General features: G+C 67.1%; 57 protein-coding genes and 1 pseudogene (1 of these 58 running past the window's edge). 27 read left to right on the top strand and 31 right to left on the bottom strand.

The window, feature by feature from the left end:
- Both A5733_RS17835 and A5733_RS17830 read right to left on the bottom strand, forming a co-directional pair.
- Nucleotides 1-408, bottom strand: partial view of a MoxR family ATPase gene (locus A5733_RS17835; protein WP_076241074.1) — the start only. Its footprint begins 594 nt before the window's first position; 408 of the gene's 1,002 nt are visible here — the first part of the coding sequence; the start codon lies at nt 406-408; its stop codon lies off the left edge, out of view.
- Between the two features lie 87 nt (nt 409-495).
- Nucleotides 496-1,677, bottom strand: coding sequence for a zinc-dependent alcohol dehydrogenase (locus A5733_RS17830; protein ID WP_076241073.1), 1,182 nt, complete (start codon nt 1,675-1,677; stop codon nt 496-498).
- Between the two features lie 153 nt (nt 1,678-1,830).
- Between A5733_RS17830 and A5733_RS17825 the strand changes: the two genes are divergently transcribed.
- Nucleotides 1,831-2,271: a flavin reductase family protein gene (locus A5733_RS17825; RefSeq protein WP_076241101.1), complete on the top strand. Its 441-nt coding sequence runs from the start codon at nt 1,831-1,833 to the stop codon at nt 2,269-2,271.
- Between the two features lie 2 nt (nt 2,272-2,273).
- On the opposite strand, the gene A5733_RS17820 is transcribed toward A5733_RS17825, so the two are convergent.
- Nucleotides 2,274-2,993, bottom strand: a complete 720-nt coding sequence (locus A5733_RS17820) for a CoA pyrophosphatase (protein WP_076241072.1) — start codon at nt 2,991-2,993, stop codon at nt 2,274-2,276.
- 13 nt (nt 2,994-3,006) lie between these two features.
- Nucleotides 3,007-3,393: a nuclear transport factor 2 family protein gene (locus A5733_RS17815; RefSeq protein WP_076241071.1), complete on the bottom strand. Its 387-nt coding sequence runs from the start codon at nt 3,391-3,393 to the stop codon at nt 3,007-3,009.
- 72 nt (nt 3,394-3,465) lie between these two features.
- Here A5733_RS17815 and A5733_RS17810 point away from each other — a divergent pair, with 72 nt between their 5' ends.
- Nucleotides 3,466-4,158, top strand: coding sequence for a cutinase family protein (locus tag A5733_RS17810; RefSeq protein ID WP_142254057.1), 693 nt, complete (start codon nt 3,466-3,468; stop codon nt 4,156-4,158).
- On the opposite strand, the gene A5733_RS17805 is transcribed toward A5733_RS17810, so the two are convergent.
- Nucleotides 4,112-4,966, bottom strand: a complete 855-nt coding sequence (locus A5733_RS17805) for an adenylate/guanylate cyclase domain-containing protein (RefSeq protein WP_198938850.1) — start codon at nt 4,964-4,966, stop codon at nt 4,112-4,114. The two genes, A5733_RS17810 and A5733_RS17805, sit on opposite strands and share 47 nt — an antisense overlap.
- Before the next feature lie 154 nt (nt 4,967-5,120).
- Between A5733_RS17805 and A5733_RS17800 the strand changes: the two genes are divergently transcribed.
- From A5733_RS17800 to A5733_RS17785, 4 genes are read left to right on the top strand one after another with little or no spacing between them, the layout of a single operon-like run.
- The gene (locus A5733_RS17800) at nt 5,121-7,655 is read left to right on the top strand and encodes an RNA helicase (RefSeq protein WP_076241070.1); all 2,535 of its coding nucleotides are present in this window, start codon (nt 5,121-5,123) and stop codon (nt 7,653-7,655) included.
- A 20-nt stretch (nt 7,656-7,675) separates the two neighbouring features.
- Nucleotides 7,676-9,841 (top strand): RNA polymerase recycling motor ATPase HelR, encoded by a 2,166-nt coding sequence (gene helR / locus A5733_RS17795; protein ID WP_142254056.1) that lies wholly within the window; start codon nt 7,676-7,678, stop codon nt 9,839-9,841.
- Nucleotides 9,834-11,042 carry an FAD-dependent oxidoreductase gene (locus A5733_RS17790; protein WP_076241068.1) on the top strand — a complete coding sequence of 403 codons (1,209 nt, stop codon included), beginning with the start codon at nt 9,834-9,836 and terminating at the stop codon, nt 11,040-11,042. Before helR ends, A5733_RS17790 begins: the two co-directional genes overlap by 8 nt.
- An 8-nt stretch (nt 11,043-11,050) precedes the next feature.
- Nucleotides 11,051-11,680: a TetR/AcrR family transcriptional regulator gene (locus tag A5733_RS17785; protein WP_076241067.1), complete on the top strand. Its 630-nt coding sequence runs from the start codon at nt 11,051-11,053 to the stop codon at nt 11,678-11,680.
- Here A5733_RS17785 and A5733_RS17780 read toward each other — a convergent pair.
- Nucleotides 11,645-12,424 carry an SDR family NAD(P)-dependent oxidoreductase gene (locus A5733_RS17780; protein ID WP_076241066.1) on the bottom strand — a complete coding sequence of 260 codons (780 nt, stop codon included), beginning with the start codon at nt 12,422-12,424 and terminating at the stop codon, nt 11,645-11,647. The two genes, A5733_RS17785 and A5733_RS17780, sit on opposite strands and share 36 nt — an antisense overlap.
- A gap of 111 nt (nt 12,425-12,535) precedes the next feature.
- Between A5733_RS17780 and A5733_RS17775 the strand changes: the two genes are divergently transcribed.
- Both A5733_RS17775 and A5733_RS17770 read left to right on the top strand, forming a co-directional pair.
- Nucleotides 12,536-13,456, top strand: coding sequence for a TIGR03619 family F420-dependent LLM class oxidoreductase (locus tag A5733_RS17775; RefSeq protein WP_076241065.1), 921 nt, complete (start codon nt 12,536-12,538; stop codon nt 13,454-13,456).
- A gap of 43 nt (nt 13,457-13,499) precedes the next feature.
- On the top strand, nt 13,500-13,853 hold the full coding sequence (locus A5733_RS17770; protein ID WP_029109183.1) for a VOC family protein: 354 nt from the start codon (nt 13,500-13,502) through the stop codon (nt 13,851-13,853).
- Here the strand turns inward: A5733_RS17770 and A5733_RS17765 are convergent.
- Nucleotides 13,850-14,740 carry a LysR family transcriptional regulator gene (locus A5733_RS17765; protein ID WP_076241064.1) on the bottom strand — a complete coding sequence of 297 codons (891 nt, stop codon included), beginning with the start codon at nt 14,738-14,740 and terminating at the stop codon, nt 13,850-13,852. The genes A5733_RS17770 and A5733_RS17765 overlap by 4 nt on opposite strands.
- A gap of 84 nt (nt 14,741-14,824) precedes the next feature.
- Between A5733_RS17765 and A5733_RS17760 the strand changes: the two genes are divergently transcribed.
- A complete protein-coding gene (locus tag A5733_RS17760) occupies nt 14,825-15,856 on the top strand; it encodes an alpha/beta fold hydrolase (RefSeq protein ID WP_076241063.1) in 1,032 nt (343 codons plus the stop codon).
- A 99-nt stretch (nt 15,857-15,955) separates the two neighbouring features.
- On the opposite strand, the gene A5733_RS17755 is transcribed toward A5733_RS17760, so the two are convergent.
- Both A5733_RS17755 and A5733_RS17750 read right to left on the bottom strand, forming a co-directional pair.
- A complete protein-coding gene (locus A5733_RS17755; RefSeq protein ID WP_076241062.1) occupies nt 15,956-16,417 on the bottom strand; it encodes a hypothetical protein in 462 nt (153 codons plus the stop codon).
- A gap of 52 nt (nt 16,418-16,469) precedes the next feature.
- On the bottom strand, nt 16,470-17,603 hold the full coding sequence (locus A5733_RS17750) for a 1,4-beta-xylanase (RefSeq protein WP_076241061.1): 1,134 nt from the start codon (nt 17,601-17,603) through the stop codon (nt 16,470-16,472).
- A 200-nt stretch (nt 17,604-17,803) separates the two neighbouring features.
- On the opposite strand from A5733_RS17750, the gene A5733_RS17745 reads away from it, so the two are divergent.
- Complete coding sequence (locus A5733_RS17745) at nt 17,804-20,242, top strand: molybdopterin oxidoreductase family protein (RefSeq protein WP_076241060.1); 2,439 nt, start codon at nt 17,804-17,806, stop codon at nt 20,240-20,242.
- Nucleotides 20,239-20,721, top strand: coding sequence for a hypothetical protein (locus A5733_RS17740; RefSeq protein ID WP_067771942.1), 483 nt, complete (start codon nt 20,239-20,241; stop codon nt 20,719-20,721). The genes A5733_RS17745 and A5733_RS17740 overlap by 4 nt, the downstream gene beginning before the upstream one ends.
- Here A5733_RS17740 and A5733_RS17735 read toward each other — a convergent pair.
- Genes A5733_RS17735 through A5733_RS17725 form a run of 3 tightly spaced genes read right to left on the bottom strand, consistent with a single transcriptional unit; the run spans nt 20,687 to nt 23,540 of the window.
- Nucleotides 20,687-22,000: a lipase family protein gene (locus A5733_RS17735; RefSeq protein WP_076241059.1), complete on the bottom strand. Its 1,314-nt coding sequence runs from the start codon at nt 21,998-22,000 to the stop codon at nt 20,687-20,689. The two genes, A5733_RS17740 and A5733_RS17735, sit on opposite strands and share 35 nt — an antisense overlap.
- Before the next feature lie 2 nt (nt 22,001-22,002).
- Nucleotides 22,003-22,809, bottom strand: a complete 807-nt coding sequence (locus A5733_RS17730) for an SDR family oxidoreductase (RefSeq protein WP_233152720.1) — start codon at nt 22,807-22,809, stop codon at nt 22,003-22,005.
- Between the two features lie 8 nt (nt 22,810-22,817).
- Nucleotides 22,818-23,540: a hypothetical protein gene (locus A5733_RS17725; protein WP_076241057.1), complete on the bottom strand. Its 723-nt coding sequence runs from the start codon at nt 23,538-23,540 to the stop codon at nt 22,818-22,820.
- A gap of 116 nt (nt 23,541-23,656) precedes the next feature.
- Between A5733_RS17725 and A5733_RS17720 the strand changes: the two genes are divergently transcribed.
- Complete coding sequence (locus A5733_RS17720) at nt 23,657-24,676, top strand: AraC family transcriptional regulator (RefSeq protein ID WP_076241056.1); 1,020 nt, start codon at nt 23,657-23,659, stop codon at nt 24,674-24,676.
- On the opposite strand, the gene A5733_RS17715 is transcribed toward A5733_RS17720, so the two are convergent.
- From A5733_RS17715 to A5733_RS17705, 3 genes are all read right to left on the bottom strand, one after another.
- A complete protein-coding gene (locus tag A5733_RS17715) occupies nt 24,673-25,512 on the bottom strand; it encodes an SDR family oxidoreductase (RefSeq protein ID WP_076241055.1) in 840 nt (279 codons plus the stop codon). The two genes, A5733_RS17720 and A5733_RS17715, sit on opposite strands and share 4 nt — an antisense overlap.
- Nucleotides 25,513-25,577: 65 nt before the next feature.
- Complete coding sequence (locus A5733_RS17710) at nt 25,578-26,735, bottom strand: PrsW family glutamic-type intramembrane protease (RefSeq protein ID WP_067771930.1); 1,158 nt, start codon at nt 26,733-26,735, stop codon at nt 25,578-25,580.
- The gene (locus A5733_RS17705) at nt 26,728-27,372 is read right to left on the bottom strand and encodes a hypothetical protein (protein WP_076241054.1); all 645 of its coding nucleotides are present in this window, start codon (nt 27,370-27,372) and stop codon (nt 26,728-26,730) included. Before A5733_RS17705 ends, A5733_RS17710 begins: the two co-directional genes overlap by 8 nt.
- 242 nt (nt 27,373-27,614) lie before the next feature.
- On the opposite strand from A5733_RS17705, the gene A5733_RS17700 reads away from it, so the two are divergent.
- The gene (locus tag A5733_RS17700) at nt 27,615-28,406 is read left to right on the top strand and encodes a DUF732 domain-containing protein (RefSeq protein WP_231965757.1); all 792 of its coding nucleotides are present in this window, start codon (nt 27,615-27,617) and stop codon (nt 28,404-28,406) included.
- Between the two features lie 232 nt (nt 28,407-28,638).
- On the top strand, nt 28,639-29,139 hold the full coding sequence (locus tag A5733_RS17695; RefSeq protein WP_076241053.1) for a hypothetical protein: 501 nt from the start codon (nt 28,639-28,641) through the stop codon (nt 29,137-29,139).
- A gap of 128 nt (nt 29,140-29,267) precedes the next feature.
- On the opposite strand, the gene A5733_RS17690 is transcribed toward A5733_RS17695, so the two are convergent.
- The 4 genes from A5733_RS17690 to A5733_RS17675 form a co-directional block, all read right to left on the bottom strand.
- Nucleotides 29,268-30,077 carry an Ig-like domain-containing protein gene (locus A5733_RS17690; protein WP_067771915.1) on the bottom strand — a complete coding sequence of 270 codons (810 nt, stop codon included), beginning with the start codon at nt 30,075-30,077 and terminating at the stop codon, nt 29,268-29,270.
- A gap of 107 nt (nt 30,078-30,184) precedes the next feature.
- Nucleotides 30,185-30,451 carry a hypothetical protein gene (locus A5733_RS17685; protein ID WP_067771912.1) on the bottom strand — a complete coding sequence of 89 codons (267 nt, stop codon included), beginning with the start codon at nt 30,449-30,451 and terminating at the stop codon, nt 30,185-30,187.
- A 221-nt stretch (nt 30,452-30,672) separates the two neighbouring features.
- The gene (locus tag A5733_RS17680) at nt 30,673-31,158 is read right to left on the bottom strand and encodes an SRPBCC domain-containing protein (RefSeq protein WP_076241051.1); all 486 of its coding nucleotides are present in this window, start codon (nt 31,156-31,158) and stop codon (nt 30,673-30,675) included.
- A complete protein-coding gene (locus A5733_RS17675; protein WP_142254054.1) occupies nt 31,149-31,502 on the bottom strand; it encodes a helix-turn-helix transcriptional regulator in 354 nt (117 codons plus the stop codon). Before A5733_RS17675 ends, A5733_RS17680 begins: the two co-directional genes overlap by 10 nt.
- Nucleotides 31,503-31,638: 136 nt before the next feature.
- Between A5733_RS17675 and A5733_RS17670 the strand changes: the two genes are divergently transcribed.
- Nucleotides 31,639-32,211, top strand: a complete 573-nt coding sequence (locus A5733_RS17670) for a Uma2 family endonuclease (RefSeq protein ID WP_076241049.1) — start codon at nt 31,639-31,641, stop codon at nt 32,209-32,211.
- A 23-nt stretch (nt 32,212-32,234) separates the two neighbouring features.
- Here the strand turns inward: A5733_RS17670 and A5733_RS17665 are convergent, their stop codons facing one another.
- On the bottom strand, nt 32,235-32,642 hold the full coding sequence (locus A5733_RS17665; protein ID WP_076241048.1) for a nuclear transport factor 2 family protein: 408 nt from the start codon (nt 32,640-32,642) through the stop codon (nt 32,235-32,237).
- A gap of 72 nt (nt 32,643-32,714) precedes the next feature.
- On the opposite strand from A5733_RS17665, the gene A5733_RS17660 reads away from it, so the two are divergent.
- Nucleotides 32,715-33,287, top strand: coding sequence for a PadR family transcriptional regulator (locus A5733_RS17660; protein ID WP_067771898.1), 573 nt, complete (start codon nt 32,715-32,717; stop codon nt 33,285-33,287).
- 126 nt (nt 33,288-33,413) lie between these two features.
- On the top strand, nt 33,414-34,442 hold the full coding sequence (locus A5733_RS17655; protein ID WP_067771895.1) for a fused (3R)-hydroxyacyl-ACP dehydratase subunits HadA/HadB: 1,029 nt from the start codon (nt 33,414-33,416) through the stop codon (nt 34,440-34,442).
- Here the strand turns inward: A5733_RS17655 and A5733_RS17650 are convergent.
- From A5733_RS17650 to A5733_RS17625, 6 genes are all read right to left on the bottom strand, one after another.
- Nucleotides 34,435-35,787 carry an APC family permease gene (locus A5733_RS17650; RefSeq protein WP_076241099.1) on the bottom strand — a complete coding sequence of 451 codons (1,353 nt, stop codon included), beginning with the start codon at nt 35,785-35,787 and terminating at the stop codon, nt 34,435-34,437. The genes A5733_RS17655 and A5733_RS17650 overlap by 8 nt on opposite strands.
- 37 nt (nt 35,788-35,824) lie before the next feature.
- Nucleotides 35,825-36,415 (bottom strand): cysteine hydrolase family protein, encoded by a 591-nt coding sequence (locus tag A5733_RS17645; protein ID WP_076241047.1) that lies wholly within the window; start codon nt 36,413-36,415, stop codon nt 35,825-35,827.
- Nucleotides 36,416-36,577: 162 nt separating this feature from the next.
- Nucleotides 36,578-37,510 (bottom strand): M56 family metallopeptidase, encoded by a 933-nt coding sequence (locus A5733_RS17640; RefSeq protein ID WP_076241046.1) that lies wholly within the window; start codon nt 37,508-37,510, stop codon nt 36,578-36,580.
- Entirely contained in the window at nt 37,507-37,887 is a 381-nt protein-coding gene (locus A5733_RS17635) for a BlaI/MecI/CopY family transcriptional regulator (RefSeq protein WP_076241045.1), read from the bottom strand. Before A5733_RS17635 ends, A5733_RS17640 begins: the two co-directional genes overlap by 4 nt.
- Nucleotides 37,888-37,933: 46 nt before the next feature.
- Nucleotides 37,934-38,794, bottom strand: a complete 861-nt coding sequence (locus A5733_RS17630) for a cytochrome c biogenesis CcdA family protein (RefSeq protein ID WP_076241044.1) — start codon at nt 38,792-38,794, stop codon at nt 37,934-37,936.
- Nucleotides 38,791-39,525, bottom strand: coding sequence for a thioredoxin domain-containing protein (locus A5733_RS17625; RefSeq protein ID WP_076241043.1), 735 nt, complete (start codon nt 39,523-39,525; stop codon nt 38,791-38,793). Before A5733_RS17625 ends, A5733_RS17630 begins: the two co-directional genes overlap by 4 nt.
- A gap of 253 nt (nt 39,526-39,778) precedes the next feature.
- Here A5733_RS17625 and A5733_RS17620 point away from each other — a divergent pair, with 253 nt between their 5' ends.
- The 7 genes from A5733_RS17620 to A5733_RS17595 all read left to right on the top strand — a co-directional run bounded on the left by A5733_RS17620 (nt 39,779) and on the right by A5733_RS17595 (nt 47,963).
- Complete coding sequence (locus tag A5733_RS17620) at nt 39,779-40,690, top strand: L,D-transpeptidase (protein WP_369830952.1); 912 nt, start codon at nt 39,779-39,781, stop codon at nt 40,688-40,690.
- A gap of 32 nt (nt 40,691-40,722) precedes the next feature.
- Nucleotides 40,723-41,706, top strand: coding sequence for a 1-phosphofructokinase family hexose kinase (locus tag A5733_RS17615; protein WP_076241042.1), 984 nt, complete (start codon nt 40,723-40,725; stop codon nt 41,704-41,706).
- Nucleotides 41,703-42,479, top strand: a complete 777-nt coding sequence (surE, locus tag A5733_RS17610; protein WP_076241041.1) for a 5'/3'-nucleotidase SurE — start codon at nt 41,703-41,705, stop codon at nt 42,477-42,479. The genes A5733_RS17615 and surE overlap by 4 nt, the downstream gene beginning before the upstream one ends.
- Nucleotides 42,480-42,747: 268 nt before the next feature.
- Entirely contained in the window at nt 42,748-44,781 is a 2,034-nt protein-coding gene (locus A5733_RS17605) for a toprim domain-containing protein (RefSeq protein WP_076241040.1), read from the top strand.
- 9 nt (nt 44,782-44,790) lie between these two features.
- Nucleotides 44,791-46,935, top strand: a complete 2,145-nt coding sequence (locus A5733_RS17600; RefSeq protein WP_076241039.1) for a DNA gyrase subunit A — start codon at nt 44,791-44,793, stop codon at nt 46,933-46,935.
- A 28-nt stretch (nt 46,936-46,963) separates the two neighbouring features.
- On the top strand, nt 46,964-47,107 hold the full coding sequence (locus A5733_RS27555) for a hypothetical protein (RefSeq protein ID WP_157561327.1): 144 nt from the start codon (nt 46,964-46,966) through the stop codon (nt 47,105-47,107).
- Between the two features lie 85 nt (nt 47,108-47,192).
- Nucleotides 47,193-47,963: a DUF1906 domain-containing protein gene (locus A5733_RS17595; protein ID WP_067771864.1), complete on the top strand. Its 771-nt coding sequence runs from the start codon at nt 47,193-47,195 to the stop codon at nt 47,961-47,963.
- A 9-nt stretch (nt 47,964-47,972) separates the two neighbouring features.
- On the opposite strand, the gene A5733_RS17590 is transcribed toward A5733_RS17595, so the two are convergent.
- From A5733_RS17590 to A5733_RS17580, 3 genes are read right to left on the bottom strand one after another with little or no spacing between them, the layout of a single operon-like run.
- Nucleotides 47,973-48,419 (bottom strand): SRPBCC family protein, encoded by a 447-nt coding sequence (locus A5733_RS17590; protein ID WP_067771861.1) that lies wholly within the window; start codon nt 48,417-48,419, stop codon nt 47,973-47,975.
- A 21-nt stretch (nt 48,420-48,440) separates the two neighbouring features.
- Nucleotides 48,441-49,127: a CPBP family intramembrane glutamic endopeptidase gene (locus A5733_RS17585; protein ID WP_067771858.1), complete on the bottom strand. Its 687-nt coding sequence runs from the start codon at nt 49,125-49,127 to the stop codon at nt 48,441-48,443.
- On the bottom strand, nt 49,124-50,272 hold the full coding sequence (locus tag A5733_RS17580) for an NAD(P)H-binding protein (protein ID WP_067771855.1): 1,149 nt from the start codon (nt 50,270-50,272) through the stop codon (nt 49,124-49,126). Before A5733_RS17580 ends, A5733_RS17585 begins: the two co-directional genes overlap by 4 nt.
- Nucleotides 50,273-50,423: 151 nt before the next feature.
- Between A5733_RS17580 and A5733_RS17575 the strand changes: the two genes are divergently transcribed.
- Nucleotides 50,424-51,314: a serine hydrolase gene (locus A5733_RS17575; protein ID WP_076241038.1), complete on the top strand. Its 891-nt coding sequence runs from the start codon at nt 50,424-50,426 to the stop codon at nt 51,312-51,314.
- A gap of 4 nt (nt 51,315-51,318) precedes the next feature.
- On the opposite strand, the gene A5733_RS17570 is transcribed toward A5733_RS17575, so the two are convergent.
- Complete coding sequence (locus A5733_RS17570) at nt 51,319-52,371, bottom strand: glycoside hydrolase (protein WP_076241037.1); 1,053 nt, start codon at nt 52,369-52,371, stop codon at nt 51,319-51,321.
- A 196-nt stretch (nt 52,372-52,567) separates the two neighbouring features.
- Here A5733_RS17570 and A5733_RS17565 point away from each other — a divergent pair, with 196 nt between their 5' ends.
- A complete protein-coding gene (locus A5733_RS17565) occupies nt 52,568-53,473 on the top strand; it encodes an SAM-dependent methyltransferase (protein ID WP_076241036.1) in 906 nt (301 codons plus the stop codon).
- A gap of 47 nt (nt 53,474-53,520) precedes the next feature.
- Here the strand turns inward: A5733_RS17565 and A5733_RS17560 are convergent, their stop codons facing one another.
- On the bottom strand, nt 53,521-56,193 hold the full coding sequence (locus tag A5733_RS17560) for a replicative DNA helicase (RefSeq protein WP_369830951.1): 2,673 nt from the start codon (nt 56,191-56,193) through the stop codon (nt 53,521-53,523).
- Here A5733_RS17560 and A5733_RS28240 point away from each other — a divergent pair.
- Nucleotides 56,174-56,252, top strand: a pseudogene (locus tag A5733_RS28240) (hypothetical protein); the annotation flags it as partial. The gene A5733_RS17560 and the pseudogene A5733_RS28240 sit on opposite strands and share 20 nt — an antisense overlap.

The raw sequence follows: 56,252 nt of genomic DNA, 5'->3' as shown, positions 1-56,252 counted from the left end.
CTCCATGGCCTCCAGCATCGCGCTCTGGGTCTTGGCGCTGGAGCGGTTGATCTCGTCGAGCAGCACGATGTTGGCGTGGACCGGACCCAACTGCGTGACAAACGAATTGTGTTCGGCCTCGTAGATCTGGGTGCCGATGATGTCGCTGGGCAACAGGTCGGGCGTGCACTGGATCCGGCGGAAGGTGCCATCGATCGACTCGGCCACCACTCGGGCCGCGGTGGTCTTCGCCAGCCCGGGGACGCTCTCGATCAGCAGGTGCCCGCCGGCCAGCAGCGCCACCAACATCGATTCGCGCAGATGGTCCTGGCCCACCACGCGGGTGGAGAATGCCGAGGTCACCGCTTCCACGATGCGTTGAGCTTCGGCGGCATCACGCTGGTCGGCCTGCAATCGCGGTGCGGTCATGAATCCTCTCCGGTCGGTCGTCCCCCTTCCCAGACCAAGACGATGTACCCAGACTTTGCCGATCTCACTCGGCGCGTGCCCGCCCGCTCACGGCGTGAGGATGATCTTGACGGCGCCGTCCCGCTTCTTCTGGAAGATCTCGTAGCCGTGCGGCGCCTCGTCGAGCGGCAGGATGTGGGTAGCGAAATCGTCGACGCCCAAAGGATCGTCATCGCCGAGCAGCGGGAGGATGTCGTCGACCCACTTCTTCACGTTGGCCTGCCCCATGCGCAGCTGAATCTGCTTGTCGAACAAGGTGAGCATGGGCAGTGGGTCGGCCATGCCGCCGTAGACGCCGATCAGCGAGATGGTGCCGCCGCGGCGCACGATGTCGATCGCCGAGTAGAACGCCTCGAGCCGATCCACACCGGCGGTCTGCATCATGGGCTTGGCGATCACGTCGGGCATCATGGCGGTCATCTTCTGCAGGGTCGAGGCCACCGGCGAACCGTGGGCCTCCATGCCGACCGCGTCGATCACCGAATCCGTACCGCGGCCGTCGGTCATGGATCGCACCGCGTCACCCACCGGCTCGTCCAACGAGCTGAGGTCGATCGTGGTGATGCCGCGAGCTTCGGCGCGGCCCAGCCGTTCCCGGATCCGGTCCACGGCAATGACACGGTAGCCAAGGTGCTGGGCGACGCGGGCCGCCATGTCACCGATGGGCCCGAGCCCGAGCACGGTCACCGAGCCGCCGTCGGGAATCGCGGCATAGGCGACGGCCTGCCACGCGGTGGGCAGCACATCCGACAGATAGACGTACCGGGAGTCGGGCGGCCCCTCCGGCACCTTGATATGGGTGAACTGGGCCTGCGGCACCCGCAGGTATTGCGCCTGGCCGCCGGGGATCTGACCGTAGAGCTCGGAGTAACCGAACAGGGCCGCTCCCATCCCTTGATCTCGCACCTGGGTCGTCTCGCACTGGGTGTAGAGCTGCTGATCGCACATGAAGCAGTGCCCGCACGAGATCTGGAACGGGATCACCACCCGATCCCCCACCGACAGATTTCCGACGCTGGAGCCGACCTCACGCACGATGCCCATCGGTTCGTGGCCCAGGATGTCACCCTGATGCATGAAGGCGCCGAGCACCTCGTACAGATGCAGATCCGAGCCACAGATGTTGGTCGAGGTCACCTCGATGATCGCGTCGGTGGGCTCTTCGATCTTCGGGTCGGGCACGGTGTCAACCCGCACGTCCCGCCGACCGTGCCAGGTAACGGCTTTCACAGCTGTGCTCCCCTCAGTTTGAAGTGACTCGGTGGTGGCTACCCCGGCAGATCGGCACCAAACCGGTGCCAGGTCGTCGAGGGTGAGGAGAATGGTCCGGTGATCTCGATCTGGGACGGTTTCGACAGGTTCGCCGGACTCCTGGACTACCCGATGTTCATCGTGACCGTGCAGACCGAGGATCGGCGCGCCGGTTGCCTGGTCGGGTTCACCACGCAGTCGAGCATCGACCCGCCCCGATTCTTGGTGGGCTTGTCGAAGCAGAACCACACGCTGGCCGTCGCGGCCTCAGCCGACCATCTCGGTGTGCACCTGCTGGCCCGTGACGACCTGGACCTGGCGCGGTTGTTCGGCGAAGAGACCGGTGACGAGGTCGACAAATTCGCCCGGTGCCGTTGGCATTCCGGCCCGGCCGACACGCCGATCCTCGATGCCGCACCGGCCTGGTTCGTCGGGCAGGTCCTGGACCGGTTCGACCTCGGCGACCACATCGGGTATCTGTTGAAACCCGTTGCGGGACAGGCCCCTGACGACCCGCAGCCGTGGATCCAACTGTCCGATGTGACCGACTTCGAGCCCGGGCACGAGGCCTGAAATCAGCGCCAGGCGAAGACCGGCTGCTCGAGTTCGTCGACCGGATCGGGCCGACCCTCCAGAGCCAGCCATCGCAACTGCAGCAACACCGCGCCGGTGGGCGCATGGATCAGATCGTTGCCCAACGGAATCTGCACGACGGGGCGGGGGCTTTCGGGGATGGTGATGAACCGGGGCGAGTCCTCACGTTGCAGCTGGTGCAGGCCCACCCGGTAAGCCGCCACCACCTCATCGGGTGAAGGCCGCAGCTCCAGGCGACCGCCACCCCAGATCACCACCGGCGTGATGACATATCCCGAGCGGGTCGGGTAGTCGTCGAGCAGGCCCAACACCGCCGAGTCGGGCAGGCTGACGCCGACCTCCTCGTCGAGTTCCCGCAGCGCGGCCTCGACGGCGTTTTCGCCCGGATCCAGCCGGCCACCGGGCAACGCCCACTGCGCAGCATGCGACGAAAGTCGAGAGGTCCTGCGGCACAACAGGAAAGCGGCTCCACCGGATACGTCGACCATGCGGCCGTCCAGGCCGGGCTCCGGCATCGGCCGACCGTCGATCCACTCGTCGACCGGTGCCGGGTCCACCCGGTCCTCTCCGACCTCGGAGTCCACGAGGACCACCGCCACGGCGGCGTGACGTTTCGTCGGATCGGTGACCGAGCGGCGCCGGTGCCCTGCCAGATGCGTCCCGATCCGGTCCCGCAGCGCGTCGTCGTAGGCGATCGTCACTGCTCGACCATATTCAGCCGGCCCGTTGATCCGGTTTGCGGGTCTGCTGATACAGCGCGAGCCTCCAGGACCCGTCGACGCGGTGGTAGACGCTGGACATCGCGCCGACGAATGCGGGCTCATCCTCGTCGCGGTATGCCGTGCCGACATAGACCAGCACGGCGTTGTCGTCGTCGAGGGCGATCACATGCACACCGCTGATCTCGTAGGCACGCCACGGCGGCGATTCGGCCAAGGCGCTGACCACGGTGTTGCGGTCCATCACCATGCCGTTGGCCAGGACCATGACGGCGTCGGGGAGCATCAGCGCGCCGTAGAAGTCGGCGCCGCTGGACTCGCACAGCGCATCCCACCCGGCCCGTTCGATGTGCAGGAGTTCATCGACTAGTGGACTGGCCATTGCAGTGCAATACCCGCTGTACGGGGCCGGTACGCCTGGGCATTGCTGTGAAAAGAGTGGTAGAAGTGGTTCGTGGGTGTCCGTACGGTACCGGCCCTGGCCGGCCTCGCAGCGGTGACTGCGGCTGCCGCGCTGGGCACCCTCTCGGCACCGTTCACGACGCCCCAAGCCTCGGCCGCGCCGGACTGCCCTGACATCGAGGTCGTCTTCGCCCGCGGCACCGACGAACCGGCAGGCATCGGCAACGTCGGCAAGGCATTCGTCGACACGCTGCGCCCCATGGTCAAAGGGTCGACGGTGGGCACGTATGCGGTGCAGTACCCCGCATCCTGGGATTTCATGAAGGCCGCCGCCGGAGCCACCGACATGAGCAAGCGGGTCCAGGCCACCGCGGCGCGTTGTCCCAAGACCAAGATCGTGATGGGTGGCTACTCGCAGGGCGCGGCGGTCGTCGACGTGGTGGCCACCTCACCGATCGCCGGCCTGGGCTACACCGCCCCGCTACCTGCCGCCGTCGTCCCGCGCGTCGCCTCCGTCGTCGTCTTCGGGAACCCGTCGGCGCGGCTCGGTCAGCCGCTGACCCGCATGAGCCCGGACTTCGGCGCCAAGACCGCGGATTTGTGCAACACCAACGACCCGATCTGCTCGCTCGGCCGGGATTGGAACGCGCACATCACCTATCCGAAATCGGGCCTGATCAAGCTGGCTGCGCAATGGGTCACGCGTCATGTCCAGCCGGCTCCAGCGCCCGCTGCGCGGCGCTGACGACGGGATAGAGCCGATGGCTTCCCGGCAGACCCTTCAGTTCCACTTCGCGCGGAGCACCTAGTTGAAGGTCGTCGAGATGCTTGACCGTCTCCGCGACCGGCTCGCTGACCAGGATCTCGCCGCCGCCGGCCTGACCGGCGACGCGGGCCGCCATCGCGACGTCGAGCCCGAACAGGTCGTCGCCGCGGCGCACGGACGTGCCCATGTGCACCCCGATCCGCACCCGGATCGCCTGCCACCGCTGCGGATTCTCGGCGAGCGCACACTGCACGTCGGTGGCGAACCGCACCGCGTTCTCCGGATCGGCGAACGCGATCATGAATCCGTCGCCCTGGGTCTTGACGACGTGGCCACCGTGCTTGTCGACGCGGGACTGCACGAGCTTGTTGTGCTTCTCCAACAGCTTCACCCAGGCCCGGTCACCCATCGCGGCATTGCTCTGCGTCGACCCCTCGATGTCGGAGAACACGATGACGACGCGTCCGTCGGCGGTCAGCCGGGCCAGATCCGGACGCTCCACCTGGGCCCAGCCGGCCAGATCCTCGATCGAGTTGCGCACCGTCGCGCCCAGCCCCTTGTTGATCAGCATGTCCGCGGTCTGGAAGACGGTCTTGATCGCCATCGGGGCCACGCCCCGTCGTCGCCTGCGCTTGCGGTCCTCGTCCTCGGCCTGCATCCGCTCGATCTCCCGGCGGGCGTTCGTCAGTTGCCGCCGGCTCACGAGGAACAGCACCAGGAACGTGACGAACGCCGCGAACAGCGCGACGACAACCACCAGCAGGACGGACTCAAGCGTCGTCGGCATCCGCCGATTATCTCCGGCTGTCACATTTCGTCGAGCCGCGGTGTCTTGAGGGGGTAGCCACGGCGCTACGGCGACTACGAGCCGGGGCAGTTCGGGTAACGGCGGCGACCGGGACGATCGTCGGCAGGGGTGAGCTGGCACGCTGGTCATCAATATGACCACTCCCCTGCTCGACGATCCGAACGACCTGTCGGCACTGCAAGCCAAGGGCGACGACGCCGACGCGCTGTTCACCGACTTCGCCGCCTGGGCCGAGGCCAACGGCACCACGCTGTACCCGGCGCAGGAGGAAGCGCTGATCGAACTGGTCAGCGGAGCGAACGTGATCCTCGCGACGCCGACGGGGTCGGGCAAGTCGCTGGTGGCCACCGGGGCGATCTACGCGGCGCTCGCCACGGACCGCGTCAGCTTCTACACCGCCCCGATCAAGGCGCTGGTGAGCGAGAAGTTCTTCGCGCTGTGCGACGTGTTCGGCGCGGCCAACGTCGGCATGCTCACCGGCGACGCGTCGGTCAACGCCGATGCGCCGATCATCGCGTGTACCGCCGAAATCCTGGCGAACCTGGCGCTGCGTGAAGGTGCCGATGCCGACATCGGCCTGGTGGTGATGGACGAGTTCCACTTCTACGGTGACCAGGACCGCGGCTGGGCATGGCAGGTGCCGCTGCTGGAACTGCCCAAGGCGCAGTTCCTACTGATGTCGGCGACGCTGGGCGACGTGACGTTCCTGCGCAAGGATCTGACCCGGCGCACCGGGCGCGAGACGGCCCTGGTCGCGGGCGCCGAAAGGCCGGTCCCACTGTTCTTCTCGTATGCCACCACGCCGATGCACGAGACCATCGCCGACCTGCTGGAGACCAAGCAGGCGCCGATCTACGTCGTGCACTTCACCCAGGCCTCGGCGCTGGAACGGGCGCAGGCGCTGATGAGCGTCAACGTCTGCACAAAGGAGGAGAAGGCGGCGATCGCCGAGATGATCGGCGGCTTCCGGTTTTCGACCAGCTTCGGGACCACGCTGTCGCGCCTGGTGCGGCACGGCATCGGGGTCCACCACGCCGGCATGCTGCCCAAGTACCGGCGGCTGGTTGAACAACTGGCGCAGGCCGGGCTGCTCAAGGTGATCTGCGGCACCGACACCCTCGGGGTGGGCATCAACGTGCCGATCCGCACCGTGGTGTTCTCGGCGCTGTCCAAATACGACGGCACCCGGATGCGGTTGCTCAATGCCCGCGAGTTCCATCAGATCGCCGGCCGGGCCGGGCGGGCCGGCTACGACACCGCGGGCACCGTCGTGGTGCAGGCGCCCGACCACGAGGTGGAGAACCTCAAGCAGTTCGCCAAGGTTGCCGACGATCCGAAGAAACGTCGAAAGCTGGTGCGCCGCAAGGCACCCGAAGGCATGGTGCCGTGGGGCGAGAACACCATGAACCGGTTGATGGACGCCGCGCCGGAGGCCTTGACCAGCAACATGCGGGTGTCGACCGCGATGATCCTCGACGTCGTGGACCGTCCCGGTGACCCGTTCGAGGCGATGCGCCGCCTGCTGACCGACAACCACGAGCCACGCAAGCGCCAGTTGAAACACATCCGCGAGGCCGTCGGCATCGCCCGCTCGCTGCTGCAGGCCGGAGTGATCGAGCACCTCGACACCCCCGAACCCGATGGGCGCCGGTACCGGCTGACCGTCGACCTGCCGGACGATTTCGCGCTCAACCAACCGCTGTCCACCTTCGCGCTGGCCGCGGTCGACGTGCTGGATCCCAAGTCCGAAAGCTATGCGCTGGACGTGGTTTCGGTGATCGAGGCGACCCTGGAGGACCCGCGCCAGATCCTGGCCGCGCAGCTGAACAAGGCGCGCGGCGAGGCCGTGGCTCAGATGAAGGCCGACGGCATCGAGTACGACGAACGCATCGAGCTGCTCGACGAGGTCACCTACCCCAAACCGCTGCAAGAACTGCTCGAGCACACCTACGAGGTGTATCAGCGCAGCAACCCGTGGGCCGCCGACGGGCACCTGTCCCCCAAGTCGGTGGTGCGTGAGATGTGGGAACGGGCAATGACGTTCCGCGAATACATCAGCGTCTACGGGCTGACCCGCTCCGAGGGCGCCGTGCTGCGCTACCTGTCGGATGCGTTCAAGGCGCTGCGCTCCGGTGTGCCCGCCACAGCCCGCACCGAGGAGCTGGCCGACATCGTCGAATGGCTCGGCGAATTGGTACGCCAGGTGGACTCCAGCCTGCTCGACGAATGGGAACAGCTCACCAGCCCCGATCAACCGCACGATGTTCCGGTGGCCATGCCGGCCCGGCCGCGCCCGCTGACAGGCAACGAGCGGGCATTCACCGCGATGGTGCGCAACGCGTTGTTCCGCCGGGTGGAGCTGTTCGCCCGGGCCCGCTGGGACGAGCTCGGCGCGCTGGATGCCGCGTCAGGTTGGACCGCCGATCGGTGGGCCGAAATCGGTGAGGAGTATTTCGACGAACACGCCGAGGTGGGCACGGGAGCGGACGCGCGTGGGCCGGCGTTGCTGATCTTCGACCGGCAGCCGCAGGTGTGGCGAGTTCGACAAATCCTCGATGATCCTGCCGGAGATCACGATTGGGGCTTCGACGTGGAAGTGGACCTCGCCGCCAGCGACGAGGAAGGTGCTGCGGTGCTGCGTATCGTCGACGCCGGGCGGATGGGATGAACAAAGGAACCGTGGAGCACGTGCCAGCTGACGATCACGACGTCGAAGTGCAGTCCGAACAGAGCTATGTCGACGGGCTCTACACCCGCCTGGACGCCGAACGCATCCGGGTGCGCGACCGCTACCGCACCGCGCTGCGCGAGCACGGCGGGTCCGCGGTGGAACGCGACGCCGAGGTGCGGGCGTTGGCCAAGGAGGCCAACCGGCTCGACGTGGCCGACAACGGTCTGTGTTTCGGTCGGCTGGAAACCGTTGACGGGGAACGCCTTTACGTCGGTCGACTAGGGATCTTCGACCGCGACAACGACTTCGAGCCACTGCTGCTGGATTGGCGCGCACCATTGGCCCGGCCGTTCTACACCGCGACCGGCGCCCACCCCGAAAACATGCGCAAGCGCCGCCAGTTCCGCACCCTCGGGCGACGCGTACTCGACTTCACCGACGAGGTGCTGGGCCGCCCCCACGAGGGCGATCACGGCGATGCCGCACTGCTGGCCGCGGTCAACGCCCCACGCGGTGCGGGCATGCGCGACATCGTCGCCACGATCCAGGCCGAGCAGGACGAGATCATCCGCAATGAGCACACCGGGGTGCTGGTGGTCGAGGGCGGCCCGGGTACCGGCAAGACCGTGGTGGCGCTGCACCGGGTGGCCTATCTGCTCTATACGCACCGGGAGCGGATCGAACGCCACGGCGTACTCGTGGTCGGTCCCAACGAGGCATTCCTGACCCACATCGGCCGGGTGCTGCCCTCGCTGGGGGAATCCGATGCCGTGTTCATGACGCCCGGCGACCTGGTGGCCGGCCTGCACGTGACCGCCGAGGACGCACCCGAGGTGGCCGAGATCAAGGGCTCACTGAAAATCCTCGACGTGCTGGCCGCCGCGGTGGCCGACCGCCAGGAGGTCCCCGACGAGCCGATCTACATCGACCTGCCCGATGTCACCGTGCGCATCGACGCCGAAACCGCGCAGTGGGCCATCGAGGAGGCCCGCGAAACCGGGCTGCCGCACAACGAAGCCCGTCCCACCTTCCGCGACATCGTCACCTACGTCCTCACCGAACGCGCGGTGGCACGCATCGGCAAAGGCTGGTTGACCCGCGCGGACAAGGCGGCCTGGGAAGAACTGCGGGCCAGCGTGGTCAGCGAGCTCGACGAGAATGCGGCGTTCGCCGCGGCCCTGGACCGGTTGTGGCCCGTGCTGACCCCACAGACCCTGCTCGCCCCGCTGTACTCGTCGCCCGAACGGTTGTCCGCGGCCGGCGCCGACCCCCGGCTGTTCCGTGCCGACGGCGACGCCTGGACCATCTCGGACGTGCCCCTGCTCGACGAGCTGGTGGACCTGCTGGGCCGGGACAAGGCCGGTGAGGAAGCCGCCGAACGTGAGCGGCGTGAAGAGGCCGCCTACGCCGCCGGGGTGCTCGACCTGATGATCGCCCGTGAAGATCTCATGGACGACGAGGACCACCTGTTGGCCAGCGACCTGATCGATGCCGAGGACCTGGCCGACCGGTTCGCCGAACGCGATACCCGCGAACTCGCCGAACGTGCTGCGGCCGACCGAGACTGGACCTACGGTCATGTGGTGGTCGACGAAGCCCAGGAACTGTCCGAGATGGACTGGCGGGTGCTGATGCGTCGTTGCCCGCGCCGGTCCTTCACGATCGTCGGTGACCTGGCCCAGCGTCGCTCGGCGGCCGGTGCCCGCTCGTGGGGCGACATGCTGGAGCCGTACGTGCCGGGCCGGTGGATCTACCGGACGCTGTCGGTGAACTACCGCACGCCGGCCGAGATCATGTCGGTGGCCGGTGCGCTGCTGGCCGAGTTCGCCCCCGGGGTTACCCCGCCGGAATCGGTGCGGGCCGCCGGCGTGCAGCCGTGGTCGCGAAAGCTGACAACAGCCGAGATACCGGCGGCTGTCGAGGAATTCGTGCGCGACGAGGCCACCCGTGAAGGTACCTGCGTGGTGATCGGGCCGCCCGAGGTGCCCGGAGCGGTGGCCCCGTCGGACACCAAGGGTCTGGAGTTCGACGCGGTGCTCGTGGTGGAACCCGCCCGCATCCTGGCCGACGGAGACCGGGGGGCGGCCGAACTCTACGTCGCGCTGACCCGCGCCACCCAGCGCCTCGGCGTGCTGCACACCGAACCGTTGCCCGCTGCGCTGAACGGACTCGTCGATGCCTGACACCACCTGCGCGATCATCGGCGGCGGGCCCGCGGGGATGATGCTGGGGCTCATCCTGGCCCGGTGCGGGGTCACGGTCACGGTGCTGGAGAAACACGCCGACTTCCTGCGCGACTTCCGCGGCGACACAGTGCATCCGAGCACCATGCGGATGCTCGACGAGCTGGGGCTGTTCGACGAGTTCAGCAAGATCGGCTACAGCAAGGTGGAGAAGGCCGAATTTGCGGTCGGCGGCCGGGCGCCGGTGACCCTCATCGACTTCCGACGGTTACGCCAACCCCACCCCTACGTGGCGATGGTGCCGCAGTGGGACTTTCTGGATCTGTTGGCCGACGCCGGTCGGGAGGAACCCAACTTCACCCTGCGCATGCAGACCGAGATGACCGGCCTGCTGCGGGACGGCGAGCGGATCACCGGTGTGCGCTACACCGGCCCCGACGGCGACGGTGAGTTGACCGCCGACCTCACCGTGGCCTGCGACGGACGTTGGTCGCTGGCCAGGCGCGAGGCCGGATTGACGCCCCGGGACTATCCGGTGCCCTTCGACGTGTGGTGGTTCCGGGTGCCACGCACCGAGGACGGTCAGTACTCGCTGATCCCGCGCACCGCTCCCGGGCGGGCGCTGATCATGATTCCTCGCACCGGGTATTTCCAAGTGGCATACCTGATCCCGAAAGGCAGCGACGCCGAACTGCGGTCCCGGGGCCTCGACGCGTTCCGGGCCGAGTTGGCCCAACTGATCCCCGAAGCCGACCCGCACGCCGTCTCGTCCTTCGACGACGTCAAGCACCTCGACGTCCGACTCAACCGCCTGTCGCGGTGGCATCGCGACGGCCTACTGTGCATCGGCGATGCCGCCCATGCCATGTCGCCGGTCGGCGGCGTCGGCATCAACGTCGCCATCCAGGATGCCGCCGCGGCCGCGCGCCTGCTGTACGAGCCGCTGCGCGAACACCGGGTCACCGAGTCGGACCTGGCGGCCGTGCAGCGGCAACGTCTGCTTCCGACCGTCATCACCCAAGGGTTCCAACGCATCCTGCATCGTCAGGTGTTGCAGCCGGTGATGGCCGGTGGCGAGATCGTCCCGCCCGGGCTGTTCCTGACGATCGTGCGCCGGTTCCCCCAACTCACGACGATCCCGGCCTACCTGGTGGGCACCGGGGTGCGTCCAGAGCACGTCGCCGGACCGGCCCGACGGTAGGTACCGGCGTGGGTGGCAAACAGAATCCGGAGCAACGCCGACGCGAATTATGCGACGCGGCAATCACTCTGCTCGCCCGTGAGGGGATCAAAGGCGTCACACATCTGAAGGTGGACCGCAAGACCGGGATGCCAGACGGAACCACGTCGTTCTACTTCCGGACCAGTGCGGCGCTGGTGCGTGCGGTGGCCAACCGAATCGCCGACCTCGATCTGGCCGACCTCACCGCGGCAACCCGAACACGGCGCCACGGCGAGTCGCCGGCGGCCGGCCTGGCCCGGTTGGTCGTCCAATCCGGCGTCGGGCAGCGTCTGGTCCGCAGCAAGGCCCGTTACGAACTGGTCATGCCGGCCAGCCGTGACGCCGCCTTGGCCGAGGCCTTCAGCCACAACCAACGGCGGTTCTTCGAGCTGCACCGTGACGTGGTGGCCGCTCTCTGCCCGGCCGACACCGATCCACACCTCGTCGACGAAAAAGCTTATGCGCTGCTGACTTTCATCAGCGGGCTGATGCTGGCCCTGGCCCGAGGAGACCGGACCATCAACTCCGCCGAACAACTGCAGGCCATCATCACCTCGATCGTCGCGTCAGTGCCTGCCGCGTCACATCGCGAAGGAGTAGCCGCCGTTGACCGGTAGCGTCTGCCCGGTGATCCACGAGCCATGGTCGCTGGCCAGCAGCACCGCCAGATAGGCGACATCTTCGGGCAGACCGGGCCTGCGGATCGGGTAGCGCGACAGGATGGCCTTCGCCTGAGGAGAATCGGCCATCTCGGCCCACAGCGGTTCGGTCAGCGGGGTACGCATGGTGCCCAGGGCAATGTTGTTGGCGGTGATGCCGTAGCGCCCGTTCTCCAGGGCGATCGAGCGGGTCAGACCGGCGGCGCCGGCCTTAGCCGCCGCATATACCGCGCCGCTGGCATCCCCGGTCCGTCCGGCGTCGGAGACGATCGTCACCACCCGGCCCCACTGGCGCTCGACCATCCCCGGCAGCACCGCACGCGTGCAGTGCAGCACGCCATAGAGATTCACCCGCAGGAACGGATCCCAGTCGCTCGGAGCGCTTTCGGCGAACGGCATCCGCGCGGCGAAGCCCTCGGCCCCGGCGTTACCCGCGTTGTTGACCAGGATGTCGACCGGCCCGGCCCCGGTAATTGCCTGCGTAGCGGCCTCATAGTCGGTGACGTCGAACGGCACGGCGACCGCTTCACCGCCGGCGGCCCGCAACTCGGCGGCAACCTCCTCGGCGCGGTCCCCGCGCAGGTCGTTGATCAGCACCGTGGCGCCGGCGGCACCGAATGCCTCGGCCAACCCGCGGCCGACTCCCTGGCCGGCCCCGGTGATCAGCACCCGGCGAGGTGAGAGATCGAATTGCAGCGTCATCGTCGGCCAGGTCTCCTGTATTTCGGTGGGTTTGAGACAACGTACCGCACCATTTCTCTATATATGTAGAGTCTGGCACGGCTGACCCGCACAGCATCGAACGGAGCCCGAGTGAAATTCATCTTCAACTTGCCCCACATGCTGCGACTCAAGGCGATGATGCAGCCGTGGGAGGCCGACGTCACCGGCGCCGACCAGACCCGCATGGCCAAACGGGCCGACGAACTGGGCTACGACATGATCGCCGTGCCCGAACATTTCGTGATCCCGCGCGACCACGTCGAACTGTCCGGACCCCACTATCTGCAATCCACCGTCGCTCAGGCGTACCTCGCCGGAGCTACCACCTCCATCCGGCTCAACTCGTGCATCACGGTCCTGCCCTTGCAGCACCCGATCGTCCTGGCCAAGGCGTTGGCGACGGCCGACTGGATGAGCAGTGGCCGAATGATGGTCACCTTCGGAGTCGGTTGGCTGCAACGGGAATTCGAGTTACTGGGCGTGCCCTTCCAGGAGCGCGGCCGCATGGCCGACGAGTACCTGGCCGCGATCGTCGAGCTGTGGACCAGTGACAATCCCCGGTTTGAGGGCCGCTACGTGTCGTTCGACGACATCGCCTTCGAACCCAAACCGATTCAGAAGCCGCACCTTCCGGTGTGGATCGGCGGTGACGCCGACGCTGCCCTGAAACGGGCGGCCAAGTACGCCAGTGGATGGTGGTCTTTCCTCACCCCGCCCGAGCAGCTGGCCGAGCGCGTCGAATTCATCAAGTCGGCACCGGGTTACGACGGCCGGCCCTTCGACGTCGTGCACGGTATGGCGACCCGGCGCGTCGGTGAAGGCCATACCGTCCGTGAGGATCCCGATGCCCGGTCCGGGATGAGTGCCCAGGAGCTCGTCGACCGGTTGTGCTGGCTCGCCGAGCAGGGCGTCACCGTCAGCGCGGTGCCGCTGCCGGCAGTCCGCGGTGTCGACGAGTACCTCGACTATGCCCAATGGGTGATCGAGGAGATCAAACCCAAAGTGCCCTAGCCGCCCCCTACCCTGAGAAGGTTCACCACGAGGAGGAAATCCGATGAGCGATCACGACGTCCGCATGATCATCCTGTCGACCGACGACCTCGACGAATCCATCCGGTTCTACAGCGAAACCCTGGGCATGCCACTGAAGTTCCGCGACGGTGCCCACTTCGCCGCGCTCGACGGCGGATCTCTGACCCTGGCGCTGGCCACCTCCGTCGACCATCCGATCCCGGGCCAGGTCGTCGTCGGGATCAAGACCGCCGACGTGGACGGTGCGGCCAAGGCCATCGAGGCCAGCGGCGGCGGAATCATCAAGCATCCCTACGACGATGCCCATGAACGTCGCGCGGTGGTCTACGACAACAAGGGCAACGGCCTGGTGTTCTACAGCCCGCTGGCTCGCTAACCGGCGGGCGCCGCCTCGAGCAGAGTTTCGGCCAACCGGGCCGCAGCCGGGGTCATCCGCTCGGCCGGCGGTGCGGCCAGGTAGACCTGCCACGTCGCCGGGTCACGCAGGGCGACTGTCCGTAGATCGCCGAACCGCCGTGCCTCCGAGGCCGGCATGAACGCCGTGCCCAGGCCATTGCCGACGAGTTCGGCGATCACGGCGAACCCGGCCGGCACCTCGTACTGCGTTTTGGGGGCCACCCCGGCCCGGTGAAAAGCGTCGTCCATCAGACCCCGCAGACCGAACTCGGGTGGGAACCCGACGAGATCCTCGTCGGCCAGATCCGCCAGATCGAGACGACGTCGCCGAGAGAGCGGATGATCGTCGCGGCAGACGAACACCATCTTCTCCTCGAACAACAACGTCATGTCGAGCCCGGCGGGAAAACGGTTCGGCAGTGACACCAGCGCCAGATCCAGCGAGCCTTCCAGCAGCGCCGACAGGTAGGCCGACGCGCCGGACTGGCTCAGCCGCAAGCGCAACCGCACGAACGGGTGGGCACGGTGAAAGTCACCGAGCGCGCGGGCGACATCGACCGGCCCGTAGGAGATCAGCGACCCGAATTCGACGGTGCCCATGAGAGCTCCGCGAAAATTGCCGGTGGATTCGGTCGCGGCGCGGGCCGCGTGCAACACCTCGTGGGCGTGCGGCCGGAAGGCCTCACCTGCCGCGGTGAGGCTGATCCGTTGCCGCGACCTGTCGAACAACGCCACCCCGAGCTCACGCTCCAGCTTCGCGATCGACGACGACAATGCCGACTGCACCACGTGTGCCCGCTCGGCGCCACGGGTGAAACTCATCTCACCGGCCACCGCGATGAAGTGTTCAAGCTGACGTAACTCCATGGCTAGAACCTATCGATTTGGTGGATGAGACTCATCGGATCCAATCGTTGGACTTGATGTGTACCCGCAGCGTGAAATGGACCGATGGTGACAGCGTTGAGTAGAAGGCATTTCGGCTTCCTGACGGCAGCCGCCGCTGGGGCGGCGACACTGGCGGCCTGTGGCGGCGCCCCGACACCGACGTCGCCGTCCGGACCACCCGCCAAGCCGTCGCACACCATGAACCCCGTCAAGCAGATCGATGCCGGCGAACTCGATGTCGGCTACACCGACGCCGGCCCTGCCGACGGACAACCGGTGATCCTGTTGCACGGCTGGCCCTACGACATCCACAGTTATGCCGACGTCTCGGCACTGCTGGCCGCCCGGGGCTTCCGGGTGATCGTCCCCTATCTGCGCGGGTTCGGCTCGACCCGGTTCCGTTCGGCCGACACCGTGCGAAACGGTCAGCAGGCGGCACAGGCGCACGACGTGATTGCGCTGATGGATGCCCTCGACATCGGCCAGGCCGTGCTCGGCGGATACGACTGGGGCGGGCGCACCGCCAACAACGTCGCCGCACTGTGGCCACAGCGGTGCGCCGGTCTGGTCGCGGTCAGCGGCTACATCACCGTCAACCTCGCCGCCAACCTCCAGCCGCTGCTGCCGCAGGCCGAGTTGGGTTGGTGGTACCAGTACTACTTCGCCACCCCGCGCGGCGAACTCGGCTACCGGCAGAACACGGCAGAGTTCAACCGGCTGATCTGGCAGAAGGCCTCGCCGCTATGGCATTTCGACGACGCTACCTACAACCTGTCGGCAGCGGCCTTCGACAACCCCGATCACGTCGACATCGTGGTGCACAACTACCGGTGGCGGCTGAGCCTGGCTCCCGGTGAGGCCCGCTTCGACGCTGACGAGACGCGGCTGGCCGCCAAACCACCCGTCACCGTGCCCACGATCACGATCGGGTCGGACTTCGACGGCGCCGCCAAGGATGGTGCCGGCTATCGCGCGCTGTACACCGGCCCCTACGAACACCGCATCTTCGACGGCATCGGGCACAACGTGCCACAGGAGGCGCCAGAGCAGTTCGCCGCCGCCATCGCCGACGTCAGCCGGATGGGCGGGCGCTGATCTCCGGGCACGTGCTTCTGCGGCACTGTGACGACTGTGTAGGTTCTCGGGCCCCCCCGCTATCCTCACGCCGAAAACCTACACAGCCGTCATAACAGCTCAGGTGGTGTACATCGACAGGTGGACGTACACCTTATCGGTCGCCCGCTCGTCGACGATGACCTCGCGGGTCACCGACTGACCCTCTTTGTTGGTGACTCGGTCCTGGGCATATAGCGGATTCGGCGCCTCGGAGAGCTCCGGCCCTCCGATCACCCGCATCCTTCGTGGGATCTTCGAGGCCTGCGGCCGGTGGCCGAATTGGGATAGAAATCTCGGTAATTCCGCAGTGCTGGTGCGGAATGCCAAGCGGTAGCGTGTGTCACGACTCGCATCGGTGTCAACGGCCAACACCTCGGCCGTCGGTGGGAGATTCACGTCGCCGAATTCTGTGGCGGTCTCAGCGGAGGCCTGCATACCTAGTCCTCTGTCCTTGGTAGCGTCGTGCGACGTTGAACACGCCGCCAACAACACGGCACCCAGCAGCCACACAACCAGCGCAATGCGTTTCTTGCCGATCATCTGGGGACCCCGTCATAGGCCGATACCGAGGAAGCCCCGGCAATTGAATGAATCACGGGTACGGACGCCCGGTCAATTCCCGGATCGTGCGGATCTCCCCTTCCCGGTACGGCCGGCCGTCGCCGTGGAACAGGTCGTGAAACCAGACGCGCGGCGGCGTCCGGTACGGGCGGTCCCACGAATCCCACGGCAGGTACGTCTGGGTCTTACCGGCCACCAGACCCCAGGTGTAGGCGCCGACGTTGTGCCGTTTGGCGATCGGCAGCACACCCTCGATCGTGCTGCCCTCACCTCGAGCCAGGTACTCGGTGCACATGATCGGACGCCCCAGCGGCGCGAGCTCGCCGATCCGGGCCTCGAATCCGGCCGGATGGTCGTAGCTGTGGAACGTCAGCACATCCGACAGGTCGAGCTGCAGCGTCGCCATCCGGCTGCGCTTGGCCGGGTCGGCCCACGGTCCGTCCCACACCCCGCTGGTCAACGGCTGGATCGGATCGACCAGGCGGGCCCAGCCGAACACCTGGGGCAGTAACCCCTCGACCAGCGCGATCTTGTCCTGCCGCTCCACCTCGTGATAGTTGGCCGCCGGGTTGTCCGGCTCGTTCCACAGGTCCCAGCCCAGCACCCGGTCATCGCGCCGGAACTGGCTGATCACGCCGATGACGTAGTCGCGCAGGACACGCCGATAGCGGCGATTGTCCAGGTTCTGCGCACCGGGGCTCTGCACCCACACCGAGTTGTGGATGCCCGGGCGGGGCCGACGCTGGCGCCCCAGCCGGGGAAACGGGTCCCAACAGGAGTCGAACAGCACGAACAGCGGCTTGATGCCATGGCTGGATGCCAGCGCGACGAACTGGGACAACCGGTTCTGAAAACCGACGTGGTCCTGCGCCCACAGCTGGTCGTGCAGGAAGACCCGCACGGTGTTGAGTCCGGCCAGTCTTGCAATACGCAACTCGTTGTCGATGCGCTGGGGGTCATAGGTCGCCCGCTGGAACATCTCCAGTTGATTCACAGCATTGGACGGGATGAAATTGGCACCGACCAGCCAGCCCTGCTCCCGGTACCACCGGTGCGCCCGCTCCGGCGACCACCGCCCGGCCCGCGCGTCGGCCTGCGGCACCCGGCTCAACGCCGCTGCTGCGGTCATGAGCAGCGAGACTTTGAAGGCGCTCCGCCGGGCCATCCGGCCCCCGAGAGGTTGTCTGGCGTGCTGGCTGTAATGCCCAATCAAGCTGTGTTCCTTGTATTTTCGTTGCGTCAACGGTCAGGTTCGCGTTTCTGCGGCGTCAGTCTGCCCACCACTCGAGGTGTACCCGAGCCCGGCTCGGACTGCACCCCGGGGCGGGCTGGTTTGGGGTAGGCCACTTCGGGTACCTGTTCGCGGTGGGTGATCGTATTGCAGATCCGTGGGGCGTCAGAACGCCCTACGGCAAAGGGGAGCCGTGGCCACACCGGGTGGACACCTTCCTCGGCGGCGGATTGTCCCCGGATCAGGTGGACCGGTGGGTGCAATCCGCGGCGGTACTGCATTCCAACGGCGACGGCGTCGACATCGCGGTCAAAGACGGTCGCATCGTCGGGGTTCGCGGCCGCGGGGTGGACCGGGTCAACCACGGCCGAGTGGATCCCAAGGACTTGTTCGGCTGGCAGGCCAACAGCTCACCCGACCGGTTGACCACCCCGCTGATCCGCCGTGACGGCAAGCTGGTCGAGACCGATTGGGACACCGCGATGAGCCGGATCGTCGACCAGAGCAAGACGCTGCTGGCCGAGCGCGGTCCGAGCTCGATCGGCTTCTACACCTCCGGCCAGCTGTTCATCGAGGAATACTACACGCAGGGCGTCATCGCGCACGGGGCGATCGGCACCAACCACGTCGACGGGAACACCCGGTTGTGCACCGCCACCGCCGGTGAGGCACTCAAGGAATCCTTCGGCTGCGATGGGCAGCCCGGGTCCTACACCGACGTCGACCACTGCGACGCGATCGCCCTGTACGGCCACAACGTGGCCGAGACCCAGACCGTGCTGTGGATGCGGATACTCGACCGGCTGGCCGGCTCCGACCCGCCGGCGATCGTGTGCGTCGACCCCCGGCCCACGCTGGTGGCTCAGCACGCCACCGTGCACCTGGCTCCGCTGCCGGGCACCAACGTCGCGTTGATGAACGGACTGCTGCACGAGATCCTCGCCCACGACTGGGTGGACCACGATTACATCGATGCCCACACGGTGGGCTTCCATGAGCTCGCCAAGCGGGTCGCGGAGTTCCCACCGAAACGGGTGGCCGAAATCTGCCGGATCGAACCGGCCCGGTTGCAGGCCGCCGCGGAGATCCTCGGCACCGCGCCCCGGCTGTTGTCCACTGTGCTGCAGGGCTTCTACCAATCCCACCAGGCCACCGCGGCGGCCGTGCAGGTCAACAACGTGCACCTGGTGCGCGGTCTGCTCGGCAAACCCGGATGCGGGATCCTTCAGATGAACGGCCAGCCCACCGCCGAGAACACCCGGGAATGCGGCGCCGACGGCGACCTCGCGGGATTTCGCAACTGGTCCAACGACTCCCACATCGAAGAACTGGCGAAACTGTGGAACCTGGACCAAATGCAGATCCCTCACTACGCCCCGCCGACCCACTGCATGCAGATGCTGCGCTTCGCCGAAGAGGGCACGCTGCGCATGCTGTGGGTCACCGCGACCAACCCGGCGGTATCGCTACCGGAGCTGGCCCGGATCCGCAACATTCTTTCCCAGGAACGGCTCTTCCTGGTGGTCGAGGACATCTTCCTGACCGAGACCGCCGCGCTGGCCGACGTGGTCCTGCCCGCAGCGGCGTGGGCCGAGAAGACCGGGACATTCACGAATGCCGATCGGACCGTGCATCTTTCGGAGAAGGCGATCGATCCACCCGGGCAGGCCCGCGCCGACCTCGACATCTTTCTCGACTACGCCCGCCGCATGGACTTCCGCGACAAAGACGGCCACCCGCTGCCGCCGTGGACCAATCCCGAAGAAGCCTTCGAAGCCTGGAAGCGGTGCAGTGCGGGCCGGCCGTGTGACTACACCGGCTTGACGTACGACAAGCTGCGCGGCGGCAGCGGCATCCAATGGCCGTGCAACGCAGAGAATCCCGACGGCAGCGAACGCCTCTACGCCGACGGGCAGTTCTGGGCTCACCCCGACTATTGCGAGGCCTACGGCAAGGACCTGATCACCGGCGCACCTCTGGAGCCGACCGAGTACCGCGCGATGAACCCGTACGGGCGGGCCATCATCAAAGCCGCCGAGTATGTACCGCCGCACGAACCGCCGTCGCAGGACTACCCTTTCGTGCTGATCACCGGCCGCACTGTCTTTCAGTTCCACACTCGCACCAAAACCGGTCGCACACCGCAACTGGACGCCGCCGCACCTCAGGTATGGGTCGAGATCTCGGAAGCCGATGCCCGCCAGGCCGGGATCGACGAAGGAGATTTCGTCGAGGTCCGCACCCCGCGGGGTTGCGTCGTCGCCGCGGCGCGTATCACCGGTCTCCGGCCCGGGGTGGTCTTCCTGCCGTTCCACTACGGGTATTGGGACACTTCAGATCTCACCTCCGGCGTGCGGCACCGGGCCGCCAACGAGCTCACCCTCACCGATTGGGACCCGGTGTCCAAACAGCCGATCTTCAAGACCGCCGCGGCCCATGTGCGCCGCGTCGGCAGTGGCCACGGGCCCGCACCGGCGCCGACCAACACCGCGTCGGCTCCCGTGGCCGCGGCGGTGCCCGCGACCACCGGCGGCGCTGCGGCGCAGGTGACCGAGGAGACGGAGGGCCCATGAGCAAGATCGCGCTGGCGCTGGCCGAACTTCACCGCAGTGAAGGCGCACTGGCCCGCGAGCTCAGGCGCGTCGCCGCCCGCCACCACAGCGATCAGGACATCTCCCACCTCGCCGACGACCTCGCCCGGTGGTCCGAGGAGCACGTGCAGCTGCTCGCCGAGCATGGCCGACACTACCGGCTGCATCTGTCCCGCCGTACCCGTCGGCTGCGCGTCAGTCGCTGGATCCAGGAACAGCTCAGCGCAGCGATGCGCCGCCGTCCCGAACCTGCCCTACTGCTGCTGGCCGACCTGCGCCGGGTCCATCGCGACGCGGCCGGCGTGTCTCTGGACTGGGAGTTGCTTTCCCAAGGCGCCCAGGCCACCAAAGATCACGAGCTGCTCACCCTCACCGAACGCTGCCATCCGCAGACGCTTCGTCAGATGCGTTGGGCCAACGCCATGCTCAAAGAGCTGTCACCGCAGGCTTTGAGCAGCTAGAAGGCGCGTGACGGTCCCACGCCCGGGGCGTCAGCCGTCGACCCGCCACCACTTTCACCGCAACCACAGCCATGGCGAGCAAACCGCGTATTCCCTTGAGCGAGGCCGCAATCGACCACACCGTGGTGATCGCCGGCGCGGGCAGGGGTCGTCCCTCGATACGGTCGGTGAGCCACCCCAACGCGGTCGGCGCCGACAGCGGCATCAAGGTGATGTGCTCGCTGAGCCGGTGCCGCACATACTGCACGTGCGCTCCGGCATCCACATAGCGCTGCACCTGCCCGTCGACATCGGCGACGTCGACGAACTGGTCGTTGACCGGTTGCACCACCAGCAGTGGACAGTTCGGGACGTGCATCCCCAGCCGCAGGTCATCGATGACGGCGACCACGTCGGGCAGCGCAAGCAGGTCGGCCAGCGGGATGTCGATGTAATCGTCGAGGTCGTCGTAGCGGAACCGGCCGATGGCCGCGACGGTGCCGAGCGTCTCGATCTCGTCGAGACGACGCAACCCGGCCGGTGTCACGTGCCGCTCGATCAGCCGGTTCAGGTTCGGGTAGATGTGGCGGATCGCCGCGATGACCATGACGGGCAACCCGGCCAGGCGGGTCCCGTTGAGCTTGAGCAGCGTCTCGCCCGGATCACCGACCGGAGCACCCAGCACCGCGCCGACGATGTCGAGTTCCGGCGCGTAGCTCTCGGCCATCTCGACCGCCCAGGCGCTGGCCATGCCGCCGCCGGAGTAACCCCACACCACGACCGGCGCATCGGGGCGCAACGCCAGCGGCTGGAATGACATCGCCGCGCGGATCCCGTCGAGCACCCGATAACCCGGTTCCCGCGGAGCGCCGAAATGCCCGCGGTGGCCCTCATGGTCGGCGATCGATACCGCCCAGCCGCGGCGCAACGCATTGGCGATCACCAGGAGTTCCAGTTGCGGCACGCAGCCGGGTGATCGGGCACCGCGCTGCAGGGCGTACGACGGGAAATACCGGTCGACGACGGCGTCGATCGCACACTGGTATGCCAGGATCGGCCGCGGGGCAAAGGGATCGGCGGTGGCGGGCAACAGCACGGTGGTCACCGCGGCGTCGGGCTGCCGATTCAAATCACTACTGCGGTACAACAATTGCCACGCCGACACCTTCTGCAGCACCAGGCCGAACAGGGCCAGTTCCACTTCGCGGGCGCGCAGCACCGTGCCCGGGGGCAGGGATTCGAACCCGGCGGGCGGTCGGTGGAACGGATCGGCTCCGGGCAGCAGCGGCCGGCTGCGCATCCTCACCGGAACTGGCCGTTTTCGTAGTCGTCTCGAGACCGCTTGTCGACGCTGGCGACCTGGTTGGGCACCATGCGGGCCAGCAGGAAATCGCGGGCCGCCTGGGGCAGCAGCTCGACGATGGCCGTGAGCGGGCCGATGAAACGCGGCACCGTCACCTCGAAGCGCGGACGCTCGATCACCGAGACGACCACGCGAGCCACGTCGGCGGGCTGCAGCAGCTTGGCCGCGCCGGCCGCCGTGCCGCGGGCCAGTTCGGTGTCGACCACGCCGGGCATGATCACCGACAACTCGACTCCGCTGCCGGCAAGTTCGGCCCGCACGGCCCGCAGGTAGCCGAGGACACCGTGCTTGGTGGCGGCGTAGGTGGCCTCACCGGGCGGGGCCACCTTCGACGCCGCCGAGGCGATCGTGACGATGTGCCCGTTGCCGCGGGCCCGCATCAGGGGCGCGGCCGCCTTCACACCACGGATGACGCCATGCAGGTTCACGTCGAGTTGGCGCCGGGCGGCTTCCTCGGGTTCCGCGTCGAACGGACCGACCCACATCACGCCCGCGTTGTTCACCAACACATCGACGCGGCCCCATTTCGCTTGTACCGCATCGAGAAACGCGGTGAACGCGGCGGTATCGGTGACGTCGAGATCGAATCCCGCCACGTCGCCGGCGATCTCGGCGGCCGCCCGGCGGGCACCGATGCCGTCGCGATCACCGATGGCCACTTTCGCGCCGACCGCCGCCAACTGCTCGGCGATGGCGCGCCCGATTCCGGCGGCTCCGCCGGTGACCGCGACGACACGGTACCGCACCGACCGGCTCACCGGGCGCCGGCCTGCAGTGTGCGGTGGGTGAATGTCGGTGCGGTGCCCGGCGTGAAGGGGCTCGCGGTCAGCTCGCTGGTCGGGAAGAACTGCAGGAACCGTTCGTCGGCCTGGCTGCGATCGACCAACGTCTTCTCCAAGACACACGAGGTGTATTGGGTTGCGGTGGCTTCGATCGTGTTGGCGTTGAGGATGAGTTCCTGGCCCCACCGACGGGACCAGCCGGCGACGCCGGGGATGCGGCTGTGTTCGGGGGTCAGCAACTCGGTGGCGACGACGTTCTCCGACATGGCCCAGATTCCGGTGTCGGTGTTGAGCACCAACGTCTGGTTGCCGGTCGCGTGCCCGGGGGTGCGCACGATCGCGACCCCGGGGCGGTTGGTGATCAACAGGAAAGGCGCGGGCGTCACTGCTGCCCGCCACAGTCCGAACCTGGTCGGGTACGGCAACGTCACCAAGTCGTGGGTCGAGACCCGGGCGGCGCGCCCGGATGCGGCGAATTCTCGCCGGAAATCGGTGCCGGCCGTGCGCGCTATCCGCAGCGCTGCGCCGGGTCCGCCGGCCGCGCGATGGATCCGGTCGAGAGTGTCGATCGGCGTGCCGAGGTCGACGACATCGGGGATCGGGATGTCGAACGGCCCGGCGGCGGTGACCAGGGGGCGCGAATCCAGGGCGGGGATCAGCCGGATCGCGGCGTCTTTGACAGTGGACAACACCATGGTGGCTCCTGACTTACCTGGGGCGGTACCCGAACCCTAGGTTTGCCGACGCCCAACCAACAGTCGATGCGGGGCCAGGAATATAGGATTTTCGGACAGGAGGTGGCCCCGGCCAGATGCCCGATCTCGACTTGCCTCGCCCGTCCGCGAGCGCGCTGCTGCTGACCACTCTCGGGTCCGAGCACGGGCTGCCGGCCGACGTGGTCCTGCAGGGAACCGGACTGGAGGCCGGACCGCTGGCCGATCCGCAGACGTCGGTGTCCGGCCGGCAAGAACTGCGTATCGTCCAGAATCTCATTGCCGGGCTGGGTGATCGACCGGCACTGGGCGTCGAGGCCGGCATGCGTTATCACCTGACGACTCACGGCATCTGGGGTTTTGCGCTCTCGAGTTGCCCGACCGTGCGCTCGGCGATCGAGGTCGGACTTCGCTACGTGGACCTAACGTTCGCCTTCACCGAGATGTCTCTGGTCAGCGGGGACGATCACGTCCGCCTGGTACTGGATGCATCACGCCTACCGGTCGACGTGCGCCGGTTCTTCGTCGAACGGGAAACCGCGTCGATCGCCAATCTCGGCCGGCAGGTCACCGGCGATCCGGCGCCGCTGGGCCGGGTGCACTTCGCCTTTCCGACACCGGTCTCGCTCGAGCCCTACCGGGTATTCGGGCAGCCCCCGGTGTTCGATGCCGAGGCGAATTTCATCGAGGTACACCGCGACGCCCTCGACCTCCCCATACCGCAGGCCGACCCGCACGCGGCAGCCGCCACCGAGGAACAGTGCCGGCAGCTGCTGGCCGAGCGTCTGGCCCGGTCGGGCTACGCCGGCCGGGTCCGCGACCGGCTGGTCCAAACACCAAGTCAGCCACCGGCTCTGGAGGTCATCGCTCACGAGCTGCACATGAGCTCGCGCACGCTGCGCCGCCACCTCGAACGCGAGGGAACGTCCTATCGGAGCCTGCTGGACGAGGTACGGGAACGTCTGGCCGAAGAACTCCTGGCGATCGGCGCGCTCAGCGTTGCCGAGATCGGCCAACGACTGGGTTACGCCGACACTCCCAGCTTCACCGCCGCGTTCAAGCGGTGGAAGGACGGGACGCCGCCGAGCACCTATGCCGCACAGCGACGAGCCGACTAACCGCCCGCAGCGGCCAGGCGAGCCCGCTCCCGCATCGAGGCGACGACGCCGCCGTCGTTGAGAATGTCGGTGCCGGTGAGGTAACCCGCCCGGTCACTCGCGCAATAGGCCAGCAGATCGGCCATCTCCTCGGGCTTGCCCCAGCGCGGCACCGCGGCGTCGGCGACCATGGCGCCCGCGCCGGCCTGTTCCTCCAGCCGGCCCATCTCGGTGTCGATCGACCCCGGGGACACCGAGACGATCCGCATGCCGCGGGCGTTGAACCGCTCGGCCTGCGACGAGCTGTACCACTTCACGAAGGCCTTGCTGATGGCATAGGACAGGCCCGAGCGCATCTCCTCTGGGGCGAGCTCGCAGGCCGCCAACATCTCGGTGAGGAAGCGGTCCTGATCCTGCAACGCCAACGGAAAGTGTTGCGCCGGAATGATTTCCTCGGGCAGGAGGTGCGCCGCCATCGAGGCCACGTTGACGATCGCCGAGCCTTCGCCGCCGGCGGCGAAAAACGCCTCGTTGACGTGCAGCGTGCCCAGCGCGTTCGTCCGCATGACGTATTCGGCGTCCCCCATGCTCGGGCTGACCCCGGCCGCGTGGATGATGGCGCTCACCGTGCCCACCTCCGCCGCCGTCTTCAACAACCGGTCGACAGCGTCGGGATCGGTGACGTCGGCGTTCACGATCGTGGCCGCGATACCCAGCTCGCTCAGCGCGGCGGCCGCGCCGTCAAGCCGCTCCTGCCGCACATCGGCCAGCACCACCGCCTGGTCGCGACCGACAACCTTGGCCGTGGCCAACCCCATGCCACCGGCACCACCCGTGATCACCGTCACTCGAGTCATATTCCGCACGGTAGCGGTGAACGATCGGCAGCGTCCGGGTGGGGGTGGTGCGGGTGCTCAGCACCTCACCACGGCGACGGCTCGTGGTGACGAATCCTGGTGATCTCGGCCCGGGCGAACTGCACCCGGCCGGTCTCCGCACCGCGCGCCCGGGCCAGCTCCTGCGCCAGATCGTAGGCAGCGTCGATGATCTGCCTGGCATGGCGACGTTGCCGTCGCGGGCGCCGATTGGCCTTGCGGTACGCCCGACGAGCTTTCCGGTTCCCGGTCATGGCATCGAGTTCGGCCTCGGTGAGGACGCCGGCGGCCGCCTCGGGGGCCATGACGTCACGCAACAGGGCCCGTTCGCGCGGCACCGCCCACGCGAAAACCCGGCCGAACACGGTCAGGGTGACAGCCACGATGAGCAACCAGAACACGAGCAGCAGCAGTACGTTTCCACCGACGAGCGTTCCGGCTGAATCCCACAACCCATGCAGCACAGGTGCTGTCACGACAAGGGCCAACCCCCGCCGGATGTTGCGCGGTTCAGCCGGGCGGCCGATCAGATAGACCAGACCCGCGCAGAAGATCGCACTGTAGGCGAAATGACCGCTGACCCCGGTGACCATGCGCAGCACGATCGTCGCTCCCATCGCCGGCGCATCCCGCAGCGCGTAGGAGACATCTTCGAGCACCTGAAAGCCCAGACCGATCAGCAACCCGACGATGAACCCGTCGAACGCGGTACGAATGATCCGCCGCGCCAACGCGATCAACAGCAGCAGGCCGGCCCCTTTCGCCAACTCCTCGGTGACGGGTGCCGACAATCCGGCGGACCAGTCCAGGGCCCAGCGCTGGCCGAGCTCCTTGCCATAGAGGTCACCCAGCGCGGAATTGGCGACCGCCGCCATCGCCCACGTCGCGGCGAACCCGCCCCACAGCAGGGCTGCGACCATCAGCTTGCCGGGTAGTTCGGTGTACCGGTCGGCCCGCTGGGTCAGCCACCAGAACACCGCTGCGTAGATGCTGAACACCACCACCGCACTGACCACCGATGCCGAGTCGTAACCGCCGACCAGATCGATGAAGCCGGCGATGCCGCCGCCGACCAACAGGGCGTACACCCAGAATGCGAGGTTGCGCGGCTGGAACAGCACAAAGGGTCGTTGCCATCCGGACAGGTCGATCGCCCGGGTCCGGGCGGCCAGCAGATCGCGCTGCGCCGCCTGAGTTTCAGTCATTGCCGACCGCCTCTCGCCGGACGCTTCGGATCATGCGGCCCACGGCGTCGCGGTCATCGTTGGTGGCGTCGGGCGGTGCGATCGCCAGCACCCTGATCCCGATTCCGTCGATGACGAAGGCACCCAGCACCTGCCGAGAGACCGCGTCGGTGAGCTCCACCGTGACGCCCGTGCGGCCCTGGTCGGTGATCACGGTGCTACGCGGTCCGCTGCCGATGTCCGCATCGTCGGATGTGCGGGCCGCTTCCATGTGGGTCAGCAGATCGTCCTCGTCCCCGTCGAATTCCTTGGCGACCACCGTCATCGACGTGTCACCGTCGACGACGGTCGCCGTGTCCGGATAGCCGGTCGCCGGTGCGTCGCCGCGGCGCACGCCGGCGGTGATGCCCCAGCCGGGCTCCGGCACGAACGTGACGTCGTCGGAGAGTTGGATGACGTCCCCGGCGGTGACCTGCTCGGTGTAGTCGGCCGAGTCGTTGACGACGGGGATCACGACCGCCATCAGCACCCAGAGGGCGAGCACTGCGACGGCCGGCGCGAGGGTGACCCGATCCAGACCACACCAGCGGCGGTCGACGGGGACCCATCGGGGATCCGGCTCATAGCCCGCGGTGGGCCCACCGGTCGGGGTTGTCATCGGTGTCGACACCTCTCGCCTCACATTCGAAAGACCTAGATTGTCTTTTCGAATGCAAATTATCGGCAAACGGACCGCTTCGCGCCCGAAAGACGCTCTGACTTGAAGCGAAAGCCCGATAATCCAGTTCTGTACCGAGGACGGTGGTGACAAGAAATGGCGCGCGGATGACGTGCCCGTACTGCGGCTCAGATCTCGACGCAGCCGGCACCTGTAGTCGTTGTGGCCAGGTGCACGGCTCGGTGTCCACCGGATGGCGCCCCGACCCCACGGCCCGGCACGAGGGCCGCTACTTCGTCACCGGGCATCCGACGAACCGGGTTCGCGATGGCCGGGCCACGACGACCGATCCGGTCGGCGGTCGGATGCTGCCGGACTATCTCGAACTGCCCAGATCGAGCATCCGCTCAACGTGGCTCGGCACCGGCGCGGCGACCGCGATCATCGTGATGACCGCCGCGGTGGTCTGGGTCCTGTTGGTGGCAGGCCGGCGGCCACCCCCGCCACCGGAGGCCGGTTACCTCTCGGCGCTCAAAGATGCCGGGCTGAGCGATCAGTTCAACTCCGACGCCAACGCCGTCGCCCACGGGCGGCAGGTCTGCCGGCACCTCGAGGACGGCGACCCCCAACAAGGGCCGATGGCCGACAAGATCGCCGTCGACACCTTCTGTCCCCATTTCTCACAGGGCTTTCGCGTGCTCGAAAAGGTCACGGTCAACGGGACTTTCATACTGCTGGACAACGCCGGCCTGGACGGCATCGCGGTGGACGGAACATCGTGCCAGGGCGCCAACGGCTATTCCGACGTCAACCCCACCACCCCCGTCACCGTCAAGAGCGGCAAGGGCGAAGTCCTGGCGGCCACCACCCTGGGGCCCGGCAAGGCCGGCCCGGCCAACTGCACCTTCTCCTTCACCGTCGGGCTGACGGAAGGCCAGGACCACTACGTGCTGACCGTCGGACATCGTGGCGAGTTCACCTACACGTTCGAACAGCTTGTGGCCAAAGGTATTCAGGTTCGGCTCGGACAGTGAGGTTTGCGAGAGCGACCCGTCTTTGCAGTTCGGACGGTCGGTCCGGGTGATCGCGCCGTGACGGAGCTCGCCGGTTGAAAACGGACCGGTCACGAGTCCGGCTCGCTCACATGTCAACCCGGCAACCATCTCACAACATGCATGGACACCGATTCCGGGCAGCTCTACGGTTCAGCTCTGCACAATTTTCACCGCTGTAATTTTCCAGCCCGATCAAGGGAGCTCGTCGGGGATGACTACATTTGCTCGAATCCCGGTCAAAACAGTTGTCAGTGCCGGCCTGTGCGCGACGGCATTGGCGGCTGCAGTCGCAATGAGCCCGCATGCGGCAGCTCTGAACTTCAACACAGGCGGTTACAAGTGCCTCGAGGGCGCTGCCGGTGCCGCTCCCGGCGGGCCGGTGTGCGCGGCGGCGGCAGTCGAAGCCGCCGGCGCCGTCCCCGCCGCACCGGTGGCCGTGCCGCCGGTGCCGGTGGTCCCACCCGCCGCGGTGCCGCCGGTGCCGTTGGCCCCACCCCCGGTCGGCCTTCCCCCGGTCCCGTTGGCACCCCCGGTGCCCGTGGTGCCCGCCGCTCCGGTCCCCGCCGCGCCCATCGTCCCGGCCGCGGCCCCTGCCGCGCCGATCGCCGTCGCCGCGGGTACCGGCAAGGGCGTGCCGACGGTTTCCCCCGGAGGCGGACCGGTCGCCGGTGCACCGACCCTGCCCGGACCCGAAGCTGGGGCCACCGGATAGGCGGCTCCCACAGATAGCGTCGATTAAGGCGCCTGGCTCACGAGCCAGGCGCCTTAATTGTTGTCCGAACTGTCTTCTGTTGTCGAACCCTTCAGACCCGTTAACCCGTTGCCCCACAGCGGGGTTCGTTACTCCTGCACGATCACCGGGTCGCCGATGTTGACGGTGTTGAAGTACCACTCGGCGGCTGCCGGGATGAGGCTGATGCAACCGTGGCTGGTGTTCTCCAGGCCCATCGACGGCACCGCCCACGGCGCCGAGTGCACGAAAATGCCCCGCCGGGTGATCCGAACGGCGTAATCGACCTTCAACAGGTACCCGTCGGACGCGTCGACGGGAATGCCGACGCTGCTGGAATCCATTGTCACCGTGCGGTCTTTCGCCAACACCGTGTAGGTGCCCACCGGCGTCGGGTACTCCGGGCGGCCCATGGAGGCCAGCAGGACCCCGTCCTCGCCCGCGTGCGGGAGGTGGTGTGGTGCCGGCAGCGGAATCGGTGGTTCCTCGCCGATCCCGTCGATCGTCACCGTGAACGTGTGATCGGAGATGTCGGCGACCCCGATGACGGCTGGGCCGGTTTGGAATTGCGTCCGCATACCGCCGACCGACAGCATCACGGTGCTGTGCGCCGGCCAGAACTCAGCCGGCGTCCACTGCACGACCTTGTTGTCGAGCCATTCGTAGGTGCCGGTGCGCGCCGGTGTGGTCTTGAGGCCGATGGCCCGTTCGACCGCTGCGCGGTTGCTCACCGGATTCTTGAAGGTCACCACCACGGGATGGCCCACCCCGACGGCGCCGCCTTCGGTCGGCGCGATCGATTCGATGGTTGACGTCAGCGGCAGGCTGACTGCCGCGGTGTCGACCCTGTCGGCACCACCAGAGAAGTAGGTCATGGCGACCACGACCACTACGAGAACACCTTGAACAGCCGCGCGCATCCAACCGATTCCCTCTGCGATGCCCCCATGGTCTTGAACGTTGTCATGGTATGGGGCCGCAGGCGCCCGAATGTGTAGTTACACGGGGCAATTCGGTCAAGTGTTCATCACGGTTCGGCCACGGCACGGACGGCCTTCAGCCGTGCACCGCGCGCACACGCAAGCGTGATCACCCGCGCACCGGCCCGCTGGCTCGACGACAGCTGCGAATCGAGCCCGTCGGCTTCGGTGTCGTGGGTTTCCGTATCGAGTCGATACGACGAGGGATGGCGGCGACGGGCCTCGGCGAGCTCGCGGGAGTACTGCTGCGACGAACACCAGACGGGGTGCGTTGCCAACTCGATGACAGTCGAGCCGACAGCATTAGTCGTCATTTTCGATGACCTCCAGCAGAGCTTCACGAAACATCGCCTCTGTGCCCAGCATGTCCGGCCAAACTGAGGCGGCGCTTCGAGTTGGCCGTGGACACATTAAGGATCACTCTTAGAGAGCTTTTCCACATCGAATGTGCTTCAACAGAGACGCAATTCACATTTCTCACATGAGGCCATTCTTTGCTGTGCCCGTCGTGGCCACCCCCGGAAGTCAGGTTGGATCAGGCCAAGATCAGTCCGTCGATCTGGTTGATCGCCGATGAGGCGCCCTCGACGACGCCCATGTCCAGCACTTGCTGGAGTGCTTCGGCGGTTGCGTAGGTGCTGACGTAGACCGCGCGCGTACCGCCGTCGTGCTCGGTGAACGTGAAGACGTTTTTGGACACCGGCATGTCGGGATTCGCATTGAAGTCCAGGTCGGCGAATCCGTCGTCGAAAGCGAAGCTTCTCGGCTCGTCGACCGCCGTGACATTCCAATATCCGGCGTGCTTGTCACCCTCCGGTCCGGTCATGAAATAGGTGATTCGGCCGCCGGGGGTGAGGCTGTGGTCGACCACCGTCGCCGGGTAGCTCGGCGGGCCCCACACCTTCTCCAACTGCCGGGGATCGGCATAGATTTGCCAGATCCGCTGCACCGGTGCCGCGAACTCGGCGGTGATGGTCAGGGTCAGGGCGTCGATGTCGTGTTTGACGTCGGTCACGGGCATGGTGGGTTCTCCTTGTTCGGATCGGATGCGATGAGTTCGTCGATACGTGCGATGCGTCCACGCCAAACCTGTTCCAGCTCAGTCAGCATGACCGCCACCGACCGCACCGCCTCGACGTCGCCGCTGGCCAACTGCTCACGACCATTGCGCCGCTTGGTGATCAGGCCGGCCTTTTCCAACACGGCGACGTGCTTTTGCACCGCGGCGAAGCTCATGTCGTACTTCGCCGCGAGTCCCGAGACCGAATGCTCCCCGGCCAGGACCCGGCGCATGATGTCGCGCCTGGTCCGGTCGGCGAGCGCGTGGAACAGGGCGTCGGCCCGGTCCTCGTCGCTTTCGGTCACCACTCCAACATACAACCGATTGGTTGTATGTTGTCAAGACTCGGCAGCCTTTGTCGGTAGCGAGTGGGACGCTTCGCCTATGAGCGGACCCGTGTCCGGGCGTAGCCTTCTCAAGAAGTGGCCCTGGAGGTGCAGCGTGACGGGATTGGCCGAATTGCCCCGTGACCTGGTGACGCTCGAACAGTGGGACGCACTCGAACTCGACGAGTCGCGGCGCTGGGAGCTCGTCGAGGGGGGCATCGTCATGACACCGCGGCCACGTCCGCTTCACCAGATCGTGTCCAAGAACCTCACTCGACTGCTCGACGAACACCGACCAGACTCACTCGTAGTCCTGCAGGAAGTCGAGATCACCGTGGAGACGCGTTTTCCCCCGACGGTGCGGGACCCTGACCTCGTCGTGGTGAACCGCAGCGTCGTGGACCGCAATCCCGTGCGAGTAGATGCGGCGGATGTCGCTCTCGTCATCGAGATCGTCTCACCCGGGTCGCGCCGTACCGACCGGGTGATGAAGCTCTACGAATATGCGAAGGCCGGAATCGAGCACTATTGGATCATCGACCTCGACGCGGACGCAGATGAGCGCTTCCTCACCCACGTGCTGTCCGATGACACCTATCAGCGCACCGAAAGCCTTGTGGCCGAACGGGTACGAACCACCGATCCGGTGGCACTCGACTTCACGCTCGACGAACTCATCCAACCCTGAGCGAGCGGATCGCTAACCCAGCGCTAACCCTGCCGCGAGATCTCGTCCGCGGCTTCCTGCTGGATCCGTTCGAACTGAGCACCCATGGCCTCGGCCAACGCGGTCGCGCCCGACAGCGGCCGCACCATCACCATGAAGTCGTCGATCTTGCCGTCGTCGTCGAGATGCAGGAAGTCGCAGCCGGTGATCAACTTGCCGGCCACCGTCGCCTGGAAGACCAGCGCGTGGTCGCGCCCTGAGGCGTCGGCAATCTCACGGACGTACTGGAAATCCTCGAAGACCCGCATGACCCCGCGCAGGATCGCCGCGGTGATCGGCTTGCCGGCGTACGGCTTGAACGCGACCGGGCTGGTGAAGACCACGTCGTCAGCCAGGAGCGCTTCGATCGCCGCCTCGTCACGGGCCTCCACGGCCTCTCGGAACGGATGCACGCGCCGATGCTAGGCCCGGCCCGTCGCGATAGTCAATCTTTTGATTATTAACTTCGCTGATAGCATCCACGCATGGCGCTTCGTGACGCGGTGCTGGCCGCGCTCCTCGACGGCGAGGCCTCCGGCTATGACCTGGCCAAGGGGTTCGACGCGTCGGTCGCCAACTTCTGGATGGCCACGCCGCAACAGCTCTACCGCGAACTCGAACGCATGGCGGCCGAGGGACTCATCGCCGCACGGCTCGTCGAACAAGACCGGCGACCGAACAAGCGCCTGTACTCGTTGACCGACGAAGGCCGCCAGGCCCTGCTCACGTTCACCGAAGTACCGCCGAAACCCGGCGCGATCCGCGAAGACCTCCTGGTTCAGATCCAGGCCGTCGATTCGGGCAACATCGAGGCGGTTCGCACGTCGCTCACCGAACGCCTGCACTGGGCGACGGCCAAGCTGGACCGGTACCGGCGCGTGCAGGAACATCTGCTCGCCGGGCGCACCGAAACCGACTACCTCACCGAGGCCGAGCGCATCGGCCCCTACCTGACGTTGCTGCGCGGAATCCGGTTCGAGGAAGAGAACATCGACTGGGCCCGCCGTGCGCTCGATGTCATCGAGCAACGAATGGCGGTGGGCCGGCCGCGTCGGTGACTGCCGAAACGTTCCCGGGCCGGATTCGCGGGCAACACCCACCGACGTGGATTGTCGCGTGGTGCAGACGTTAGTGTGCATGCGTCGGCCTCAGCGACCAAGCCGATAGAAAAGTTGAGCAGATTCATGACCGCAGCAGCAGAAACGTCGACACTCGAATCCCGGGTCGGCCACTACTACCAGATGAAGGACACCTATCTGGTGGGCCGCGAGAAGGTGCGCGAGTTCGCCCGGGCCGTGCAGGACTACCACCCCGCACACTGGGACCTCGCCGCTGCTGCCGAGCTCGGCTATCCCGACCTGGTCGCGCCGCTGACGTTCACCTCCGGCCCGGCGATGGCGTGCAACCAGCGCATGTTCGAATCGGTCGTCGTCGGTTACGACATGTACCTGCAGACCGAGGAAGTCTTCGAGCAGCACCGCCCGATCGTCAGTGGCGATGAACTGCGCATCGACGTCGAGCTGACCTCCGTACGCCGGGTCGCCGGGCGCGATCTGATCACGGTCACCAACACGTTCACCGACACCGCCGGCGAGCGCGTCCACACGCTGCACACCACCGTCGTCGGCGTCACCGGCGACGAGGTCGATCCGGCCATCAGGCAGGCCGTGCAGGGCGTGATGATGCACGACGTGAACCTCCTCGGCGTCGAGGAATCCGGCTCGTACCACAAGACGGTGCGCCCCGAGGACGAGGCGCACATCGCCCAGGACGGGACGACCCGGACACCCAAGTCACCGTCCTTCGACGACGTCAAGGTCGGCGACGAACTGCCGGTGCATCACACCCGGTTGTCCCGCGGGGACCTGGTGAACTATGCCGGTGTCGCCGGCGACGCCAACCCGCTGCACTGGGACGAGAACATCGCCAAACTGGCCGGGCAACCGGACGTGATCGCCCACGGCATGCTGACCATGGGGTTGGGCGCGTCGTTCGCGTCCTCCTGGTCGGGCGACCCCGCCGCGGTGACCCGCTACGCGGTCCGGCTCTCGCAACCCGCGGTGGTGCCGGCCGCCGAGGGTGCCGACATCGAGTACAGCGGACGGATCAAATCCCTGGACCCCGAGACCCGCAGCGGCGTCGTCATCGTCGGCGCAAAAGCCGGTGGCCGCAAGATCTTCGGGCTCGCGACGCTGAACGTCCGCTTCAGCTGACCCTTGCCGCCCGGTCCGGCTCACGCGTTGCCGCCCGGGCCACGAAGTGCAACACCACACCGACCGCCAGCAGGATGGCACCGAAGAGCCATACCTTGGCGGTCTGCTGGGTCAGCAGCATCACGCACGACGCCACCCCGAGCACCGGCACGGCCGTCCACACCTGAAAATGACTGTGCTCCACCCGGTCTCGGCGTAGCACCAGCACGGCGACGTTGGTGGACACGAACACGAACAACAACAGCAGCACCACCGTCTCGGCCAAGGTGGACAGATCGCCCACCACCGTGAGCAGCATCGCGACCGCCGTGGTGGCGACGATCGCCACCCACGGGGTGCGCCGCCGGGGCAGCACCCGCGCGAGAACCGTTGGCAGCAGCCCGTGTTCGGCCATCCCGAAGGCCAGCCGGCTGGACATGATCATGGTCAACAATGCGCCGTTGGCGACGGCGACGAGCGCGATCGCGCTGAAGACGCGCGGGGGTACGGCCAGCCCGGAGGCCGACACGACCTCCAGCAACGGCCCTGACGATCGGCGCAGCTCATCGGCCGGCAACGCCACCGCACTGGCGATGCCGACGAGCACGTAGACGACACCGGCGGTGATGAGCGCGCCGAACAACGCCGCGGGGTAGACCTTGCCCGGATCACGGATCTCCTCGGCCACATTCGCCGACGTCTCGAATCCCACGAACGAGTAGTAGGCGATGATCGCACCGGCCAGAATCGCCAGGGCCGGGGCCGATCCCTCGGGGAACTGGATCAGCCGGCCGGCATCGCCACCGCCGCTGCCGAGCAGGACCGCGCCGGCGATGATGACGATGAGCAGACCGCTGAGCTCGATGACCGTCATGACGACGTTGCTCTTGACCGACTCGCTGATCCCCCGGGCGTTGAGGGCAGCGACCAGCGCGAGGAAGACGATGGCCGCAGGCACCATGGGCACGTCGACGAACGTCGCGAGGTAATCGCCGGCGAACGCGAGCGCCAAGCCGGCCGCGCTCGTCATCCCCGCGGCGAGCATTGCGAACCCGACCAAAAAGGACAGCAGCGGTGTGCCGAAGGCACGTTCGGCGAACACGGCCGCGCCGCCGGCCTTGGGGTACTTGGTGACCAACTCGGCGTACGACCCGGCGGTCAGCATGGCCAGCACCAGCGCCATCAGCAGCGGCGCCCACAGCACCCCGCCGACTTTTCCGGCCAGCACCCCCATCAACGCATAGACACCGGCTCCCAGGACGTCGCCGAGGATGAACAAGAACAGCAGCGGCCCGGTGATCTTGCGTTTGAGCTTGCCCTCAGCCTGCTCATCTTGTTGTCGGCTGGCGCCGGCCTCCGCGGTCATGCCGTGCGTCATACCCCCCGGGGCTTGGTGCGCAAACTCAATCCGGCACTGCGGCGACGTCGGGGACGACGACGGCGAACAGGTCGGCGACGGCGGCCAGGCTCGCGGCCTGCACGGCGGACGACGGCACCGGCCCGTCGACTCCCGGCAGTGATCGGGTGGCGGTGGTGGACGCGACGATGGTCGGCGCGTAGCCCAGGTTGAACGCCCCGCGTGCGGTCGAGTTCACGCACATGTGCGTCATGAATCCGGCCAACAGGAGGTTCTTGGCGTCGAGACCCTTGAGCTGCTCGTCAAGATTGGTGGCCACGAAGGAATTCGGATAACCCTTGACCACGACAGGTTCGTCGCCACGAGGCGCCACCCGATCGACGATGGCGCCGGACTCACCCCGGATGTCGTAAGCCGATCCCGGGCCCATGTCGTGCTGGATGTGGATCACCGGAATGCCTGCGCTACGGGCCCGGTCGAGCAGTGATGCGGCCTCGTCGAGTGCGGCCTGCACTCCGTCGAGCTCCATCACACCTTTGGTGTAGGTCACCTGGCAGTCGATCAGGATCAATGCAGACTCTCGAAGGCTCGGCGGTTGTGCCGGTAATCCGGCCAGAGCGCGCAACGTTTCACTCATCCGACCATCGTGGCGGTGTGGGCGGTCTTTTGCCAGTGGTATGGCGGCAGAATTTCGTGCTCACCCGGCGACCCGGTCATCGCTTTCTACCGCAGGGCTGCGATATGGCGGCGACCACGACCCGGGCGTGGAAATCGGTGCAGGGACACGATGCCCTGAACGTCACAGCAGGCAGAGCGTGAAGGCCAGACCGGGGGTGGCAAGCGTGGCGACGAGAACAGCCGACGTCGCCAACGCCTGGAAATGCCAACGGTTCTCACCCACTGGTTGCGTCAGTCGCAGCGCCCGCTGCACCACCGCCGTCCCGGCTGCCGCCAACACCCCGTCGGGTAGGCGGTGTCGGGTGCTGAGCGCCACCAGGCTCGTCAGCAGTGGCGCCCGGCCGTAGCTGCGGGTCGCCGCATCGTCGGCGCACATCTCCAGTAGCGGCGGGACGGCGTGCGCGGCGGCGCGGAGCAGAGGTAACCGCGGGAGGGCCGCGGACAGCGCGCCCAGCAGCGCCACAATGTGGTGGTGCCGCCCGCGCAGGTGCGCCCGCTCATGGGCCAGCACCGCGGCCACCTGGGGCTGATTCAGCAGTTCCAGTGCAGCGGAGGTGACGACGATCGTGCTCCGCGCACCGCCGGACACACAGTATGCGGTCGGCTGATCGGCGGTGATGACGACGACGTCCTTGTCCCCGGTGGCTCGCCCGACGATCCGGACCGCTTCTGCGTGTTCACAATTGGAGCGTCGGACCCGGCGCAACGTGCCGACGACGCGTCGCCCGGTCTGGATCGTGGCGGCACCGGTGAGCATCAGCAGGCCGAGCACCACAGCCGTGGCGGCGGTGGGCGGTAACGTCACCGCGTCGGCGATGCCCAACGTCTCGACGCAGAAGGTCAGCTCGGTGTGGGTGAGCAGGCTGCGGGTCGCGCCCACTACGAGGATCACCAGGGCCCCGGCCCAGGCGATCAACGCCGTGGCGACGGCCGTCAGCCACGCCGACACTGCCAGCCGAGGGCTGATGCCGGTCGGCAGGTGGCCGGTGAGCAGCCCCGGTGCCAGCCAACTCAGCGCGACCGCATAAGCCAGCAGGAACGTCACCGCGTTCATCGCGACTTCTCCCCGGTGAACCGCTGAAGCATCTGCCGCAACTTCACCGAGTCGTCGTCGGTGATCTGCTCGAGGAAGAAGTTGAGGATCAGCTCGCTGTCTCCACCGGATTCGAACACCGTGCGCATCAGCTGCGCGGAGTGTTCCTCCCGGGACATCACCGGCCGGTAATGGTAGGCCAGGCCGACCTTGTCCCGGAGCAGCCACCCTTTGCGGAACAAGTTGTCCATGGTCGACATCACGGTGGTGTAGGCGATCTGGCGGCGGCTGACGAGCTCATCGTGGACACTACGCACCGTCGACGGCTCCGACCGTGACCAGAGCACATCCATCACCACGGCCTCGAGATCACCAAATCCTTTTATTCCCACGCCCATTACCGCCTGTCGAGGCACGTCGCCACACGTACCGTCGTCTCGTTGGTCAACCTATGTAGCGCGATAGTAGCTTCTTCTCCCCTCGAGGCGTGTCCGCCCGCCGTCGGATCCTGACCAACCGCCACCCGATCAGCGCGAGCACGAGGCCCAGGACCACACCGACGTCACTGACGTGCGCTGACAGCGTGCTGAGCCAGACCTGCACGTCGTACTGCTCATCGACGGTCAGCACACCGCCGAGGCTCGCGGTGCCGTCCGTGAGCAGGAACACCGCGCCGAGAACGATGAAGACCGTCCCGGTGAGCAGTGAGGAGGTGTGCGTCTGCAACGGCCCCAGGCGGATCGGCCGTCCCCGCAACCAGGACCGTCGGGACAGATCGAAGCGCTCCCACAACCAGGCGAGGACGAACAACGGCGCGGCCATACCGAGGGCGTAGACCGCCATCAACATGGCCCCGTAGATCGGATCGGCTCCCATCGCCGACATCGTCAGGACAGCCCCCAGCAGCGGGCCGGCGCAGAAGCCGGCCAGCCCGTACACCGCGCCGAGCGCCAACACCGACACGGTGCCGGAGATGTTGATCCGGGCGGTGATCCGTTGCACGGCCGGTATCCGAAATCCCTTGCCCACCAGCGTCATCAACCCGAACCCGATCAAGACCAGCCCGCCGATCACGGTGACTTCACTTCGGTAACGCGTCACCACGGTGCCCAACGCCCCGACACCGGCACCCAACGGAACCAGCACCGCGCACAGTCCGACCCAGAAGGCGACCGTCCGAACGATCAGCAACTGCACCCGGTCGAAGGCGTAGGCGAAAAACGACGGCAACAGTAGAGCCGAACACGGGCTGAGCAAGGACGCCAGACCCCCGAGAAAGGCACCGAGGAGGCCGATGCCGCTCACCGGCCGGCCAACGCTGCGTCGATGGCACGGACGAATTCTTCGGTGGGCTGCGCGCCGAGCAGGGGTACGTCGTCGATCAGGAACGCCGGTGTGCTCGGTACGCCGATGCCGGTGCCCTGGGCCAGGTCCGCATTGATGACGGCGTCATAGCTGCTCCCCCGCATCCCGGCGGTGAACTTCTCGATGTCGGGCACCTCTGCCTGCTCGGCGAAACCGATCAGGGCTTGCTCGGTCAGGTTGGCTTTCGTGCGCTCCGGCGCGGCGGCATAGACCGCGCGGTTGAATTCCCAGAACCGGCCCTGATCAGCGGCGGCCCGTCCGGCGCGAGCGGCGAGCATCGACTGTTCACCGAAGATCGGAAAGTCCCGCCACTCGATGCGCAGCTTGCCTGCCTCGACGTATCGCCGGATGAGTTCAGGTTCGGTGTCGCGGCTGAACTTGGCGCAGAACGGACAGCGGTAGTCGGAGAACACCACCACTCCGACCGGTGCATCGGGGTCACCCAGGGCGAGCGGGTCCCCTGGCACGCGGCGCTCCATTCCGCGCCCGCCGGTCTGCTCACCGCCACCGGCGGTGGCACTTGCCGATGCCTCCGGTTGCGACGCCGGGGCGGCGGACGCCGCATCGTTGCCTGAACCCGTCGTCAAGTACAGGACCAGCGCGGCCGCAAGCAGCACCAGGCCCCCGATGAAGACGATGTCCCGGCGGAGACTTTCGCGTCGACCACTCATCGTCACCTCCGTGCTAGCCTCGTACGTATCTACGGCGTAGGTACGTAGCTCTGTTCTAGCACACCTGACGGCCGGATCACGAGCGCCAGATAAGCGCCAGATGAGGAGGACCGTGTTGACTGGCTGGCCGGAAAGATGCTCTGCGCCAAGGCACTTTGCGTCCGCGTCACGGTTACGTGCGGGGCTGACCGTGGGCCTCGTGCTTGTCGTCACCATCGCGGCCGCTTTCAGTTGGCTGCTGACCCGGGAGTCCGTGGCCCACGCCGCAGCAGCACCGTCGGCAGGTCCACCGGCCACGCCCGCGCCTACGTTCATCGGGTCGAGCCAGGGTCACACCGGGATACCCCATACGCAGCCGTCGACCTTCACCACACTCACCACCCGCGAGCAGACGCGCGTCACCTTCACGTCGACCTCAGGTGCCGCACTCGTCGACGGTGGCACGTACGGTGTGGGCACCGTCATCGTGGCCAACTTCGACGAACCGATCTCCGACCGTGCCGCAGCCGAACGGCGACTCTCGGTCAAAACCACTCCACCGGTTGATGGTTCGTGGTTCTGGATGGACAGTCAGCACGCCCACTGGCGCCCACAAAGCTATTACCGCCCGGGCACCCAGGTGGTCGCGAAGGCGGACAGCTCCGTCGCGTTCCGCATCGGCGACGCGCACGTGTCCATCGCCGACGACACCACCAAGACGATCAGCGTCTACCGCAACGGTGAGCTGGTGCGGACGATCCCCACGTCGATGGGCATGGGCGGCTCGGAAACTGTTGGTGGAACGAAGATTTCATTCTGGACGCAGCCCGGGGTCTACACCGTGATGGACAAGGCCAATCCCGTCATCATGGACTCCTCCAGCTATGGGCTGCCCGTGGATTCCCGGTTGGGATACAAGCTGTCGGTCAACTACGCCGTCCGCCTGACGAACAGCGGGATCTACGTCCACCAGCTCGACAGCACGGTCTGGGCACAAGGCAACACCAACACGAGCCACGGATGCCTCAACGTCAACGCCGACAACGCGCGCTGGTTCTACGAGTTCTCCCAACCCGGGGATGTGTTCGAAGTCCGCAACACCGGGGGCGAGCCCCTGCCGATCTGGCAGAACGGCGATTGGGGTGCGTCATGGGATCAGTGGCTCGCCGGAAGCGCACTGCGTTAGGCCTTCTCGCGCGGAGTGGGTATCCCTGCCCCATGACGAACACTGATGCCGTGGTGATCTTCGCCCCGCTGCCCGTGTTGACCGTGACCGTCGAGGACCGCTCCGGCGAAGCCGACATCCACGTCCACGCCGGTGGCCAGGGTGTCTGGCAGTCGCGGATGATGTCCTCGCTCGGCGTGCCGGTGGTGCTGTGCTCGGCCCTCGGTGGCGAGACGGGCGACGTCCTCGGCCACCTGCTGCCCATCCAGGACGTCACCGTGCGCACCGTGCGGGTCAGCTCCCGCAACGGGGCCTACGTGCACGATCGCCGCAACGGAAACCGGGAGGTGATCGCCGAGAGCGCAGGCAATCCGCTGGACCGCCATGAACTGGACTCGCTTTACGAGCTCACCTTGACCGAAGGCCTCACCCACGGCCGGGTGCTGTTGTCCGGGCCGCAGGATGACCGGGTATTGCCCGCCGACCTCTACCGGCGGCTGTCCACCGATCTCGGCTCCAACGGCTGCGACGTGGCGGCCGACCTGGCCGGCGAGCGGCTTGAGGCCGTGCTCGCCGGACGGCCACGCCTGGTCAAGGTCAGCCACGAAGAGCTCCTCGCCGATGGTCGGGCGAAATCCGACGATGCCGAGGACCTGGTAGCGGCCATGCACGCGCTGCGCGAAGAGGGCGCGGGCACCATCGTCGTGTCACGCTCGGGTGCCGCGCCGGCGCTGGCCCTGCTCGACGAGCAGGCACCCGGCGGCGACGGGACGCGCGGCGGTGACATCGTCGAGATCGGCATGCCGAAGTTGGAACCGGCCGACCCGGCCGGTGCCGGGGATTCCATGACGGCGGGCATCGTCGCCGCCCTGGCCAAGGGGCGCCCGCTGCGCCGTGCGTTGCAGATCGGCGCGGCGTGCGGCGCGCTCAACGTCGTCCGGCACGGACTGGGCACCGGTGGGGCACGGGCGGTGGAGACACTCGCCGAACGCGTCGAGCTACGACCGTGGCAGGCGGAGAAAGGCTCCCACGCATGAGACGTGCCCTGATCACCAACGACGACGGAATCGACTCCCCCGGCCTGCATGCGCTGGCCGCGGCCGCTCGGGATACTGGCCTGGACGTGATCGTGGCGGCACCCGCGGAGCAGTCCAGCGGTGCCAGTGCGGCGTTGAGTGCGGTCCGGAAACAGGGCCGCACGATCGTCGAGCGCCGGGAGCTGCCCGGGCTCGACGGCGTCGAGGCCTGGGCGGTGCATGCGCAGCCCGGACATATCGTGGTCGCCGCGCTCAACGGCTGGCTGGATCCGCGGCCGGACCTGGTGCTGTCCGGTATCAACCACGGCGCGAATGTCGGTCGGGCCGTGCTGCATTCGGGCACCGTCGGCGCTGCGCTGACCGCCATGATCAGCCATACCAGCGCGCTGGCGGTGTCCTTGGACGTGGCACTGCACCCCACCGGTGAACGGCACTGGAACACCGCCGCGGACCTCCTGGCACCGGTGCTGGAGCTCCTGCTCGACGCACCCGAGGCCACCGTCCTGTCCCTCAACGTCCCCGACCGGCCGGCCGCACAGGTGGGTCCGTTGCGCCATGCGCGGCTCGCACGCGGCGGGACGGTGCAGGCGCGTGTCGACGACGTCGGCGGCAGTGACCTGCGTTTGGGCGAAGTCGAGGTGACCGACGAGCCGGAGCCGGGCACCGACAGTGCCCTGCTGACCGCGGGACATCCAACCCTGACGTCACTGCGATCCGTGGAAGCCGACGACGGGAAACTGGTTCAGGATTGGCTGGATTCGCTGGATCGCTGACCGGGCGCCGCACCCACGCGGATGCCCTCCTCGGGGCCGTGCAGGAGTTGGCTTCGACCTCGCCGCCGGCATCGGGTGATCTGTGAATCGACTCACTGCCGCGAAAGCCCGACCAGCGTGTCTGTGGTTCCAGGAGCTGCGGTTGCGGGCTTGGAGCCGTGGCGATAGCGGTGACTGTCGGCGGCTCAGGAGACAATGCGTACGCTACCCGCGCGATCGGGTGGCCGCCGATTGCTGCGGCATCGGCCGTGACGGGAAAGGACCAGCAGTGAGTTACAACGCCGCCGACATCACCGAGCTCGACGATGTCCAGCACACACGGCTGCGGCCGGCGGTGAACCTCGGCCTCGACGTGCTCAACACGGCGCTGCGCGAGCTGGTCGACAACGCGATCGAAGAGGTCGCCGACCCCAGTCACGGCGGGTCCACCGTCACGATCACCCTGCACGACGACGGCTCGGTGAGCGTCGCCGACGACGGCCGTGGCCTGCCCGTCGACTCCGACCCAGTGACCGGAAAGAACGGCATCGTCAAGACGCTGGGCACCGCGCGCGCCGGCGGCAAGTTCTCGGCGCACGCCGACGCGACGAGCACCGGAGCCGGTCTGAACGGAATCGGCGCCGCCGCAGCGGTCTTCATCTCGGCGCGTACCGATGTGACGGTGCGCCGGGCCGGGAAGACCTACCTGCAGAGCTTCGGTCGGGGCTATCCCGGAGTGTTCGACGGTAAGGACTTCGACCCGGACGCACCTTTCACCCGCTCCGACACCCAGAAGCTTCGCGGCGCCGGCAACCGTAGGCCCGATGCGCACGGCACCACGGTGCGCATCCTGTTCGACCCGGCCGTCGTCCCCGATTCCAGCGTCGACATCGGCGAGGTGCTGCTGCGGGCGCACGCTGCCGCGCGGATGTCTCCCGGGGTGCACCTGGTGGTCGTGGACGAGGGTTGGCCCGGCGAAGAGATTGCGTCCGCGTTGTTGGAGCCGTTCAGCGGTCCGTGGGGCACCGACACCCTGCTGGACCTGATGTGTACCGACGCGGGCACACCGCTGCCCGAGGTACGCGCCGTGGTGGAAGGGCGTGGTGAGTACACCACCGGCCGCGGCCCCACCCCGTTCCGGTGGTCGTTGACCGCCGGACCCGCCGAGCCGACGACCGTGGCGGCGTTCTGTAACACGGTGCGTACCCCCGGCGGTGGATCGCACTTGACGGCCGCGCTGAAGGGACTGTCCGAGGCCTTGGCCGACCGCGCGTCGCGCATGCGCGACCTCGGCCTGGCCAAGGGCGAAGAAGGGCCGGAGGCACAGGATTTCGTGGCGGTCACCGCCCTGGCGGTGGACACCCGCGCACCCGACGTGGCGTGGGACTCACAGGCCAAGACCGCGGTGTCGTCGCGATCGCTGAACCTGGCGATGGCCCCGGACGTGGCGCGCAGCGTCACCATCTGGGCGGCCAACCCCGCCAACGGCGACACCGTGTCGCTGTGGACCAAGCTGGCATTGGAATCGGCCCGCGCCCGGCGCAGCGCCGAGGGCGCCAAAGCGCGATCGCGCGCGGCGTCCAAGGCCAAGGGCCTGGGGACGAACCTGTCGTTACCGCCGAAACTTCTCCCCAGCCGGGAGACCGGACGTGGATCGGGCGCCGAGCTGTTCCTGTGCGAGGGTGACTCGGCACTGGGCACCATCAAAGCCGCGCGCGATGCCACCTTCCAAGCCGCCTTCCCGCTGAAAGGCAAGCCGCCCAACGTCTATGGCTTCGCCCTGAGCAAGGCCCGGGGCAAAGACGAGTTCGACTCGATCGAACGCATCCTGGGCTGCGGCGTGCGCGACAGCTGCGACCCCGAGCAGTGCCGGTACGACCGGATCCTGTTCGCCTCCGACGCCGACCCCGACGGCGGCAACATCAACTCCAGCCTCATCTCGATGTTCCTGGACTTCTACCGGCCGCTGGTCGAGGCCGGGATGGTCTACGTGACGCTGCCGCCGCTGTTCGTCGTCAAGGCCGGTGACGAGCGCGTCTACTGCCAGGACGAGTCCGAACGCGACGCCGCGGTGGCCCAGATGCGCGCCACCTCCAAACGCAAGGTCGAGGTGCAGCGCAACAAGGGTCTGGGCGAGATGGACGCCGACGACTTCTGGAACACCGTGCTGGATCCGCAGCGGCGCACCGTGATTCGCGTTCATCTCGACGACGGCGAGAGCAAGCTGCACCACACGTTGTTCGGCGGGCCACCCGAGGGCCGGCGCACGTGGATGGCCGATGTGGCCGCCCGCGTCGACACCGCTTCCCTCGATCTGGACTAGGAGTACCCGATGACCGCCACCCTGGACGTCCCCGAGCAGAACGCCGACCTGGTCCTCGATCAGAGCGCAGACGACTACTGGAACCGCTACCAACTGACCTTCGCGCTCTACAGCGTCAGCGACCGCGCCATCCCCTCGGCCTTCGACGGGCTCAAGCCGGGACAGCGCCGCCTGCTCTACCAGATGCACGAGTCGCGGTTGCTGCCCGGCAACAAGCCGCAGAAGTCCTCGAAGGTCTGCTCCGCGGTGACCGGCAACCTACACCCGCACGGCGGCGCGTCGATGTACGGGGCCGCCGCCCTGATGGCCGCAGAGTTCCAGCGGGTGAAAGTCATTGACGGGCAAGGTGCTTTCCCGCGTATCCAAGGTGACATCCCGGCCGCGGACCGCTACACCGAGATGCGGCTGTCGGCACCCGGTGCGGCGCTGACCGCCGAGCTCGAGGACCACGCGGTGCAGATGGTGCCGACGTTCGACGGCGAGTGGGTCGAGCCGACGGTCCTGCCCGCCCGCTGGCCGGTGTTGCTGTGCAACGGCGCCGTCGGCATCGCCGAGGGGTGGGCCACCAAGGTGCCCGCACACAATCCCCGTGAGATCATGGCGGCCTGTCGGGCCCTGCTCAAAACGCCGAACATGACCGACGACCGGCTGGTGAAGCTCATCCCCGGCCCGGACTGGGGTTGCGGGGCCACCGTCGTCGGAACCGGAGGGCTGCGCGACTACATCACCACCGGCAAGGGCACGTTGACGGTGCGTGGCACGGTGTCCGTCGACGGGAAGAACTGCGTCATCACCGAGCTGCCGCCCGGTGTCGCGAGTAACACTGTGCAGGACCGGATCCGGGCCCTGGTCGAGTCCGGCGAGATGTCCGGTGTGGCGGACATGTCGGATCTCACCGACCGCCGCAACGGGCTGCGCATCGTCGTCACCGCCAAACGCGGCCACAGTGCCGAGCAGATCCGTGAGCAACTGCTGGCCCTGACCCCGCTGGAATCGACCTTCGCCGCCAGCCTCGTCGCACTCGACGAGAACCGGGTGCCGCGCTGGTGGTCGGTGCGCGAATTGATCTCCGCGTTCCTGCATCTGCGCGATGCGGTGGTCCTGCACCGCAGCGAGTACCGGCTGGAGAAGGTCACCGCCCGGCGCCACCTGGTGGCCGGCCTGATGAAAATCCACCTAGACATCGACGCCGCCGTCGCGGTCATCCGCGGCTCCGACACCGTCGACGATGCCCGGCGCGGCCTGCAGGAGCACTTCGCGATCGACGAAGAGCAGGCCAATTACGTTCTGGCGCTGCAACTTCGACGCCTGACCAAGCTCGACGTCATCGAGCTGCAGGCCGAGGCCGACAAGCTGGACGCCGAGTTCGCCGAGCTCACCGAGCTGGTGTCCAATCCAGATGCGCGCCGCAAGGTGATCGACGAGGAACTCGTCGAGACGGCAAAACTGTTCAAAGGCCCCGAGTTCGACCGTCGCACCGTGTTGGATGCCGAGGCCACACCCGTGACGTCGGGTACCGACGACGACGGGCCGCGGGAGCGGAAGGTCAACACCGCCTGGCGCCTCGACGACCGCGGCGTGTTCTCCGACAGCCACGGCGAACTGCTCACCTCAGGTCTGGGGTGGGCGGTGTGGACCGACGGGCGCGTGAAGTTCACCACCGGTGGCGGGCTGCCGTTCAAGATCCGCGACATCCCCGTGGCCCCGGACATCACCGGGCTGCTGGCCTCGGGCGTGCTCGCCGAGGGGTACCACCTGGCCCTGGTGACGCGACGCGGGAAGGTGTTGCGCATCGACCCGGCCGCAGTGAATCCGCAAGGCGTGGCCGGCAATGGCGTGGCCGGGGTGAAGCTGGTGGCCGGCGACCCGGAAGACGCCGTGATCGCCGCACTGCCGCTGACCTGTGGCAACGGGGAAGCTCTCCTTTCGATCTCCGAGAAGGGTTGGAAGGTCACCGAAGTCGCCGATATCCCGGTGAAGGGCCGCGGCGGTGCCGGCGTCGGTTTCCATCCGTTCGTCAACGGTGAGGATGCGTTGCTCTCGGCGACTGTGTCGACAACGGGCTTCGTGCGCGGCAAGAAGACGGTGCGGGCCGAGAACCGGGCGAAGGCCTCGGTGAAGGGATCGGGGGCGGACGTCACGCCGGCGCCGTAGCCTGACCACAACACTTCGAGGAGGCTCCATGGTCAGCGCGGAACCACACATCTACGTCACCGTGCCGTCGGTGCGGATCTGGGCCAAAAACAACCGTGGGGCGGCAGTCGGCCTGGCGTTCCTTGCCGTGGTGGTGCTGGTAGTGGTGGTTGCGGTCTTCTTGCTGTCCTGATCGGCCGGGTAACGGTTCGACATCCGACGCGGTTCGCCCCGCGAGGCACCATCGTTAACAGCCGCCACATTGTTAACATCGCGCCGTGCAGGTATCCCGACGTGACGCGCTGCGCTATGCCGCCACGGCGTCGGCGTTGGCAGGCCTCGGTGCGGCCGCCGCAGCCATCGGTGCGCCGCCGGCGTTGGCCGCCGCTCCCACCCTCATCGACTTCGCCATGCGCCAGATCCCGGCCGGCGACATCCGGGCGGCCGGGCACTCCGGGGTGATCAACTACGTCTCGACCTCGCGTCCCGGCTCGTCCTTCGGCGCCAAGCCGATCACCCTGCCCTACGCCCGCCAGTTGACGGCGGCCGGACTGGTGATCGTCAGCAACTTTCAGTACGGCAAACCCGGCGGGACAGCGCCATCGGACTTCACCCGCGGGTACGCCGGCGGTGTCGCCGACGCGCGCACCGCCTGGCAACTGCACACCGCGGCAGGAGGCGGCCAGAGCGCGCCGGTCTTCTTCAGCGTCGACGACGACATCGACCGCAACACCTGGAACTCCGTTGCACTGCCCTGGTTTCGCGGAATCAACTCGGTCATCGGTGTCCAACGCACCGGCATCTATGCGGGCGTCAACCCATGCCAGTGGGCCATCGAGGACGGCGTCATCGGCAGATCTGGTACGCCCGGCCGTGCGTGGATCTGGCAGACCCGGTCCTGGTCTGGTGGAAAGATCCACCCAGCCGCAGTGCTCTACCAGCGCGTCATCGACACCGCGTCCAATCCCGGACCGGTGGTCGGGGGCATCCGCGTCGACGTCAACGATGTCCTGGCCCAGGATTGCGGCCAGTGGAACATGCATCCCTGAGCGAGATCCTCAGCTCGCCGAAGGTGTCGGCGACAACGCGGCCAGTGCGGCAACCGATTTACGCACATCGGATTTCAACACGCCGGCGACCACCCGACCGACCGGACCGTTGAGCAGGCCGCCAGACAGCGTGGCGACCACATGGAACAACGATCCGGGTGACTTCTCCCGCACACGCAAGTCAAGGCAGATGTGCACACCACCGCGGCCCTTGCCGCGCAGTTCGATCCGGTTGGGCTCGTCGTATTCGGTGACTTCCCAATGGATCACATTGCGAAAGCCCTTCACCTTGATCAGGGACGAAACAGTAGTGCCCTTCTGAAGCTTTTCGGGAAGCCTGCTGCGCCATCCGCCGAAGATCGTCAGCCATTCGTCGAACCGCGACAGGTCCGACGCGAGGGCCCACGCATCTTTCGGTGAAGCTGGGGAGGATTCGGTTACGTCGATACTCGCCATGGCGGACCTATACCCGAATCTCTACAGCCCGAACAGTGGTGGGAGCGCGAGCACCATCACCAGCCCCCACACCAGGTGGGTCAGCACCGGCGCCAGCACGCCGCCGGTCACGCGGCGCTCCCACGCGCACACCGTTCCGAGGATGACGGCAGCGAACCCCAGCATCGGATTCCCGGACGCCGAGGTGGCGACGATGTAGAGCAGCGTCGAGATCAGCACCGGACGGTGGCCTGACAGCGCGGAGTAGAGCGCACCGCGGAAGAACAGTTCCTCGGCCACGCCGTTGACCAGGGTGATCGTCACGATCAACAGCAACGAGCCGTGGTGGGCGAAGGCGAGGACCCGGGTGATCAACGCTGCGACGACGTCGATCTCGCGCGCCACCAGAGCGCCGACGACAAACGCCGCACCGAGGAGCACACCGGTCGCGATCCCGAGTAACGCCGGCCGCCGATACGGCGGGCCCCAAGACTCGGTGCCCAGGTGCAGCGGGCCCGACAGAAAGGCACCGCCCGCCCACGCCGCGGCCAGGCCGAAGGTTAACCAATAGAAGGTCGGGTCACCGGGGCGGCGAGTCAGCGACACACCGAGTAGAACGGCTCCGAGAATCAGGACAGCCACCACGAAGCGCCGACGTCGGCGGATCACCGACGGCGGTTCCGGCGGGGCTGTCGCGCTGGTGCGCATGAGGTCGAGCAGGTTCGTCATGACGCATGCATCCCGGGTTTGAGAGCGCCGAGAACGCCCAGGCCGGTCCGGACCGCACCGACCACCGGTTTGGGGATGGCCGCCAGCACACCCAATACCCGTCGGGTCTGGCGCGGCGTGACGGCGCCTGCCAGGCGCCGCAACCACAACGCGTCACCACCGGCCCACCTGGGGTCGGTCGTGGCCAGGCGGTGCGGATCCCCCAGAACATCGACCGGCGTCGGCGCGGAATACGCGACGGATCGGGCGAGGGCGTCGTCGACAGCCACCAGGCCTCCGGGCGGGTCGGCCACCGTCGCACTCAGTCTCCGGCCCGAGGTCGTCATCGGATATTCCAGGGAGGCAACAAGATCAGCGGACAATCCACCCGGCAGCGGCAGCACGGCTGCGGTCAGTCGACCGACCAGTCCGATCGGCACACCTGGCAGCGGAAGCGACACCCGGGGGCGGCGACAAATCCGAGCGTAACGCTGTAACAACTCGCCGTAGGTGGTGCGCTCCGGTCCGGCGACGTCGTAGGAGCCGGCCGGAACCTGCTCGGCGTCCGCGGCGGCCACCAGGTAGTACAGGAGGTCACGAATGGAAATCGGGTCGATCGGATTACCGGCCCAGCCCGGCATGGGGAGCGCGACGAAGCGGTCCGCGACATAACGCATCATTTCGAACGAGGTGGACCCGGCACCGATGATCATCGCTGCACCCAGCCAGACGAGCTCGGGACCATCGGGCACCTGCAGTGCCGCGGCCACCTCTGCGCGGCCTTTCAAGTGCTCCGACAAATTTCGCGCGTCGGGGACGAAACCGCCGAGGTAGACGATGCGCGACACTCCCGCCGCCGCGGCAGCCCGGGCGACGTTTCCCGCCGCCTGATTGTCGGCTTCGCGAAAATCGGGTTCGCCGATGCCGTGCAGCAGGTAGTAGAGGACATCGATACCGTCCTTCCGCGATGCGGCCGTCAGCGCGCGGCCCACCGAGTCTGCATCGCCGGCGTCCATGACGACGCACCGGACGTCATCCACCCAGCCGAACCGCGCGACTTTGTCGGCGTCGCGCGCAGCCACGGTGACCTGGTGACCCTCCGCCAGCAATGCCGAGACCAGGCGGGAGCCGACATACCCGGTGGCGCCGGTGACCAGAATGCGCATAGCCGGTTCGATACCCGGCGAGCTCCGAACCCACACCAGGAGTTCCCTGGGTGCGACATCGTGTGGCCGGATCGACCGCGGCTAGGCTGGGACGACCGCCGGGCGCAGAGTCCATCGCAGCTCCCCTGGCCCCGGATGATGTGGAGGATGTATGCGCAGGCGGCTGTCGAAGGCGGCGGTGACCGGCATGGCGATCGTCAGTGTGGCGATGCTCGTCGGTTGTGAGGCACAGGTCTCGGCCACGCCGATCCAGGACATCGCCCAGGATCCGGTAGTTCAAGAGCCGACCGGCCCGGCGGCGGCGCCCTTCGACGGTCTCGACGCCCGCACCCGCCAAGCCACCGCCGACGCAGCCAAATCCGGCGCCGACATCACGGTGTCCGTGCTGGACCGCAACACCGGCGCGGTGGTCTCCAGCGCCGCCAACCAACCGTTCCCGATCGCCTCGGTGGTGAAGCTGTTCATCGCCGACGATCTGCTGCTGCGGGAATCGACCGGCGAGACGAAACTGACTGCGGCCGATCGCAAGTCGCTCGACATCATGCTGCGCTCCTCCGACGACGGTGCGGCCCAGACGTTCTGGGACCGCAGCGGAGGCAACGCCGTCATCTCACGCATCGTGGCGCGGTACGGGTTGACGGGCACCACCGCGCCCTACAACGGGCACTGGGACGTCACGCAAAGCACCGCAAGCGACCTGGTTCGCTACTACGACATGCTGTTGGACGGCAGCGGCGGGCTGCCTCCCGAGCAGGCCAACGTGATCATGAGCAACCTCGCCCAATCCACCCCGACGGGCACCGACGGATACCCGCAACGCTTCGGCATCCCCGAGGGGCTGTACGCGGAGCCCGTCGCCGTCAAGCAAGGTTGGTTCTGCTGCTGGAACGGTGGCAATCAACTTCACGTGTCCACCGGCGCGATCGGGCCGGACCGCCGCTACGTCATGGCGATGAGCTCCCTGGAACCCGGTGATGCCGCATCTGCCCGCAACACCATGACCCAGGCCGTCAAGACCATGTTCCCCGGCGGGCACGTCTAACGGGTCAACGACGTGGCGTCGTGGTGATGTGCACGTGGTCGTAATGGCCGTAACCGGTGGCCTGCGGTCCGGACGGCGTGTAGTAGGTGCCGCGCCAGATCACATCCTGCAACCCGAACCGGGCGGCATTGCTCAAGGCGAAGGCGAGAATCTCATCGCCGAGCGCGATGCCCTCGGGGCTGCCCGAATTGGGGATCATGATGTCGATCGCCAGGCCGCTGGGATGCCATGGCTTGGAGTCTGGCCGCACCCCGCCGATCTCGGCGATCTGGGGGAACGTGGCGCTGACCGCCCGCGCCGCCAAGATCGAATTGGGCTGCAGCCCAACCTCGGAGGCAACGCCCACGGGTAACGCCTCCGGGATGTCGACCCGGGCAGCGGCCAGTGACGCATCTTTTCCCGGTGGTGCGCTTGGTGGGGCGTTGTCGATGATCGCCTGCTGTTGGGGTGTCAGCGCACCGTACTGCGCCTCCGCGGCGGAGATCTGTCGCAGCAGCTCCGTCCACTTGCGCTGCAGGTCGGCGCGCACCGCGGCGGCCTGCTCGGCCTTGGTCCGGGCGTCGGCGGCCGACTTCTCCGACGCCGCCGCGGCCGCGGCGGCGCGCTCCCGGGCTACGCGTGCCCCCTCCAGTTGGTCGGCGATCCGGCCGGCGACCGCCCGATCCAACGACAGTCGATCGATCAGCTGTCGTGGGGACGTCGCGGTCATCACCGCCGCCAACTGACCCCGGCCACCGCTCATGTACGTCATCGCCGCCACCTTGTCGGCCGCGGCCTGGTAGGGGGCGAGCTGGACGTTGGCCACCGCGAGGGCTTCTTCATCGGCACGGTGGCGGTCCGCGGCGGCGGCGTGCTCGGCCTGGCTGGCGTCGACGTCGCGTTGGGCTGCGGTGACGGCCTCACGAGTTTCGACCGCCTGGCGTGACAGCTCGTCGAGCTTGGAGAGCGCGTCGGCCGCCGGGTCGGCATGGACGTTGGTTACCGAGGCGGCCAGAACCAGGGCTGCGACTGCCGAGCCGTGCGCCGTTCGCCGAAGTAAACGGCGCACTCCGGTCATACGGATTCTCACGGTCCTTCACTGCAAGGACCGATCTTGGTCCGGCTGTCGATGTTCTCGGACAGGCTACGAACTGGGTTGGACGATGTCCACCTGTCCGCGGTGGGCGCGCGGTTTGAATGAGGTAGCTGCCTACGCTACGGCTCCATAGCGTCCGTCAATAGCATCTCCTTCAGCTGCCGACAGAGGAGCGGACATGGCCAGAAGCGAAGGCGACAGCTGGGACATCGCCGGAAAGGTCGGCAGCACCGCGCTGGCCACAGCCATGGTCCGGGCCGCCGAAACACTGCGCGACGACCGACTGTTCACCGACCCGTTTGCACAGCATTTCATCGATTCCGCCGTCGCCAAGGGCTGGCAGAACCCCTACGGCACCCAGGCCTGGCACTCTGCGGACTACGACGATCCCGCAGTCGCACAATTTCGGCAGGCCTCGACCAACGGGGCCGCTTGCCGGACCCGATTCATCGATGACTTTCTCCGGGACGGTTCGGCAAACCAGGTCGTCCTGCTGGCCGCCGGACTGGATGCCCGAGCCTGGCGGCTGCCTTGGCGCACCGGCGTCGTCGTCTACGAACTCGACCAACCGGGCGTGCTCGAGTTCAAGTCCGACGCCATGCGGGGCGAGCGGCCGTCAGCCCGACGATGCCCGGTGCCTATCGACCTGCGGCAGGACTGGCCAGCCGCACTGACTGCAGCCGGCTTCGATCCCGACGAACCCACCGACTGGGTGGCCGAAGGACTCCTGCCGTATCTGCCACCTAACGGTCAGGACCAACTGTTCGAGCGAGTTCACCGGCTCAGCGCGCCCGGTAGCCGACTGGTCGTCGACATTTATCCGCCCGACTTCTACAACCAGGAGAATCTGCGCGCAATGTTTGCGCGGATGAACGAGACGACCCGCGCAGAGGTCTACTCCAGTGACGAACTGTTCTTCACCGAGGGCCACCGTGCCGACATTGCCGAGTGGCTGACCGAACGTGGATGGACTACCTCCGGCAAGGTCACCGCCGAGGTGATGGCCGAGTTGGGCCGCCGACCACCTGAGAACCTTCCCGTCGGCACGCTGAGTTACCAATACCTGTCGGCCCACCGCGGGTGACGCCGCACGGCATACGCCTGGTCGTCCGTTGCGTCGACGAAACCTGGCTACCGCGCCATATTCGTAAACCGCGAGAAGTGGAGCTGGTGTGCCACAGTGATATTCGCGGTCGGGCCGTTACGGTGCTTGCCCAGGATGATGTCGGCTTCACCGCCGCGGGGGTCTTCACGGTCGATGGCGTCAGGCCGGTGCAGGAGCATCACCATATCGGCATCCTGCTCCAGCGAATTATGTAGGCTGACTAAGTTCGCGACGAAGTTATGTGTGCCGCTAACGGTTCCGTCGTAGACGTCGTGCTCCCCGATGCTCGTGATCTCGGCGATCTCGTCCCAGAACACATCGTTGGTAGCGAGGTCGTGCAGCGTCTCATCGTTGAGCAGGTGCGCGGCTTTGCGTAACCGGTCCCGACTCGGTGAGTGCTTCCACAATGCCGAACCGCAGAACTGCGTCCCCATCGCTGCCGCGAACTGACGGTGCGAGATACCCTCACGCGTCATCGCCGACTTCACCTGCTGCCACACCGCTTTGGGCACGGTGTCGAGATTGGTGTTGCAGCTGATGGCGGTCAGGTGGCTCAGCACATCACGCGCCAGCACACCGCGACCACCGTGCACACCAACGTCGGTCAGGAACCGTCGCTGGTTCTCCGCGCCGTAGATCAGCACGTGCCAGCAGTCCCGGTATCCCGTCTTCTTAGCGCGCTTGATCCGCGCAGCCACTCCGACCCGCAGAAGCAACTGCATCACATCGTCGGCCAACTGCCGGCTGGTGGTGGCGTAGTAGATCCGGCCCTGTCCAACCTTGGCATCCCAGCGAACCGAGCCGTCTGTCGCCCACAGGTGCCGAAGGAACAACGCCACCTGATCGTTGGGCAGCGCGAAAACCGGCTTGGGCACGAACTTCTCATAGCTACGCAGACCAAAGAGCCCCAGCTCGTCCAGCCAGGCCGCAATCGGGTTGCGCTTACCGTGGGTCAGCCGGTACGGCGCCGGCATACGCAGCGTCGTCACCCGAGCCGCCGCGTACTCGTCCCTTACCGCGGTGATCCCGAAATGGGTCGCAGCCGCTGCGACAGCAGTCAGGTTGTCCTCATCAACCGAGGCATACCGGATCGGCTGACGCTTCACACACGAACCGTCGCCGATCATGTGCGCCAGCATCACGATCTCGGACTCGTCCATCCGCTCGGTCTGCACCGGTTCGGGCACTGTCCGCGGCGCCGCGACGCGGGCACCAACTGTCAGATCCCCCAACGAAACCCAGCCGTCCAACGTCATGAAGGGATGGTTTGCCGTGGCTTCGACCTCGCGGCCCGACGCAAGCCGGACCTTGAACACCTCTTTGTGGCCGCTGTAGAACACGTTGGTCATCGGTCGGGCCACCATGCGCTTGCGCTCATCGAGCGACCACACCAGCGGCCGCTCACCCGTTGCCATCAACTCGCCGAAGGTCACCTCAGCGCCGGTGTCGGCGCGCAGGATTCGGGTATTCGCGGTCAGGCAGCCCGACTCACGGAGGTCGGAGACCTGGGGTCGTTTGTCGGTGCGCTGCTCGGGACCACGGTTCAGCTGGCTGATCGCCACCACGGGAACGTTGAGCTCCTTGGCCATCAGCTTGAGGCTTCGGGAGAAGTCCGAAACTTCTTGCTGACGTGACTCGTACTTCTTGCCCGAGCTCATCAGCTGCATGTAGTCGACAACCACCAGCCGCAGGTCGGCCTTCTGGGCCAGCCGTCGGCCTTTGGCGCGGATCTCCATCATGGTGAGGTTCGGCGAGTCGTCGATGTAGAGCGGCGCCTCGCTGATCTCACTCATCCGGCGAGCCAGCTTGGTCCAGTCGTCGTCGCTCATGCGGCCCGAACGCATATCGCCCAGTTTGATTTTCGCCTCGGCCGAGAGCAGCCGCATGACGATCTCGGACTTGCTCATTTCCAGCGAGAAGATGACGCTGGCCATCCGGTGCTTGATCGAGCAGGACCGCATGAAGTCCAAGCCCAGGGTGGAGTTGTGTGTCGGCACCATCGCCGGGCCGGCCAGGTACAGATGCGCGGCGTTGTCCACCTCGACGCACCGCACCGGCACACTGGGGAGCCGTCGCACCGCGGCGACCTGACAGACCGGCGCCAGCACCGCGGCGCCTCCGCCAGAACTCGGGGCAGCGATGGCATGCACGCCCGGGCGCAGCTGCGTGGTGGTCCGGATTCCGTCGCCCGTCGGCCACTGGTGCTGGGCGTCGGCGACGATCGTTGTGCCGTCCGAGAATTCGACCTCATAGCACGGGCGGCCGAGCATGACGTCGGTGGCCGCGACAACGCGCGTGGGCTCACCGTCGGCACCGATGAGGTGATCACCCACGGCGACGTCACCCATCGTGGTCCAGCCGCTGGGAGTCGGCAGCGGAGTCTCGAGCGCCAGTGCCTTCCCGACACCCGGCCGCGCCGCGATGATGATCATCTGCCCGGCATGCAGGCCGTTGGTGATCTCGTCGAGTTCGGTGAACCCGGTCGGCACACCGCGCGCGATGCCGCCCTGCGACGCGATCGCGTCGATCTCATCCATCGTGGGCTGCAGCAGATCTTCGAGGGGGACGAAGTCCTCGGAGGCGCGCCGCTCGGTGACGTCGTAGATCTCGGCCTGGGCCCGATCCACCACATCGCTGACGTCGGCGCCGTCGGCCCCGGCGTAGCCGTACTGCACCACCCGGGTGCCCACGGCTGCCAATGCCGGGTTCTACGCCGCCATCGTCGCCGACAAGTCGCTGTTGCGCCGGTTGGTGGAGG

Source organism: Mycobacterium sp. NS-7484 (assembly GCF_001953975.1).
In the GTDB taxonomy this organism is placed as follows: Bacteria; Actinomycetota; Actinomycetes; order Mycobacteriales; family Mycobacteriaceae; genus Mycobacterium.
The sequence above is the reverse complement of the archived record's forward strand: the minus strand, read 5'-3'. Positions and strand labels throughout refer to the sequence as shown.

What these genes read in the sequence shown, in the direction of transcription:
- A5733_RS17825 (WP_076241101.1), top strand. Translation starts at nt 1,831, where the DNA reads ATGTTCATCGTGACCGTGCAGACCGAGGATCGGCGCGCCGGTTGCCTG.
- A5733_RS17815 (WP_076241071.1), bottom strand. Translation starts at nt 3,393, where the DNA reads ATGGCCAGTCCACTAGTCGATGAACTCCTGCACATCGAACGGGCCGGG.
- A5733_RS17805 (WP_198938850.1), bottom strand. Translation starts at nt 4,966, where the DNA reads ATGCCGACGACGCTTGAGTCCGTCCTGCTGGTGGTTGTCGTCGCGCTG.
- A5733_RS17800 (WP_076241070.1), top strand. Translation starts at nt 5,121, where the DNA reads ATGACCACTCCCCTGCTCGACGATCCGAACGACCTGTCGGCACTGCAA.
- A5733_RS17790 (WP_076241068.1), top strand. Translation starts at nt 9,834, where the DNA reads ATGCCTGACACCACCTGCGCGATCATCGGCGGCGGGCCCGCGGGGATG.
- A5733_RS17780 (WP_076241066.1), bottom strand. Translation starts at nt 12,424, where the DNA reads ATGACGCTGCAATTCGATCTCTCACCTCGCCGGGTGCTGATCACCGGG.
- A5733_RS17770 (WP_029109183.1), top strand. Translation starts at nt 13,500, where the DNA reads ATGAGCGATCACGACGTCCGCATGATCATCCTGTCGACCGACGACCTC.
- A5733_RS17765 (WP_076241064.1), bottom strand. Translation starts at nt 14,740, where the DNA reads ATGGAGTTACGTCAGCTTGAACACTTCATCGCGGTGGCCGGTGAGATG.
- A5733_RS17760 (WP_076241063.1), top strand. Translation starts at nt 14,825, where the DNA reads ATGGTGACAGCGTTGAGTAGAAGGCATTTCGGCTTCCTGACGGCAGCC.
- A5733_RS17755 (WP_076241062.1), bottom strand. Translation starts at nt 16,417, where the DNA reads ATGATCGGCAAGAAACGCATTGCGCTGGTTGTGTGGCTGCTGGGTGCC.
- A5733_RS17750 (WP_076241061.1), bottom strand. Translation starts at nt 17,603, where the DNA reads ATGGCCCGGCGGAGCGCCTTCAAAGTCTCGCTGCTCATGACCGCAGCA.
- A5733_RS17740 (WP_067771942.1), top strand. Translation starts at nt 20,239, where the DNA reads ATGAGCAAGATCGCGCTGGCGCTGGCCGAACTTCACCGCAGTGAAGGC.
- A5733_RS17735 (WP_076241059.1), bottom strand. Translation starts at nt 22,000, where the DNA reads ATGCGCAGCCGGCCGCTGCTGCCCGGAGCCGATCCGTTCCACCGACCG.
- A5733_RS17725 (WP_076241057.1), bottom strand. Translation starts at nt 23,540, where the DNA reads ATGGTGTTGTCCACTGTCAAAGACGCCGCGATCCGGCTGATCCCCGCC.
- A5733_RS17720 (WP_076241056.1), top strand. Translation starts at nt 23,657, where the DNA reads ATGCCCGATCTCGACTTGCCTCGCCCGTCCGCGAGCGCGCTGCTGCTG.
- A5733_RS17715 (WP_076241055.1), bottom strand. Translation starts at nt 25,512, where the DNA reads ATGACTCGAGTGACGGTGATCACGGGTGGTGCCGGTGGCATGGGGTTG.
- A5733_RS17710 (WP_067771930.1), bottom strand. Translation starts at nt 26,735, where the DNA reads ATGACTGAAACTCAGGCGGCGCAGCGCGATCTGCTGGCCGCCCGGACC.
- A5733_RS17705 (WP_076241054.1), bottom strand. Translation starts at nt 27,372, where the DNA reads ATGACAACCCCGACCGGTGGGCCCACCGCGGGCTATGAGCCGGATCCC.
- A5733_RS17695 (WP_076241053.1), top strand. Translation starts at nt 28,639, where the DNA reads ATGACTACATTTGCTCGAATCCCGGTCAAAACAGTTGTCAGTGCCGGC.
- A5733_RS17690 (WP_067771915.1), bottom strand. Translation starts at nt 30,077, where the DNA reads ATGCGCGCGGCTGTTCAAGGTGTTCTCGTAGTGGTCGTGGTCGCCATG.
- A5733_RS17685 (WP_067771912.1), bottom strand. Translation starts at nt 30,451, where the DNA reads ATGACGACTAATGCTGTCGGCTCGACTGTCATCGAGTTGGCAACGCAC.
- A5733_RS17680 (WP_076241051.1), bottom strand. Translation starts at nt 31,158, where the DNA reads ATGCCCGTGACCGACGTCAAACACGACATCGACGCCCTGACCCTGACC.
- A5733_RS17660 (WP_067771898.1), top strand. Translation starts at nt 32,715, where the DNA reads ATGGCGCTTCGTGACGCGGTGCTGGCCGCGCTCCTCGACGGCGAGGCC.
- A5733_RS17655 (WP_067771895.1), top strand. Translation starts at nt 33,414, where the DNA reads ATGACCGCAGCAGCAGAAACGTCGACACTCGAATCCCGGGTCGGCCAC.
- A5733_RS17650 (WP_076241099.1), bottom strand. Translation starts at nt 35,787, where the DNA reads ATGACCGCGGAGGCCGGCGCCAGCCGACAACAAGATGAGCAGGCTGAG.
- A5733_RS17645 (WP_076241047.1), bottom strand. Translation starts at nt 36,415, where the DNA reads ATGAGTGAAACGTTGCGCGCTCTGGCCGGATTACCGGCACAACCGCCG.
- A5733_RS17640 (WP_076241046.1), bottom strand. Translation starts at nt 37,510, where the DNA reads ATGAACGCGGTGACGTTCCTGCTGGCTTATGCGGTCGCGCTGAGTTGG.
- A5733_RS17635 (WP_076241045.1), bottom strand. Translation starts at nt 37,887, where the DNA reads ATGGGCGTGGGAATAAAAGGATTTGGTGATCTCGAGGCCGTGGTGATG.
- A5733_RS17625 (WP_076241043.1), bottom strand. Translation starts at nt 39,525, where the DNA reads ATGAGTGGTCGACGCGAAAGTCTCCGCCGGGACATCGTCTTCATCGGG.
- A5733_RS17615 (WP_076241042.1), top strand. Translation starts at nt 40,723, where the DNA reads ATGACGAACACTGATGCCGTGGTGATCTTCGCCCCGCTGCCCGTGTTG.
- surE (WP_076241041.1), top strand. Translation starts at nt 41,703, where the DNA reads ATGAGACGTGCCCTGATCACCAACGACGACGGAATCGACTCCCCCGGC.
- A5733_RS17600 (WP_076241039.1), top strand. Translation starts at nt 44,791, where the DNA reads ATGACCGCCACCCTGGACGTCCCCGAGCAGAACGCCGACCTGGTCCTC.
- A5733_RS27555 (WP_157561327.1), top strand. Translation starts at nt 46,964, where the DNA reads ATGGTCAGCGCGGAACCACACATCTACGTCACCGTGCCGTCGGTGCGG.
- A5733_RS17590 (WP_067771861.1), bottom strand. Translation starts at nt 48,419, where the DNA reads ATGGCGAGTATCGACGTAACCGAATCCTCCCCAGCTTCACCGAAAGAT.
- A5733_RS17585 (WP_067771858.1), bottom strand. Translation starts at nt 49,127, where the DNA reads ATGACGAACCTGCTCGACCTCATGCGCACCAGCGCGACAGCCCCGCCG.
- A5733_RS17580 (WP_067771855.1), bottom strand. Translation starts at nt 50,272, where the DNA reads ATGCGCATTCTGGTCACCGGCGCCACCGGGTATGTCGGCTCCCGCCTG.
- A5733_RS17575 (WP_076241038.1), top strand. Translation starts at nt 50,424, where the DNA reads ATGCGCAGGCGGCTGTCGAAGGCGGCGGTGACCGGCATGGCGATCGTC.
- A5733_RS17570 (WP_076241037.1), bottom strand. Translation starts at nt 52,371, where the DNA reads ATGACCGGAGTGCGCCGTTTACTTCGGCGAACGGCGCACGGCTCGGCA.
- A5733_RS17565 (WP_076241036.1), top strand. Translation starts at nt 52,568, where the DNA reads ATGGCCAGAAGCGAAGGCGACAGCTGGGACATCGCCGGAAAGGTCGGC.